This window comes from Maricaulis sp. CAU 1757 (assembly GCF_054482675.1).
Genome location: NZ_JBTLRI010000001.1, coordinates 164,757 through 208,307, shown reverse-complemented (window position 1 = coordinate 208,307; position 43,551 = coordinate 164,757). Strand labels below are relative to the sequence as shown.

The window sequence follows — 43,551 nt, the reverse complement described above, 5'->3', positions numbered from 1 at the left end:
CTCTCCCCCTCCCCCCCCCCCCCCCCCCTGACGTTTCGGGGAAGACGACATGACGACACTGCTGCGCTGGACCATCCGGGTTCACAAATGGATCGCCCTGGCGGTCGGAATCCAGATCGTGCTCTGGGTTATGGGCGGGGTCGTCATGAGCGTGCTGCCGCTCGACAAGGTGCGCGGCGAACACAACGTGGCCGAACCGGCCGTCGTGTCTCTGGACGCGGCGCGGGTCCTGCCCCTGGCTGACGCCCTGGACCGGGCGGACTTCGCCGCCCCGCTGCGCAGCGCGCGGCTGGAGACCTGGCTGGACCGGCCGGTCTGGCGCGTGGTGTCGGGCGGCGGCCTCCCTGTGATGATCGATGCCGAAACCGGGGCCCGGCTCAGCCCGGTGGACCGGGAGGGCGCGGTGGCTGCGGCGCGTGCCGATTACGCCGGGTCGGACGACATTGCTTCGGTGGAGTATCTTGACGCCGCGCCGCGCGAGGCCGGCGGCGGCGGGCCGACCTGGCGCGTCACCATGGATGACGGCGAGGAAACCCGGCTCTATGTCAGCCCGGACACCGGCTTGGTTGCGGCCCGGCGCAATGCGAGCTGGCGCTTCTTCGATTTCTTCTGGATGCTTCACATCATGGACTATGAGGAGCGGGAAAATTTCAACAATCCGCTGCTGATCACCGCCTCTCTGCTTGCGCTGACGACCGTCCTCGCCGGCTTCCTGCTGCTCATTTTACGGATGCAGCGCCTAGTGCGCATGGAGATGGCGAAGTCGCGCGCCCGGCGAACGGCGCGGTCCAATCATCCGGCCGAGTGAGGGAAGCGGGGAGCACCCGCGTAGTCCTCCCAGACAGGGAGGATCCGGATCACTATCTCGAACACACTCGGAGCGGCCTTTACCGGCCGCGACAATCGCCTGACCCTGGTGCGCCACGGTCTGGCCCTGATGGTGCTCGTCGAGCACGGCTTCATCGTTCTGCAGGGTCCGGAGCCCCCGCCTCCGCTCGCGGTGAATGGCTGGTCGCTGAGTTTCGCGGCGGTCAACGGCTTTTTTGTCCTAAGTGGCTTCTTGATTGCCAACAGTCTGGAGCGTCGCAGGGACCCGGTAGACTTCGCTCTTGCGCGGATGTTGCGGATTTGGCCGGCCTTGTGCGTGCTCGCTCTGACCGCCGTTCTCGTCATCGGTCCGGTGGTTACCGACCTGTCGCCCTCGGCGTATTGGGGGAGCCTGCAGACCTGGACATATCCGATGCAGGTGATGGGATTTCTCGATACCTCGCAGGGTCCGGCGGGCGTATTCGCGGAGAATCCCTGGAGCGGCGAGTTTTCGGCCACCTTGTGGACTCTGCGCTATGAGGTTCTCGCCTATGGCGGCGCGGCCGTGCTGTTTTTCTCCCCTCTGCCCTGGGGGCGCTATTCGGTTCTGCTGCTCACCGCGGCCATGGCGGCGGTTTATCTGGGCGTTCGGTCCGCCTGGCCGGACGCGCCGGCGCTGATCGAGCTGGGCAGCCGGCTGGCTACACCCTTCCTGATCGGCATGGCCTTCTACCATTGGCGGCACCAAATTCCGCTCTTGCCCGTCCTGGCGGTGCTTGCCGCGCCGCTCTGGCTGCTCGCCGGGTCGATGCCGGTGGCGGAGCTGTTCATGAACCTGGTCCTCGCCTCGGTGCTGTTCTGGCTCGGCCTGGGCCGGTTGGGCGGGCTGCCGAAGCTGGCCCGCATGCCGGATTGGTCCTACGGTCTCTACATCTGGCACTATCCGGTCATGCAGACCGTGGTGCTGGCCTGGCCGGACATTACCCCTGCGGGCGTACTCGCCATTGCGCTGCCGGTCACCCTTCTGGTCGCCGCGGCCAGCTGGTACGGAATCGAAAAGCCGGCGCTAGCGTTGAAATCGAGGCGATCCTCGCGTCGGCGGCACGTCGATGACCCGCCTCGACCCGAGGAAACCCAATGGTAGCGATGTCCGTCCCGATGTTCCTCCGATCAACTTTCGTACTGGGTGTTGCGGTTGGCGTCCTGACAGCCTGCTCGGACGGCTCGGCAAGCGAGGAGTGGCCGATCCCGACCGATGACCCGGCCGTGCTGGCCCAGGGTGCGGACCTCTACCAGGTGCATTGTGCGAGCTGTCATGGCGTCGAGCTGGAAGGCCAGCCGGACTGGCGCACGCGCTTGCCGAACGGCCGCCTGCCAGCACCGCCGCATGATGTAACCGGGCATACGTGGCACCATCCGGATGCGGTGCTGTTCGAGATCACCAAGCTGGGCACGGAGGCCGTGACGCCGCCGGGCTACGAGTCCGACATGCCGGGCTTTGCCGACCAGATGACCGACACCGAGATCCGGGCCGTATTGGCCTATATCAAGTCGACCTGGCCGGAGGAAATTCGGGCGCGGCAGGACGCGATCAGCGCACGGGCGGAGTAGGAGCGGGTCACGGAATGGTGGTGGCCCGCGGCCTTCCCGAGTGGTGGCGTCACCTTTGTGGCGTATCGGCTCGAAGGGAACCCTGATCGCGCGCGGGCGTTGTAGTCAAACACAGCATTTCACCCAATCCCGGAGGCCCGCCATGCAGGAACACAAGTCCAGCTATGTGAAGTTCGCCGCGATGATCCTCACCTCCATGGTGGTGATGTTCGGCATCAAATATCTCAACACCTATGACCTGTCCCATCTGTACTGGTCGGAAACGCGGTTCTACATGACCTTCATGATGGGCGGGGCGATGGCCATCGTGATGCTCGCCTTCATGCTGTCCATGTACAAGAACACCAAACTCAACCTGGCCATCTTCGCCGGCAGCGCGGTGGTCTTCTTCGTCGCCCTTTGGCTGGTGCGCAGCCAGGAGACGATCGGCGATGAGAGCTGGATGAGCGCCATGATCCCGCACCACTCGATCGCCATCCTGACCTCCGAGCGGGCCTATATCCAGGATGTCCGCGTGCGCGAGTTGGCCGACGCGATCATCGAGGCCCAGCGCAAGGAGATCAAGGAGATGGAGTGGCTGCTCGAGGACATCGACGCCAACGGTCTGGCCCGCACCGAGGCCGAGGCGGCGGCGCGGCCGGTGCCGGAATTCGAGGGCGTGGTGGCGCCGGATGACCCGACCGTGCCCTAGGCCGGGACGATGGGACTGATCAGCCTCCTGAGTGCCGTCATCATCGTGGCGATGGCGGCCTTCCACCATTACAGCCTGCTCGGACTGAGGCGGGCCAGCTCGCGCCTTCTGCCCCCGCATGGGGCGCGGCCGGTGGCCGTGTTCGTGGGGCTGGTGGTCGTGCACGCGGTAGAGATCGCGGTGTGGGCCGCGGTCTGGGCCTGGGCCAATGACTGGACGGGGCCGGTGATCGACGGTCAGGGGTTTCAAGGCACTCCGCTAGACTGGCTCTACCTGTCGGGCGTGATGTTTGCCACCCTGGGCTATGCGCCCTTCGATGTCGTCGGCGATGCGCGCCTGCTTGCGATTGTCGAGAGCTTGCTCGGTTTCATGCTGCTGACCTGGTCGGCGACCTACTTGTATTCGGTATGCCAGAATGTGTGGAACGATGCGGACTGATGCGCGCCCGCCTATCACGTGTTGTCTCGTGGCTATTATTCCCCGGGGACAACCCGCTCAATCGGGTGTCTTGCTTAGGGTTGGGGGCTGAATCCCGCTTGTTACCCGGCATGCCCGAGCTACACTTTCTCTATAGCGCAATGAATGCTGGCAAGTTACGCACATTTTTGCGCGGGAGGAAGAGATCGCGCGGCTGGTCGAGTGTCAGCACGCCGTTGATTACCAAATGTTCAAGGCGTCCATCTGAGACCCAGTCGCGCGGCTACTCAAATAGGTGTGCCCCAACTCGATCGGTTTAGGCGTTGACGCCTTAGAGGCGATTGCGGTCTCTACAACTAAATATGAAGATAGCTACTCGGCCGAGGCTAATAGTGCTCCAAGGTGAGGGCGGTCCATACAGCCAGGTAAACCTCGACACGGAGCGCCGGCATTGCTAGGGACACGATGTGGCGGTGCCTAGAGGCGCCTGCGACGGTGGATGAGATTTTGACGCACGGCTTCTGGATCGACGGGAAAACAAGGCTTGCCGGCTTGGTGCTGGCGGCGCTGTCGATTTTGTTGATCTTGTCCGCCCCGGGGTTCGCGGATTTGGATCCGGCGCCCGAGGCGTGCATGTCGGGGCACCATGAAGCGGGTTGCTGCATGGGCGGCGCGTCCGACCTGGCGGCTGAGACACAGACCCCGAACGCGCCTCACAGCGAATGCGATGACGCGACCTGCGCCATGATGGTCTCCTGCACGCCCGCGATGACAATGCTTACGCCGGATCACAGGGTCGAGGCGAAGCGGATGCTAGGCGCAGACCACACCAGACGACGGGCGGTTGCGCTCCGCACGGTCTCGCTTGACGGACTGAAACGACCTCCCCGCACATAGCCCTCGCTGGGGCACTGGTCGTCCGACCTGCGCCGCTGTCGATGATTCCTGTGTGTGGAGCTTTTAATGAAATTTTCCCTCTTCGCGGCTGCGCTTGCGGCCGCTGCGACCGCATCCGCGGTGGCGCAATCGCCCACTGCCCTGCGGTCACTTGGCCTGGCCGAGGCGGTGCACATTGCCGAACAAAGTGGCGATCCCGGCGTGCAGGCCTGGCACCGCCGCTCGGCCTCGCTCGAGGCGCTGGGTCGGTCAGAAAACAGCCGTCCTGACCCGGTCGTCCGGGCAGGTGTCAACAATTTGCCGCTCGGCGATCTCGATCTCAACCGTGAAGCCATGACGCAAGGCTCGCTCACCGTCCGCCAGGCGTTTCTTCGCGGTGAAACCGGGAGTTTGCGGCAGGCGCGCCGGGAGGCCGAGGCCATGGGCGCCCAAGCCCGGGCCGCGGAACGCCAACGCGCCATTCGGCGCGATGTGCGCGAAAGCTGGCTGGATGCCTTTTATTGGCAGGAAGCGCGACATCTCACTCTGCTGCGACAGGAGGAATTGGCGCTCCTCGGCGAAGCCGCGCTGGCCACCTATGCGTCGGGGCGTTCGACCGCTGCGGACGTGATCCGCACGGACCTGGAAACCGCAGTTCTGGACACCCGTCTGGTGGACATTGACCGGCAGTTGCAGGACGCCCAATCGCGGTTGGTCCGCTTTGTCGGGCCGGATGGTCGCCGCCCGCTGCCCCGGCAACTGCCCTCACTGCCCGCCGGTCAGAACGAAGAATCGGTCGAGGTCCAGTTGGCGAGGCACCCGTCCGTCAATGTGCTTGATGCCGCGGTGCAAGCAAGCAACCGAGCGATTGAATTGGCACGCCAGGCGTTCAAGCCGGCTTGGTCCGTCGAGGCCGCGTATGGCCTCCGGGATAGCCGGTCAGACACGGCGAGCATTGGCGTCAGCGTGGCTGTCCCACTGTTCGAGCGCGAAGCCCGCCATGCCGGTGTGGCGAGTGCCCGCGAGGCCCGGTCCGCTGCAGAAATGGAGCGGCAAGCGGTGCTGCTGGACCTGCGCCGAGACTGGGAGCGGCTGCAGGTCGAGCGTCGCGGCCAGGTCACGGCCATCGCGGTTTATGAGCGGTCCGTGCTCCCTAATGCTCGCGCCACGGTTGAGGCGGTGATGACGGCCTATGAAAACGACGGTGCGGACTTTCCCGAACTGGTGCGTGCACAGCTTGCCTGGCTCGATATCGAGCTGGAGTTCCTGCGTTTGCACGTCAATGCCCGCAAGGCCGAGGCCGGCCTTCTTTATCTCGTCGGAGAACCCCAATGAATGCGCGAAATATCTTTATCGCTGCCGGCCTCGTGGCCGGTGGCGCAGTCCTGGGCGCGATGGCCTGGTCCTTGTTGATGAATGAAGAGGCTGTGCCGGCGGGGCCGGCCGAGCGCGAAGTCTTGTACTGGGTCGCCCCGATGGACCCCAGCTACCGGCGCGATGAGCCTGGCCAGTCTCCGATGGGAATGGACCTTGTGCCGGTGTATGCGGACGAGGTCGGGCAAGAGGATGAGGCGGGGATCGTCCGCATCGACCCGGCCGTCGAGAACAATATCGGGGTCCGAACCGCGGTCGTCGAGCGCAGCCCCCTGTCACAGCGTATCGCGACCGTCGGTCACGTCCGCCCGGTGGATGACCAGATCAGGGTGATCGAGGTCCGGACTGAAGGCTGGATCGAGGACCTGCGTGTGACCGCCATGGGTGACGTCGTACAGGACGATGCTCTCCTGTTCCGCATGTATGCGCCGGACCTGTCCGCCGCCCAGAGCGAGTTTCTGCAGGCCTTGCGGCTTGATCGCGAGGCGCTGATCCGCTCGGCCCGCCAGCGCCTGCTGGCTCTCGGCATGAGCCGCCGGCAGATAGATGCGGTGGCCCGCACCGGTGAGGCCGCCCGCCTGATCGATTTGCGTGCGGACCAGGGCGGTACCGCGTTGGAGATCGCCGTGCGCGACGGCCAGCACGTCCAGCCCGGGACCCCGCTCATGACCCTCGCGGACCTGTCCCAGGTTTGGATTGTCGCTGACCTGTTCGAGGCCCAGGCGCAGGCCGTGAGGCCCGGGCATCCTGTTGAGATCCGCTCTCCGGACCAGCCCGGCCGCGTCTGGCTCGGGACGGTCGAGTACGTCTATCCCACTGTTGACGCGCAGAGTCGCGCGGTGCCGGTCCGGGTGCGCCTGGACAATGCGGATGGCGCTCTTCGGCCCAACAGCTATGTCAATGTGACCATTGAGGCGGCGCCGCGCCGTGATGTGGTCCAGATCCCGCGCGAGGCCCTCATCCGGACCCGGGACTCCGACCGGGTCATTCTGGCCCTTGGAGACGGCCGCTACCAGCCAGCCCGCGTCATTGCTGGCCAGGAGGCGGGCGGACAGGTCGAGATCGTCGAAGGGCTTGCGCCCGGCGAACGGATCGTGGTGTCGAGCCAGTTCCTGATCGATTCCGAGGCCAGTTTGCAGGGGGGCCTGCTGCGCATGAGCCCGCCTGAAGGCGAACGCGACGCGGCCATGGCGCCGGCGCAGGCAGATGTGCAGGGAGTCGGTCGGGTCGTGTCCTTGATGTCCGCGGAGGGGCGTGTTCGGCTGGAACACGAACCGATCCCGGCCATCGGCTGGCCAGCCATGACGATGGCATTCGACATTGACCCCGAAGTGGACCTGGAGGGGCTCGAAGCCGGTAAGCGGATCAGCTTTGTGCTCGAAGAGCGCCCGGAAGGCGGCTGGCTGATCACGGAGATCGTGCCGACCCCACATGACGCTGAATCTGGGGAGGAGCCGCAATGATCGCCTCGGTCATCCGCTGGTCGATCGGCAACCGGCTGATCGTCCTCATCCTGGCTGCCATGCTGACGGGGTATGGCCTGTACTCGCTGGCCCGAACCCCGCTCGATGCCATTCCCGACCTGTCTGACGTTCAGGTGATCGTCAAGACGACCTATCCGGGCCAGGCGCCGCAGGTCGTTGAAGACCAAGTGACCTATCCCCTTACCACGGCGATGCTGGCCGTGCCGGGCGCGTCGACGGTTCGCGGCTACTCCTTCTTCAATGACAGCTATGTGTATGTGATCTTCGAGGACGGGACGGATCTCTACTGGGCCCGGTCTCGTGTCCTGGAATACCTGGCCCAGGTCGCTCCGACGCTACCGGATGAGGCCGTGACGGCGCTCGGACCGGACGCGACTGGCGTCGGCTGGATTTACCAATATGCGCTGGTGGACCGGAGCGGGCGGCATGACCTCGCGGAGTTGCGGTCCATCCAGGACTGGTTTCTGAAATACGAGCTCCAGACCATCGAAGGCGTTGCCGAGGTCGCCGCGATCGGCGGCATGGTCCGGCAGTATCAGGTGGTCGCCGACCCCGACCGCTTGCGGGCGTATTCCATTCCCCTGAGCCGGGTTCGCGATGCCCTGCAGCGGGGCAACCGAGAGAGCGGCGGGCGGGTCATCGAGATGGCGGAAGCCGAATACATGGTCCGCGCCTCTGGCTACATCTCGGGCATCGACGATATCCAGGCGATCCCGGTTGGAGTGACCGACACCGGGACTCCGATCCTTGTGTCCGACGTCGCGGGCGTTCGCATCGGTCCCGAATTGCGGCGCGGTATTGGCGAGCTGAATGGGGAAGGCGAAGCGGCAGGCGGTGTGGTCATCATGCGCTATGGCGAGAACGCCATGGCGACAATTGAGCGGGTGGAAGCCCGACTCGACGAATTACGGGCGTCCCTGCCCGACGGCGTGGAGATCGTGACCACCTACAATCGTGCCGGTCTGATCGAGCGGTCGGTGGACTCGCTGAGAGAAAAACTCATTGAGGAAATCATAATCGTCGCGCTGGTGTGTGCGATCTTCCTTTTCCATCTTCGCTCATCCCTGGTGATTGTGCTCAGCCTGCCGCTCGGCATCCTGGCCGCATTCGCGATCATGAACGCCCAGGGGATCAACGCGAACATCATGTCACTGGGTGGAATTGCCATCGCCATCGGGGCGATGGTCGATGCAGCGATCGTGATGATCGAGAACCTTCACAAGCACGTCGAGCGCGAGCCTTTGACCCGGGAGAACCGATGGCGAGTTGTCGCCCAGGCCTCGGCAGAGGTCGGCCCGGCGCTTTTCTTCTCGCTGATGATCATCACGGTCAGCTTTCTGCCCGTATTTGCTCTGGAGGCGCAGGAAGGACGCCTATTCCATCCACTGGCCTTCACCAAGACCTATGCCATGGCCGCCGCGGCGGGGCTCTCCATCACCCTGGTGCCGGTGTTGATGGGCTATTTCATCCGCGGCCGGATCACGCCGGAGCGCAAGAACCCGGTCAACCGGATCCTGATGGCGGCCTACCAGCCGTATCTCGCGCTCGTATTGGCCCGGCCGTGGCTGATGGTGGGCCTGTCAGTGCTGGCAGTCGCCAGCGCCGCGGTGCCGCTGTCGCGCATGGGCAGCGAGTTCATGCCGGACCTCGACGAAGGCGACCTGCTGTACATGCCGAGCGCTTATCCGGCAGCGTCGGCCGGCAAAATGGGCGAATTGCTGCAGCAGACCAACCGGTTGATCATGAGTGTGCCGGAAGTGCTGACCACGCACGGCAAGGCCGGGCGGGCCGAAACGGCCACTGATCCGGCCCCCCTGACCATGATCGAAACGACCATCCAGCTACGACCCCGAGAGGAATGGCGCCCCGGAATGACCATCGATGACATCCGCGCCGAACTGGACGCAATCGTCGATGTGCCGAGTCTCAGTGATGTCTGGATCATGCCCATTCGTAATCGCATCGACATGCTGGCCACCGGAATCAAGACACCGGTCGGGATCAAGGTCGCCGGTCCCGATCTGGCGGTGATCGCGGAACTTGGCCAGGAGATCGAAACGATCATCAGCGGGGTTCCCGGAACCGCCTCGGTCTATGCCGAGCGGGTGACGGGCGGACGCTTTATCGACATCGATGTGAACCGGACGGAAGCGGCCCGATTTGGCCTCAACATCGCCGATGTCCATGACGTGATCGGTACCGCGATCGGCGGGATGACAGTGACAGAGAGCGTGGAGGGGTTGCAGCGTTATCCGGTCAATCTCCGTTATCCGCAGGACTACCGGGGTTCGGTTGCCGAGCTACTTGCCTTGCCCGTGATCACGCCAACCGGCGAGGAGATTCCGCTGGGGCGGATCGCCGAAATACGGATCGATGAAGGCCCCGGAGTAATCCGGAGCGAGAATGCGAGGCTCAACGGCTGGATCTACATCGATATCGCCGGCGTTGATATCGGCTCCTACGTCGCCGAGGCGCGGCGGGCCGTGGCGGAGGAGATCGAGCTGCCGCCGGGTTACTCGCTCAGCTGGTCGGGGCAATACGAGTACATGGAAAGGGCGCAAGCCAAATTGGCGTTGGTCGTACCCCTGACTGTCTCGGTCATTCTACTGCTGCTGTTCCTGAGTTTCCGGCGGCTCGTCCCGGTGCTGCTGATCATGGGTACATTGCCCTTGGCCCTGGTTGGCGGCCTCTGGCTGCTTGACCTGCTCGGGTACAATCTGTCGGTTGCGGTCGGAGTCGGTTTCATTGCGCTCGCGGGCGTGGCGGTTGAAATCGGGGTGCTAATGATCGTGTATCTTGAGCAGTCTCTGGCGCGATATCAGGCGGCCGCCAAGGCGGAGGGGCGGGCGCTGTCGCTGCGTGAGCTTCACGAGGCGGTAAGAGAAGGCGCGCTGTTGCGGGTGCGGCCGATCATCATGACGGTCGCGACGGTGATAGTGGGGCTTATGCCGATCATGTTCGGCACCGGGTCGGGCTCCGAGGTGATGCGCCGCATTGCCGCCCCCATGGTCGGCGGCATGGCCAGTGCCACCGTGCTCGCGCTACTGGTCCTGCCAGCTGCGTTCATGCTGTGGCGCAGACGGACGCTCGGGAGAGCTGAGGCCTAGATGATCGGTCACGCCTGGCCCGATTTCCGTCGAGGAAGGGGCCGGGCGTGGCTGGACCGGCCGTTGCGGGATGCACCAGACATTTTGACGAGCGGTAGGTCACGCACCATGCGAGCGCGTCAGAACATTCTTGAACCAGGGGTCAAATTTTTTGGGGTCACGCCGCGACATCGTGAACCTTGAGTGGATGACGTCCTGTTGGTAGACAGGCGAGCGTGGGGCCGTCGCGGGAACGCGGGTTCGTGGAAGTCAGGACACATTGCGTACGCTAACGAGCATACTCTTGCTGTTGTTTATGGTCGGCCTAGGCGCCGAAGCGGTGTCCGCAGCATCGCCGGGGCATGATCATCATGTTCTCAACGGCGAGGTGATCGAGCAACAGGCACCCAAAGTGTCGGGCGATGACGCTGACACTTCCAACGATTACGAACAATCAGAGCACGGTCGCCATGCCCTGCATGGCTGCGGTGTATGCCATCACGCAATCGGCTTCGGGCTTGCGGTCACCTCACCTTATCAGCGACAGCTGCCGGTCCGTTTCCCGCCGATTGATGATCGGATGCGGTCCCGGTCGCCCGAACCGCCCTTTACCCCTCCGATCGCTGTTTCAGTCTGACCAACACGCAGCACTGAAAACAACGCTCGGAATTTTAAATCATGAAACATTTCTGGAATGCCCGGCTGGCTCAGTCGGGCTGCGGGGCTTTGGCATCGATCATTCTTGCCGTCGCGCCAATCGACGTGGCGTTCGCGCAGACCGCAGCGAACCGCACATTCTCTCTTTCTGACGTGCTCAATAGGGCCGTGGATGACAACCCGGTGGTGGCCGCATCCATTGCTGAGGTGGACGCGCTGCTGTCGGAGGCGGCCCTGGCCCGTCGCTGGGACAACCCCACGCTCGGCGCGGAAATCGAGGACTTCGGCGGGGACCGAAATGGCCTCCGCGAAGCCGATACGACCCTGTCCGTCAGCCAGACCGTACCGCTCGGAGGCGACCGGCAGTGGGCATACCGCGCGCAGAGCGCCAGAGCCGATGCCGCGCTAATTGAAGCGGCGAGTGCCCAGGCCACGTTGTTGGCCGATACGGCGCGCGCATTCGTTTCAGCCTATTCAGCGTCACGGACGTTCGCCGTCAGGCAGGAATTGCTCGAGACCGCCCAGCGGACAGCCAATGCCATCAATGCACGGGTTGATGCCGGCAGAGCTTCGCCCATTGAACGGCGTCGCGCGGAGATACTGGTTGCCAGAGCCTCCATCGCCCGCGACGAAGCCCGACTGGCGCGAACCGGGGCCGTTCAGAACCTGGCTGCGATATGGGCGGAGACAGCGCTTGAGGGTGATTTCATTTCGCCGCTTGAAGAGCTCAACCTGAGCGCTGCCTCGGCTTTGACGGCCGACAGCATCCTGGCGACCAATCTGCAGCTTCGTCAGCTCGGAGCCTTGGCCACAGCAAGTCGCTTCCACGTTCGCCGGGAGCAAGCCGAAGCCATCCCCGATGTGACACTCGGGACCGGCCTGCGCCGCTTCGGCGGGAGCGATGACATCGCCTTCCTGGCAACTATCGAATTGCCAATCCCGGTGCTCAACCGGAATCGTGACGGGATCCAGGCAGCGCTCTTCCGTGAGAACGGCGCACGGCTCGAGGCGGAGACTGCCAGACGCGCCATTCTGGGCAGTTTTGCGCGGGCGGCAGCCAGACTGGCCAGAGCGCAAGCCTCGCTGGCCCAACTAGAGGAGCGCGTGCTTCCGGCGTCGCATTCCGCGTTCGCCGCAGCTCAAGAGGCTTATAGCGAAGGCGCCATGTCCATCCTTGATCTGCTCGATATCCAGCGCACCTATTTCGACGTCCGCATCGATGTGATCTCGGCTCAAACCGAACTGGCCGCAGCCACTATCGACATCGACCTGCTCGCTGGCGCGCCCATGCTTAATGCCCTGGCGTCCGTAGATGGTGGGGAGGACTGATCATGAGGTACTCGCTCAAAGCCATCCTTGGCATCTGGCTGCTCTCCATTTTCCTGTCCGGGTGCCTCCCGGGCGACGAGGATGCGTCGGACAATGCCGCAGCGCCGCAACATGCCGAGGCTGACGCCCACGACGATGGGGACGAGGGTCATGACGAGCATGCCGAAACCGCGTCGCTTCGCCTGACCCCAGCGCAGATCAACGAGCTCGGAATTTCGGTCGAGCCTGTCGATCTGGGCATCGTGGCAGGAATGATCGAGCTGCCCGGCGAAGTGGGATTTAACCGCGACCGGCTGGCACATGTGACGCCACGTGTGTCCGGCGTCGTGCGATCTGTTGAAGTCACGGAAGGCGATTTTGTTCAAGCCGGCGATCTCCTGGCCGTTCTCGACAGCCGGGAGCTGGCGAATACGATCGCCGATTATCTGGCGGCTCGGACGCGGCTCAATCTCGCGCAACGGTCCTTCGATCGCGAAGCGCGACTCTGGGAGCGTCAAATTTCCGCGGAACAGGACTTCCTGGGCGCGCAACAAGCGCTCGAAGAAGCGCGCATCCTCGTTCACACCATCAGCCAGCAGCTCAATGCTCTGGGAATTTCCCAAAGACAGCTTGCCAACCTTGGCACGCCGACCGATCGGCCGCTCACTCAGTATGAGGTGACCGCACCGATTTCCGGGACCATCATCGAACGCCATGCTGTCCTGGGCGAGGTGGTTGAAGAAGGCTCGCAGCCGCCCGCCTTCATCATCGCCGACACCCGTTCGGTATGGATCGATGCGGCCGTCTATGGCGCAGACCTTGGCCGGCTGCGAGCGGGGGCTGCGGTGAGTATCGCTCCATCCGACAGTGGACCGCCGATTGCCTCGACCATCGCATTCATAAGTCCACAGCTGGGCGAGCGAACGCGGACGGGTCGAGCCCGCATCATCGTCGATGGCATCGGCGACAGACTGCGGCCTGGAACCTTTGTCACGGTCGAGGCGACTGTGGCAGACGCGCAGCCCGTGCTTCGCGTGCCGGTCTCTGCGCTCCAGACCATTGATGGCGAGCCCGTCGTGTTCGTCCGCACGGCCGAGGGCTTTGAAGTGCGTTCGGTCAGTATTGGTGAGCGAACTGATACATCCGCGGAAATCCTGTCCGGCCTGCAGCGCGGAGAGCCCATCGCCGTCAGCGGCACCTTCACACTGAAAGCGGAACTGCAAAAAGAGGAGTTTGATGATGGCCACGCCCACTAATCAATCAAACTCGTTCTCGGCATTGTTCCGGTTTCTCGAGCGTGTATCGGGCGGAAAGCTTTTGGCCGCCTTGGCATTCGTGCTCGTCGTCGTCGCCGGGGTTTGGACCTTCCGCTCGATGCCGGTGGACGCCTTTCCCGATGTGACGCCGACACTGGTTCAGGTCTTCACCGAGACAGAGGGTCTGGCGCCTGAAGAAGTCGAGCGCTATGTGACCTTCCCGGTTGAAACTTCGATGAACGGGCTTCCCCGTCTCAAAGAAATCCGATCCACCTCGAATTTCGGCCTCTCCGTGGTCAACGTCTACTTCGAGGACGGCGTGGACATCTATTGGGCACGTCAGCTTGTTGGCGAACGCCTTCAGCTGGCGCGTGAGGAAATTCCTGGCGGATTTGGTGATCCGCAGATGGGCCCGATCACCACCGGCTTGGGACAAATCCTGTTCTATTTCCTCGAAACGAGCGACGAAACGCATGATGGCGTTGAGCTCAGGACGTTGCAGGATTGGCAGGTCAAATTCGATCTGCAAACCGTACGAGGCGTGACGGAAATCCTCTCCCTTGGCGGGTATGAGCAACAGTACCAGATCAACGTGCTTCCCGAGGCGTTGCTCCGCTACCAGCTCTCGATCGCGGACATCATCTCTGCGGTAGAAACCAATAACGCCAACGCCGGCGCTCAATTCCTTGTCGAGAATAGCGAACAATATACCGTCCGGGCTGTCGGCCTCGCGAGCGGTGTTCACGATCTTGCCGACATCGTGGTCGCCGTCGAGGACACCATTCCCATCCGCATTCGTGATGTTGCGACCGTAGAAATCGGTGGGGCGCCGAGGCAGGGCCTGGCAACGATGAACGGAACCGGCGAAGTCGTCGCCGGTCTGGTTCTCAAGCTGATGGGTGCCAACACCAACGAAGTCATTTCGCTGGTGCACGAACGCATGGAGCGTATCAACGCCTCCCTGCCGCCCGGCGTCCGTGCGGTGCCGTATTATGATCAGTCAGAGCTGGTCAATGCGGCCGTCTCGACGATGACGACAGCGCTTTGGCAAGGCGCGCTACTCGTTGCCGTCGTCCTGTTTCTTTTTCTTGGAGGGTGGAGGCCGAGCTTGATTGTTGTGGCGTCCATTCCATTCTCGGTCGCGTTCGCTCTGGTCGCAATGCAGTTGTTCGGGGTCTCGGCAAACCTGATGTCACTGGGCGGCATTGCCATCGCCATTGGCATGATGGTCGACGGGGCCGTGGTCATCGTCGAAAATGCAAACCGAGCGCTTGCCTCCGCAAGCGGCGACGACAGCAAACTTCGGGTCGTGGCAACGGCCTGCGCCGAAGTTCTCCAGCCGCTGATCTTCGCCATCCTGATAGTCATGGTCGTGTTTGTTCCCATTCTCACGCTCCAGGGCGTAGAAGGGCGCACATTCAGGCCGCTGGCCTTCGCGGTCGTCTTTGCCATGATGGGCTCGCTGGTGTTTGCCATGTTCCTGGCCCCGGCCGCCTCGGCAGCCGGATTGCGCGCCAAGGCGGGTAAATCCGACAGCCAGACTGACGGAACCGGCTTCTACGAGCGTAGATTTGGGCCAGTGGTGCGCTTCTTCGTTCAACATAGGCCCGTGGCCGTTGGGTTGGCAGCGGCGATACTGCTGGCGGGCGCAGTGGTCTTTCCGCGTCTGGGCTCCGAGTTCACCCCGCGGATGAATGAAGGTGACCTTCTGGTCCGGCTAACAATGGCCCCCTCAATTGCGCTTCCGGAAGCCAGGGACACGGTGACCCGGTTCGAACAACGATTGTTGACCGACTTTCCCGAGGTCGAACGCGTAGTGACGCGTATCGGACGTGGGGAGGTCGGCGCGCATGCTGACCCGGTCAACAGCGCCGAAGCCTTTGTTGCGCTGCGCCCGCGACGCGAGTGGACGTCCGCATCCACCCAAGCCGATTTGCTGTCCTTGATGAGCGAACGGTTCGAAGGCTTCGCGGGCGCTCGCTTCAACTTCACTCAACCGATTGCGGCGGCAACAGACGAGCTGCTGACCGGCACCAAGGCCGACCTCGCGATCAAGCTGTTCGGCGAGGACGCAAGCGTTCTCGAAGCCTACGCCGCCGAAATCGCCGACGTCATTCGCGCAATTGACGGAGCCGCCGACGTGCAAACCGATCAGATGACGGGTGCACCTCAAATGCGGATCACGGTCAATCGCGAAGCGATCAGTCGTTTTGGCCTCAATGTCGAGGACGTACTGGCCGTGGTCCGGTCTGCTGTGGGCGGAAGAGAGGCCGGGCAGGTGTTCGACGGGGTTCGCCGCTTCGACATCATCGTCCGCTACCGTGAGGCCGACCGCCTGAATGCGGAACGTATTCGTCGGATCATCATCAACGGGCCAGGCGGAGAAGTGATACCTCTAAGCCAGGTCGCTGCGGTGGAACGCATTGAAGGACCCCGGCAAATCACCCGCGAAAACGGTCAACGCTACATCACCGTGCAGACCAATGTGCGTGATCGCGACATTGGCTCCTTCGTTGCCGAGGGGCAGGATGCCGTGGCGTCCCAAATCGAGCTTCCACCAGGATATTTCGTTGAATGGGGCGGTCAGTTCGAGCTGCAACAACAGGCGAATGCCCGCTTCGCGGTCGTCATTCCTGTGACGCTCGGCATCGTTTTCCTCTTGCTCTTGTTCAGCTTTGGAAGGTTGAAGAGCGCGCTCTTGATCCTGGCCAATATTCCGCTCGCCCTGGTGGGAGGTATCATTGCCCTGTGGCTCACAGGACAGAACCTTTCCGTGCCGGCGTCCGTTGGCTTCATCGCTCTGTTCGGTATCGCCCTCGGGAACGGGATGGTGCTCGTGTCCTTTCTGGACCGCTTCGCCAAAGACCGCGCTGACATCGACGTTTTCAGCGTCGAAGCAGCCGCACGGCGGGCCCAGCCCGTTCTCATGACGGCGACAACGACAGGTCTCGGCCTGATGCCATTGCTTTTTGCATCCGGTATCGGGTCTGAGGTTCAGCGTCCCCTAGCGGCTGTCGTGATTGGCGGTCTCGTGACCTCGACCATTTTGACACTGCTGGTGCTTCCGGCCGTGTACAAATGGTTCGCGCCCAAACGCTAGCGCGATGAATTGGCGGCGACCTCGGTCGCTGTCAATCCCGGCCGACCTGGTGTCCGGACAGACAGCGCGAATGATCGAACAAGCTCGTGACAATCTCGCAGCTGCCCACTTGGCCGCCGGCACACCCGTCGATCATGCGTTTGAGTTCACGCTCGAGAATGCGTAGCTGTTCGATGCGCTTTTGTGTCGCCGCAAGGTGATGACGGGCCAGCTCATCGGCGCGGGTGCAGTCAGTGCCCGGGTTCTCCTGCAAGGCGATAAGGTCGCGAATGGCCTCGACCGAGAAACCGAGATCCCGCGCATGCCGAATGAAACCCAGCAGATCTACCGACGCTTGATCATAGACGCGGCGACCGCTCTCAACCCGCTTCGGTTCCGGCATCAGGCCGACACTTTCGTAGTAGCGGATCGTCGTCACTTTGACGCCGGACCTTTCTGCCGCTTGTCCGATACTGAATTCTCTCGTCATTTTTCTTCTTGCTTCTACAGCCGCTGTAGAAATTAGAGTCCAGGCCGAAGCTAGGAGTCAAGACCATGAGTTGCTGCTCAAATGAGCAAAAGTTCGACGGCACATCCGTCGCTTACCGGCGCGCCCTGTGGGCCGTGATCGGTATCAATTTGGTGATGTTCGCCGTTGAAATAACGGCCGGGTTCGCCTCCGGCTCGCAGGCCCTGAAAGCCGATGCCCTCGACTTTGCCGGCGACACCATGACCTATACGATCAGTCTGCTCGTGATCGGGTCGAGCTTGGCGCTGCGTGCCCGGGCCGCGCTTTTCAAAGGCGGCCTGCTGCTCGTAATCGCGGTTTCAGTACTGGCCATGACCCTGGTGCGTGCGCTGTCCGGCGAACCGCCTGTCGCTGAAACCATGGGTATTGTCGGTTTCGCCGCCCTCCTTGCAAACGCGGCCAGCGTCCTCATCCTTCTCAAATGGAGAGACGGCGATGCCAACGTCCGCTCGGTGTGGCTGTGCTCCCGCAATGACGCCATTGGCAATGTCGGCGTCATGATCGCCGGCGGGCTGGTGGCCGTGACTGGCTCCGCCTGGCCCGATCTTGTGCTGGCTGTTGCCTTGGCCGGTCTCTTTACACGGTCCGCTTGGTCGATCTGCACGCAAGCCCTGGCCGAACTCCGCCAATGCAACGTCCCGCCCGCTGACCCTGAGCGCCCGCACAACGCCTAAGACCGTATTGGCTCGGGCCTAGCGCGTCGCTGGGCGGAGGGTTCCAGCTGGCCCAAACTGGCTGCCCAGTGGATCAGACCGAATGTGCAGACACGGGTCCAGCGGCGTTGAGGCACGGCCACCGGCACAGCGCCAGATATTGTTAATCACCGCGTTCCCCAGTCGGTCCGTCGGGCTTACTGATCGCGCCTGGAAAAAAAGGTTATACCCAAGGCTGCCGCCTCGAACAGCGCCAACGAGTAATGTTCACTCTCCCACGGTCTTCGTTTCTTTGGCAGGCGCGGTGAGAGCTCCGGAAGGATGTCGCAGACGGCTGTCGCGATGTCGTCTTTCGAGCTGATACCGTACACGCAGAACCGCTGTCGCACCTTGAGGCGGGATATCAGCACGACGGTGTAGCCGCTCTGTTTGGCATCCTTGGCAATCTCTCGCAGGAGGACACGGATACGGTGGTGGCGGGTCGATGTCGGAGCATCTCCTTCTTCCATAACAACATGAATGGGATGGTAACCCCGGATCAACTTACCGGCAGCGGTCCGACAAAATCGGTTCTTATTCACCCTTGCTTCGCGGCCGCCCCAATCCAATACGCGCCGATTGGCATCAAAAACGACGTAGCAGAGCCCTCGTGAACTCGGTTCCAAGGCGAGGACGTGCGCTATTTGGCACTCGGCTTTCAAGGCTAAGGGCCGTCAAAACGTCGGCAGATGGATTTGATGAACTCGACCTTTGCAGGGAGGGGGGTGGTTCGCGATTGCTCACAACGCTTAAGTAGCTTCGCAGCGCGCGCCTGAGTACGGCGTCGGAGATCCGCGGTGGTGTCAGGTAACAAGTTGGCCGCGGGAATATCGAAAATAAGTTCGTAGGTCAGCAGCGTGAGGGTATCGGGGCGCACCTGCCCGCATTCAATTCGTGAGATGGTGCTGAGGCTAGTTCCGACCAGTTGGGCAAGCTCGGCCTGGTCGAGCCCGCCACGCCGACGGCAGGCCTTTAGCCGAATGGCATTCGCGTCGAACATGGTGTTGTTGGCACAGCGCCATTAGCAACGCCGTGCCTATTTATTCTGGCATGTCTAAGGGGGGTGGGGAGGCGTGGGCATTTGCGCGATGTGCACAACGCCACGTCGTGACGCAACGGGTGTGGCGTGCTGTAATTGGCGAAGCAGCTTACCCAGCGCACACGTAGGTAGAGCGCATGTTCTCATATTGGAGATTATGCGCGGATAGCTAACCGTGTGGCGGACTAACACTCTTGGTGCTACCGAACTTGGAGCTTCGGTCTCAGGACCGCTGAATTCCGACAGCGGGCTGTCGATAATCGGAAATTTTTGGGTCTGCCGCGTGGGGCTTCAGATGCGCCGTGCGTGAAATTTGATCCAGCAATCTAGCTAATCCACGGCCTTGTTGCCTCAACTATGTCGAGCGGATCGATCGTATTTGAACCCGGTGAAATCGTCGCGCCGTAGACCGAGCTCAGGCCGAAGATCATGAATGTAAGGGGTTTTTGTACGTGTGCGACTTGTCGTTTCCAAGAGTCAATATCGATATTTGAGGGCGTCGGATCGGCCTCTGGATGTGAATGCCACTCTCCAACCCAGTCTCCCTTGCCCCCACATCGGACCCACCACATCGTTGCCGAGATTTGATGACTTGGGCAACGGCGATGAAACCGGTGGTGTGTTGATAGGTCAGCGGGTCCAGGAAAAGTACATCGCATGATCCTTATTGCGCCCTTCGCACGCAGCCCTAGCAGCAGCCCGCCTGTCTCGCGCTTGCCTGCTTCAGCTGCCACGCGTGAACTGATCCGGTGGTAGACGGCTGAGTCAACGCTGACAGAGACATCAGTGGTTAGAGCACGCGGGGCATTCATCAGATTTCTCTAACAGTTGATCTCGGTTTGATCCCGACTTCGCAAGGCCGAAATCCGTCACCCGCGTCCAAAGGTTCTTCGCTGTGCTTTCTGAGATCACCGCCACCGTGGCCTCCAGTGCTAGGGCGGCGGCTGCAACCGAAGTTGCCACCGAAAACGGAACGTACGCGCCATCTCCGCACGTTCCGTAGATGAAATCAGTACGCCTACAACTATCCTTCAACGGTGAATGTCGAGCTGAATTTGCCAGGCTCGGCCTTATACACCGATAACACGCTCCACTCCCTTGACTTCGTGAGGCGAACGACTGAACAGCGGCACCTTCCTGAACGATCCAGCTGTAAATGACGTGTCTATCCCTTTCTTCGTTAAGATGTTGGCGGTTTATCCACTCGGAGACATTTTCAGTTCCTGTCGCATCGATGAGAACTTGGCATCCGCCAAGCCGCGCCCATACGTGCTCAATTCCGTTGTCATGGGATTCAACGTTTAGTTTCGGATGAAAGCGACTGACTTGTTCAGCGACCGCTTCCGCCTTGTTTCGCCCGATTTCGTGGAACGAGCATGCGTGCCTACCGAGATTAGCGGGCGATATGCTTTCCGGATCGACTAGAACCAATTTGCCGCCACAAGCCCCCGCGCCAGATCGAACCAGCAAAGGTGCTAAAAACGAACCGATGGTACCGCAGCCGATCAAGGCTATGTGCTTCCCCCCAAGCGGGGGGTGAGCCTCGTTCTGATTACCTAAGCAACGCTGTGTCACAAATCGCGCGCTCGCCTCCTCGGCTGTGGCATGTTGCAGCGGAGCGGCGTTAAGAATCGCTTTGGGCAAGCGGGTGCTATGCTTACTCCCCTTAACCGGTGGCGATGGCAGTAGATGGACGCCCAAGCATGCATTTTGGCCCTTTGTGAAAACCCAAATGTCCTCTTGGAGCCGGTCCTTCACCTGTTTGAAGGGGAGGATTGAGTTGAGAGCATTCTTCTCCCACCACTCGGACAGTTGCTGCACCGTTTTTGGCACAACTTCGTCACTCACTGGCTCAAGGTTTCGATCGACCTTCACGATTACGGCTGATCGATTTGAGGACCTCGAATTCTGTGCGGTTCGAGAGAGAAAAATCCCCGTGTTCGCTTGTAACGCTGACCAACTGCTCACTCCAGCCGGAGGGTCATCCACCAGATAGAATCCACGGTCTCCCCAATACGAAGAGTATTCCATTGTTATTGCCGAAAGGGGGCGAACACCGAGCGAGTCTGCCAGTGTGTCCTCCGCCATCTTGAGAACCGCTAAGACTGAACCGCCGGGGTCATATGGATCAAGGCGCAGTGTTCCGGGCGCTGCGTAGCATACACGGTTGTGGTTCGGGCCTTCTAAATGTGGCCTTGCGCCGTTGGGCAGTTCACTCAGATCGTCAACGTAGACCTCGGGTTTTGATAAAAATCCAATGTCAGGGACATGCAAAGTGACGCGAAGCCGCTTGTGACCAAAGTTCAGTTCGCCAGAATAGCGATTTGGATCAGCGGATCGCTCAAAGCCTATTTGTCGAAGCGTTTCCCTGATTGATGTTGGCGGGTTGGGCCAGCCCGTCATCCCGATGTCGAAGAAATAATGTTGGGATGAGGCACGCGTGATGCTGACTCTTTTGTCACCTGAGGCAATTGACTCGCCTGATCAATTTTTACCGCATGCGGACTATTCGGGAATCGCGCGCCAAAGATTGTGCGAAGATGTTTCACTACTACCTGTGCGTTGGTACAATGATTCAGCGCTGTGTTCAGACCGTCGATGGCGCTATCGACCCTAGCGATCAGAGCGGCCCTTTCAGTGCCTTCCATTTCAGCGTCTAGTCGAGCATTGGTGATCGGATGGAGTATCCCCTCGCCCGCAAGACTCGCTCGAAGTTTATGAAGCGCGACTAGGGTCATTGCGTCGTCTCGATCACCTGCCGGCTTGCCCGCCAATTCATCCAACGCCCACACCGTTGTGATTGTGACAGCTAGTGAAGACAGCTTGATGTCTGGAGATGCCTGATCTCGCCAAGCTTTTAGGTACATCGTCACGCGCCGACAGACGGTTCCCAAATCATCAACCCAGGATTCGAACCAATCCTGAAAGGCTTTCGGATCCGAGTGAACCCAGTCTTCGTCTCGGTGGGCCAGACGGACCGCGTTAGACGGGACTCGATAGTGCTTATCCCATTTAGCTAGCTTCGAGTTGTTGAGGTGCTCCGCTTTCCGGGCGCCCTCACCAAATGCTTTCTCAAAATTCTTTTGAACTCGATTAAACTCAGATTGCTCGACAGCGAAAAGAGGAAGGTCAATGTGAGCGCCAGCATCACCTAGCTGAACTCGCACACATGTCGGTTTGCGACAAAGCGTCCACGTTGGCTCCTCGTCGAGAAGAGAAGCCAATGCCTTTTCCACCACATAGAACAATGCGTCCGATGAAAAGATCGGTTCGTCATCAACAAACTCTACCGGAACGTAAACGCCATCATCCAAGTCGATCTCCTGGGGAGGCGTTTTCGCAGGTCGCACAAGAGTTTGATATGCGAATGATCCTTGGCGAAGAAAGCGAACGTCGATGACCTGGACCTTGGCGGATTTCGCTATAGACGCGTGGTCGCGTTTGGCGACACGAATTCGTCGGCCTTCCTCTGACGCGAAGATTTTATCAACCTGCCCAAATGCTAGGCGAAGGCATTGACGAATTCGCTCGCTCGCTTGCCGAAGTAGGCTATCTTCATCATCGCCATGCTGAATGTGGATCTTACGTTTGAAGCTAGGCTCTACCCTCAAGCCTTTAAACAACGCATGCGCGTTTGCGGTGGTCATGCCACTACTCCGAGTCAAATTCCCATATATAGTGGGGTTTGCGTTTTGTTCGCGCAAGGGGTAGTGATCGATTTATGGCGAGAATCCTTGGCCTATGGTTCTGGATGGTAACATCTGCCGTCGCGGCTCTTCTATTGAGCACAGCGATCGATTTGGTGCTTTCGGTGTTCGCGCGATTGTTGGGGCTTGAAATCGGGGCCGAACTAAACATCGCACCTCGTTGGCTCGCATTAGCAATAGCAGCTCTTCTAGTTCTTCCGTTCTTGCCGCGGGTGCGCCGATGGTTATGGAGGTTGCCCTGGATAGGCAGTCAACTGCGCAAGCATGTCTTTGAGGATCTCGACGGAGATTGGACGGTAGAAATTGACTCGAACTGGCCAACGGTGGAGGCGATGTGGAAAGCGAGCCGGGATGCCAACGAAGAGCGGTTCGACCCTGTATCTAACCCAGATACAATGTGCGAGGGGGTGCCGTTTAGATTTGACGCAACCATAACAATGGGATGGGCGAAAGCCGAAGTGATCATTTACCCCAACAAATCAACGCCGCTCCAGCAATCCAGAACTATCATTTTCGAACTCATTCGGAAGTGTGCTGACTATCCCCCGCGCGTGTTCTGGGGCTTCCGACAGTTCAACTCCTCTGTCGAAGCAACTGATGAAGACAACTTCCTTGGAGCTGCAATGCTGGACGTGGTTAGCGCGGATGAGCTGACCGGCACCTATTGGAACAATCGATCTTGGCGTAAGGGATTGAATGTCGCCGGACGCATCACAATGAAAAGGAGGCCATGACGAAGAATTACCTGACAATTCGCATGGGCGGAACGACGCAGGCGGTGTACGTAGGATAAGTTGCCACAGAAGTAGACGTTGGACAGAACGTCGAGCACGCGATTAGATTTTCCAATCTCAGATACCCCAACGAGTCACTTTGCGATTGTGATCGACTGATGACCATAGAGCCGGCGTCGTCGAAGCCATCCCGCCTTGGTATTGCTTCACAAGCCACCCTATTATCTGGCCGACGGCCAGGTGCATTTGGAAGCTATTTCGCCGCAGCCGGTCGAGCAGAAAACTTAATGACCAACGTCTGCTCCTGCGCCAAAGCGGACCTCCAAGCACGGTTCAGCGCGTGGACCCGCTTGGGTCGACGCGTACTGCAATTTTCCTTCGAGATCTCGACCGCCTGCCACGGCCGACCAAACCCTTGGAGAGGTACCTATTGACGGGCGAGAAGTCTTTATGTCGTTCGACGTAGGCATTTGCACCGTTCGCAAATTTTCGTGTCAATGTTCGACAAACGTCTCGATACGCCCATGGGGAACGCTCTGGTTACCATAAGTAGCGCCGCTGCCGATCAGGGCGAAAGTTCCCGCCAGCTGTGGGGCACAAGCAGTCGAAATTATTCTGCAGTGGCGCAAAATACCAAGCTAGCGAGGCGATGAAACGATGGCGCGCGCCCGTTGAGAAAGATGCAAAATCACCTTCTCTAATACCTCATTTGGGAGTTCAGCGTATAGCCCTTCCTCATTTGGCGGCCGCATGGCGAACCAAAACAATTGGCTCCTATACCCGTTTTCTCGTGCTGTTTCGTAATCAAGCGCAAAAACGACCAGAGGAGACCTGGATTTGGTACTGGCGTGTTCATCATTTTTGGAAGACAAAACCGAAAATTCGGTTGTCCCAAACACTTGGTGGAGCACACGGAGCACAACCTCGGTGATCCAGCGCCAATGCGCCACTTCGTCTCTCGACATTTCAGCAACTGATGAGATGTTCCTCACAGCAGAGATCGAAATCACAACCGGGTGGGTTGCTCGAATCTCCACAGCTGCCCGGAAGTGCTTTGTCTCGAGGAAGTTTCGGATTTGTGACAGCTGGTGTGAACGCATATACTTATAGATTTATCAATTAAATCATTTGGTTAATGGTGCCATAGATGGCTTGGAAACGCCAGTCACGTAGACCATTTTGGACCGTGCGAAGCACTAGGCTAAGCTGGAGAATGGTCCGAATCCTGGGCTTCACAGGTGTTGCCAGTTGCGCCCTGTGCAAACCGCCACCCCAAAGTTCGAATAATGCCTCTCATCGGGCAGCACGTTTGTGTAAATAACTAAGTAACGAATAATGCAAAAAGAAATAGACAGAATACTTTTTGAGCGCGAAACAGCGCTACATAAATTTGAGGTACGGTCTTCAGCTCAAGAAATAAATAAATACCTATCTGATTCATTTATTGAATTTGGCAGTTCAGGAACGGTTTTCACAAAAGCATCGATCATTGAGGCACTTGCGGAAGAGGAAGAAGATTTAAGTGTTAAGGTGGAAAATTTTGAAACAAGGATCTTATGTGACGATACCGTACTAGTAACCTATAAATCTACTATTACTGTAGACGGTCAAGTGCTAAGTTCGCTTCGAAGTTCAATATGGATGTTAGAGGGTGATGAGTGGATGATGGCTTTCCACCAAGGCACTCGAGCACTTTAAGTTAATATTTAACCGAAAGGTGAATTTTTAGGGTTTCTGGCCTGGTTATTTGCACCCTGCGCAAACCACCACGTCAAAGTTCGAATAATGCCTCTCATCGGGCAGCCAGTCGGGATGGAAGTGCGTTTTGCGAGCAGTTCGTAGGCAAAATGCAGCTCAACAGAGAGCTTTTTTCCATCCACCCAAAAGTTCGCGCACGTCTCATTTAGCAATTCTCGAGATTCTGGTGCATTCGCGGAAAAATGGCTTAACAGCGGGCTTTGAGCGAGTTCGCACATTTTTCGAATTCGATTAGGATTTTTACCCCGTGTGACCCCAATATTCGAACTTTCATGTTCGGCTTCCGCGATCTGCATCAGCAGGTTTTCCTGTCGGTTTCGATACACTTCGCCTGAAATCGTGCCGTCAATGAGCAGGTCTGTTAGACGCTCCAGGCGCTGGTTCATTTGCTGAATTCGCAAGCTGATCTTCTTTCGATTTTCAGCTTCCCGAGCCTGAAAATCGTTCTTGAGATCTTGGTACGCGGCGATGAGCGCTTTCGCTTCCGCCTTTGAAATCCGAACGGTGGATAAGACTGCTTGGATCTGTCCGTCGACCAGGTCTTCCCGAATGCAGCACCCGGGACAGCCGCGGGTCCGACACCGGTAATAGACCCGACCTTTTTGGAGCTCGCCGATCAGATAACCGTCGCACCTCTTGCATCGTAGCCGGCGCTTGTAGCAGAAGCGGTGTCGCCTAAGCTTCTCACCAGATTTGCCCTGCAGAATCGATTGAACGCGCTTGAATTGGTAGGGTGAGATTAGTGGTTCATGTATCCCTTTGAACGCCTCACCTGTTTTCTGGACCCGCATGATCCCAGCGTAGAATGGGTTGTTAAGCATCCGGCCGATCATGCTTACGGAGAGAGGTTTGCCGGACGCGCTTCGAAGACCCATCGCTGTGATCTTCTCCCGCAATGTCGTGATGGAGTACTGTCCGGTCGCGTAAAGGTCGAAAGCCTCTCGAACCAGCGGTCCTCGCATTGGATCGACCGCCTTGGGCTTGCCGCCGCCTTGGTTGAGATAACCGACCGGGGCCGGAAGGGGATACAGTCCCTGTTTTAGTCGACCATAGAAACCCTTTTTGGTCTCTTCGCGTAGATTGCGAATGGTGTCCGCAGCGAACGCAACGAGGATATCGGCAGTCAGACGTCCGCTCCGGGAAGAGAGGTCGATATCTTCGTTGGCAAAGTAGAGCTTGACGCCAAGCTCCGTGAGTTCACCTAAATCTGCCCAATCGCGGAAATTTCGTGTGCCTCGATCAACGCGGTGCAGGATCACGCCGTCCGCTTTTTTGCGGCGGAGCTGTTTGAGCATTCGCCCGAAAACAGGTCGCCCCTGCTTGGCGGCTGTTTGCCGCTCTTCGAACCACTCCGTTACGGTGAGCTGCCTGCGGTCAGCGTACTGTTGGATTGCGCTGCGTTGTTCCTGGAGCGATACGCCCTTGTGGCCTTGCTTGACCGTTGAGACGCGAATGTAAGCGTAATAATTTCCCATAAATCATATAGTTATAGACTCATAGGATAGAATCTTGGTCGCAAAGAGTCGAATCTGGCGGGTCGGACCTCCTTCCGCGATTCTCTGGATCAGACCGTCGCGCGATCCGCTCGACAAGCGCGATGTAGCGAAAAAGCCTGTCTTCCTCGACCCGGATTTGTTGCTTCGTGAATTCTTCCGGGAGCAGCTTACGGAGGAAGTCCAACTTAGGTCGCTTGGAAGGGGTTCTGGACATGAGACCGTTCAGGATACGCCTGCAGCCGCGATCCGGAAGACGTGGCCGCTTGCAGGGTCTGCAGATCCCCACGTCTGGTTCGCTACCAGAGTCCCCTGATAGCCTTTAGGCATATGTCAGAACACCTACCCAACGCTCCGGCAAATGCCGAGCGCAAGCCAACTAAACCTACCCGACGAACCATCCAGGTCGTCTCGGCCATTGCACCCAATCGCGAGCTGATCGAGACAATTTTCGACGCGAACAAGGAGCGGGCCCGGCTCGCCATCTGGAAAGACCAAAAGGCTACCATCGTCGATGACTATGTTCCGGACGAGGCGGTTCGCTACGTACCGCTCTCAAGCGCTGGCGCGTTGGTGGAGCACGGGGTGCTCCGGTTTCCCGACGAGCCAATGCAATACGGCGAGACTGCAGACCTGCTCGATGCCATCCGGGCCTACATCCACGCCTATGTTGACGTCTCTGAGGCATTCGAGCGCCTCGCCGCCAATTATGTTCTACTGACTTGGGTCCATGATCGCTTCAACGAACTGCCCTACCTGCGGCGCCGCGGCGATTATGGGACAGGCAAGACCCGCTTCCTCACCGTCATTGGATCGATCTGCTTCAAGCCAATTTTCGCGGGTGGGGCATCAACCACCTCGCCCATCTTCCATTTGCTCAATCGTATCGGTGGCACCCTGGTGATCGATGAGGCGGATTTCCGGTTCTCGGATGAAAGCGCACTCATTGCCAAAATTCTCAATGCCGGCAACGTGAAGGGCTATCCGGTGTTGCGCAGCGAGAGCATCAACGGCAAGGACTTCCGCCCTCGCGCCTTCAAAGTGTTTGGTCCGAAAATCATTGCCATGCGCGGCCGCTACGACGACCCCGCATTGGAGAGCCGGTTTCTCACTGAGACGTCGTCCAGCGCGTCCACCCGACCCGATATCCCGATCAACCTCCCAAGCGAGCAGGCGGCCGAGGCCGCAGTGCTGCGCTCCAAACTGCTCCAATACCGGTTCGATCATTTCGAGCACGTTGGCGAACCTAAGCCCATGGACACGGACGCACCGGGCATGGAGCCGCGGATGCGACAGATCCTCAGCCCCTTGCTCACCGTCGCCGTGGACGAAACGGACCGCGAAGCAATCCTGGCGCACGCCGCCATCGCCCAAGAGCGGCTGCAAGAGGCCCGCGGTCAGACACTCGAGGCAGAAGTGCTCACGGTGATCCGCAAGCTCATGCTACGCGACGATAGTGCAGGAGTGAGCATGCGGGAGATTGCCCAGGTGCACGGTCGGGCCTATCTCGACAGTTTGAGCAAGCCGCTGGCCGCGCGCGCGGTGGGCCACCTTGTACGCACCAAGCTCAATCTGAAGACCACAAAGAGCCACGGCGTGTTCATCATCCACAAATCCCAGGCGTCGGCACTCGCCGCCCTCTACGCGCGATACGACATCACTGACGAGGACGTGGATTATCTGGCAGACCGGCTGGGGGAGACGCTTCGGGTGGACATTGGGGATGTCGGGGATGTCGGACGACGTCCCTGACATTTGGTGGTCATAGCGTCACTCAACCCCACCCCTGGCCCCAGATTGGGGTGTGGGCCCCCGGCGACATCCCCGATGTCCCCAACATCCCCATTTGCGCCGACTGCAAATGCCCACGTCTACGCTCCGGGCCACGGGTGGGCGACAATAAGTGAGCGCGGGGATTTGCGCCCCTGCGTGTCCTGCCCCCTAAGGGCTCAATCGGACGCACCGCCTTCTCGGTGTCGTCCGCCGGCATCGATTGGCGGTGTCGGCGACGCGATACGGAGAGACCCATGGAAACGACAACCGAGTGCAGAACCTGCACCATTCGCGAGCTCAATGATGCGCTCCGGACCACGGGAAAGGGCGGGCGCCTTGTCATGACGCGCGGCGTTCATGACAGGGGCGAAGCGTTTATCCTTGCGGCTTTCGCGGCCATCCGGGATTTTGACGACTTCACGCCGGAAAATGACCCTTACGAGGATCATGATTTCGGGCGGGTGGTGATCGACGGTGAGCCGCTGCTCTGGAAGATCGACTACTACGACACGACGATGAAGTTCGGCTCGGATGATCCGTCCGATCCGGAGCAAACCACACGCGTGCTCACCGTCATGCTCGCGAATGAATACTAGCTCTTTGGCTCCGCCCCTTTGCGGAGCCTTTTCTTGTTTTGGTGTGGGCGTTTGCGCCGTGCGCATTTCCCCACGCCTACTCGGCCCGGGCGCCCTCCGGTAGGCTGGAACTCTATGCCGTCTCAGCCACCGGATCACATTCGATACTTCGCGCGTTTGCGCCATCGCAATGATGACCGTGCCTTCGGCATTCGTCCGGCTGACCGGGCCTCGCACATTTACATCGTCGGCAAGACCGGGACCGGTAAAACCACTTTGCTCGAGACGATGCTTCTCGGCGACATACGGGACGGGCTTGGCTGTGCGTTGCTCGATCCCCACGGTGATCTCGCGCTCCGGCTCTGGACGCGACTTCATCACCGTCACAACAGACGCATCGTCTATGTCGACCCCGCTGATCCTGCCTGCCGCGTGAGCTTAAACCCTCTTGTGCGGGTCAGCGCGCCTCTGCGTCCGCTGGTCGCCGCCGGACTTCTGGATGTCTTCAAGATGATGTGGAGCGACGCCTGGGGGTCGCGCATGGAGCATGTGCTACGCAACGCGCTCTTGGCACTGCTTGATCAGCCGCGCGCAACCCTGCCGGACATACTTCGGATCATCTCTGACGATACATTCCGGCTCAACGCGGTCCCGAACATTCAGAACAAGCAGGTTCGGCGCTACTGGGAGCACGAGTTTCCCAATTACGCCAAACGCTATCGAGGAGACGCGATCGCACCCATTCAGTCCAAGGTGGGCGCGCTGTTGGCTGACCCGCGGCTCTATCGCTTTTTCACCGCTCAAGAGGGTCAGCTCCGCCTGCGCGCCGTGATGGACGAAGGACAGGTAATGATTATCAACCTCTCTAAGGGCCGATTAGGGGCCGACAGCTCTGCGCTGCTTGGTGGGGTGCTCACCACCTTGCTTGGGGTGGCCGCATTCTCCCGTGTCGCCTTGCCCGAGGCGAAACGCCGTCCCTTCTTCATCTATATCGACGAGTTCCAGACCTTCACGACGCTGGCGATTGCGGAAATGCTGGCCGAGCTGCGCAAGACCGGTGTCGCGCTCATCCTCGCGCATCAATTTCTCCAGCAGGTCAGCCTGCCGATCCGGCATGCGGTCCTCGGCAATGCCGGCACCTTGATCGCGTTTAGGGTCAGCGCAGAGGATGCCGGCTATTTGGCGAAGGAGTTCGAGCCGAAATTTGAGCGGCTCGATTTGATCAGCCTCCCAAACTTTCACATCTACTTGAGGCTTATGATCGATGGCGCACCGAGCAAACCATTCAGTGCCATCACCCTTCCGCCCGCTGGCCCGATACCCACTTATGGCAGAACTCAGCAATGACTCGCCTAAGTTGTCAAATTGGTGCTATTCTCGCGACGAGAGAAACAGGGAGGGTGGCATGCAACTCAAGATACGACGCAGTCAGAAGACCGGTTTGACCGGCAAGGTCGTGTTCCAACTCGACGTCATGGCGGAGCTGACACCGGACGAGAAGGCTCTGGTTCAACAGTACAAGCTGGGCAAGGAGCTGGTCTATTCGAGCGAGGCGGCCGACCGGAACGCTGAGATGGCCCGCGCTGGCAGCCTTAAAGCGCTGGGCGGCATGGTGCTCGACCGCGCCACGAAGCGCCGCTTCACAATGAACGACCTCATTAACGGCCAGCACCTGGAGTGCAAGGATCTCGGCGAGCTGACCGATACCGAGGAGCAAGTGCATGTCGCTTGCCACAATATCCGCCGCTATCTGGAGGTCGCGAAAAGCTTCGACGGCACCGAACACATCCTCGAAATCGAACCGACCGCGCCCTAACAGCGATGACCGAGGATTTCTTCTCGGGACTATCCTCGTGGTGGCGTGAAAGCTGGCAAGCGGGCATCAACCAGCCCGCGTTCGGCCCCAAGGTCGGGCGCGGGCTGTTCTCCAATTGGTTTCTGACGGAGCGGGATCGGGAGATTGTCGACCTGGAGGCGCTGTATGCCCGCGTCTGGCGCCTCCGTGAGGCGTCACGACTGGCGCCAGACGAGACGAGGAGCGAACTCGTCAGCGACATCATCGTCGCCGCCTTTAAGGCAAGCCAAACCGGCTTCAGCCGGCCGCTACTGGATGCGCTCTACGATGTCGTCAATGGAGTACTGGTCGAGGATGTGTTCTGGTTTCCCCGGTACGACGTCGGGGACATTGCGCGGTTGCCCATGACGCCGCGCTCGCAGCTCCGCAATTTTCTAGTCGGTCACGAACGCTTCCTGTTGCATCTAGAGCCACGGCTCAACACGGTGAAGGAATTGCTGGTCGATCTTTCCATTCGCCTGCTCGATGTGGCGGCGACAGAAGAATGGATCGACGACGGCGAAGACGAGAATGCTTACATTATCGACGTGCCGCTTTTCGGCGTAGCCGATGATGTGCCCGAGCTCCTCTCAACGCTCCTGGTGCGATTGTGCGCGGACGACGGCCCGGCGGTGCAAGCCGAGCTGTTTCCATTTCTGCGTGAGCAGATCATGCGCAATGTTCGCGTCGCGTCGGACATGGCCCCGAACGCCGTGCCGCCAACCAAACCCTACCGCCTGCCTCGCGATCGCAATGATCTCGCTATTCCCGAACTAATCGAAACCTATCTTCAGTACACGCCCTTTCAGTCCTACTTCGAGAGCGCCTTGCCGGTTCGGGTGCCGGCAAGCCTTAGAACCGAGCATACGCTCATTGTGGGCGGGTCTGGGCACGGCAAAACCCAGCTTCTGCTCAACCTCATCCACCATGACCTGACGTATATCGGTGAGCAGCCCCCGGGACTGATTGTCATCGACAGCCAGGGTGATCTTATCCGTACGATTTCGCAACTGGCCTTGTTCGATCCAGACGCGGCATGTGAGCTTTCAGACCGGCTAATTTTAATCGATCCGGCCGATGTGGAGTTTCCCGTCGCACTCAATCTCTTCGCCTTCGATGCCGCACGGCTCGATGGCTATGACCGGGCGGGCAAGGAGCGCGTCATTAACTCGGTCATCGATCTTTACGAGTATTTCTTTGCGGCGCTGCTCGGGGCAGAGCTGACACAAAAGCAGGGTGTCGTATTTCGCTATCTGGCCCGCCTCATGCTCGCGATCCCGCATGCCACAGTGCAGACGCTGCGCGAGCTGATGGAGGATGGCGAGCCCTACAGGCCCTACATGGAAACGCTTGACGGATCGGCCAAGCGGTTTTTCGAGAGCGAATTCTTTTCGCGCGGCTTCGCGGCTACCAAAAAACAGATCCTTCGACGCCTTTGGGGCGTGTTAGCCAACCCTGTTTTCGAGCGGATGTTCTCGCATCCGGAAAATCGCATCGACCTGTTCGAGGCAATGAATGACGGCAAGATCGTCCTTATCAATACCGCCAAGGACCTGTTGAAATCGGAAGGGTGTTCGATTTTCGGTCGGTTCTTCATCGCCAAGATCGCTCAAGCCGCGTTTGAGCGCGCCACAATCGAAGAAGCGGAACGCCGGACCACCTACGTCTACATCGATGAGGCGCACGACTATTTCGACGAAACGTTGGAGCACCTCTTCAACCAGGCGCGCAAGTATGGGGTGGGGCTCCATGTCGCCGCACAGCACCTCGATCAGATGCCAAACCGGTTGCGCTCAACGGTCATGGCATCCACCTCGCTGAAGTTTGCGGGCGGTGTCTCCGCGAAGGATGCTCGCGCGCTCGCAGACGATATGCGCACCGATGCGAGCTTTATAAGATCAATGAGCAAAAGGCGCGGTCGTTCTGAGTTCGCGGCCTACGTCAAAGGCCGCACGGAGTCCGCGCTACGTACGAATATCCAGCTCGGGGAGGTGAATGCGCTGCCCACGCTGGATGATGAGCAATACGGCAAGCTTATCGATGCCAACAGGGCCCGGTATTGCGCAACCCTCTCGGAGATCGAAGCGATCATCGACGAACCGGCGCCTCAGTCTGCTGACAAGGAAAGGCCGGTCGATGCGAACTGTGTCGAGCCGGAGGCGGCGAAATCAGACGACCTGGTACCCGCGCCATCGCCAGCGTTCGTGTCGCAGGAGCCGCGGACTGAAGTCGATCCAGAACCATCTCAACCTGTCGAGCCCAAGGAAGACGTGCAGGAGACCCGCAAGGAAGAAATTGACCGATACGTGGCCGGGCTGGGCGGGCGTCAGCACAAACAGCTCCAACAATTGGTGCGCGAACTGGCGCAAGAGCGCGGATTTCGAGCAATTCTCGAGAAGCCCGTTTTGGATGGGGGAGGCAAGGTCGATATTGCTTTGGAGCATGACCACCTGTCCATCGGAGTAGAAGTCTCCGTCACGACCGATGTGGGTCATGAGCGCCGCAATCTGATCAAATGCCTCGATGCAGGTTTTGACAAAGTGGTGCTTGTGGTGCCGGATCCGAGCAGGCGCGCCCAATTTAAGAACGTCATCGCGGAGACCCTGGCTGAAGACCAGGTGCCGCGGATATTCATCCTAGCACCAGACGGAGTTGGCCCCTTCCTCGATGATGAGGCCGCCTCGCTCTCATCATCCGATGAGGTGATACGTGGCTGGCGCGTGAAGACGCATCTTCGCCCGGTTTCAGAGGACGAGGCTCAACATAAGCGCGAAGCCCTCGGAAAAATCATCGCTGCGTCAATTGAGAGCCAGAGCAATCGCTAGCAGGTTCAAGCTGGTGGCGAGTGGCGCGAAATCGAATTTTATGATTAAATTTGAACACTCTGGGGTAGAGTGTTCATCGGAGTAGTTTCCGCGTCAAGGGTCAAGTTGGGCTGCCAACTCCCGGAAGCCTACGATGCGAAGAGTATGATTTTCGATTTTCAGGGACGTAGGAAATACCTCACGCTGGAAGAGCGTGAGCGATTTATTGTGACTGCGCAAAAGCTACCGCTACCAGAACAGACGTTCTGTCTTTTAATCGCTTTCACCGGATGCCGAATTAGCGAAGCGCTTGAGCTTACCGCCGGCCAAGTCGATCGCTCAATGCGAGCAGTGGTCTTCAGGTCGCTTAAGAAGCGTCGTCCAGAGCCGATTTATCGCGCTGTACCACTGCCTGACTGGCTTCTGGAAAAGCTTGCGCGTCAATCTTTTCGCTTGAGCGAGGGCATTCGGTTGTGGCCGTGGGGGCGAAGCAAAGGCTGGGCAGTCATCAAGAGAGCAATGGCGGAGAGTGGTCTTTCTGGCATGCACGCCTGTCCGAAAGGTCTACGGCATGGGTTTGGGATTGCTGCTGTTCAACGAGGAGTACCCCTCAATCTACTCCAGCGCTGGTTAGGACATGCGAAGCTTGAGACGACAGCAATCTATGCAAACGCGATAGGTGCGGAGGAGCGGCGCTTGGCGGAACGTTTGTGGGCAGAAGGTAAGCCCCGACAGATCGCCTGAGCGCGAACACTCTACCCCAAAGTGTTCACAGCAGGGGATCGCGATGAAAAAGCAGCAACTGAATGCTGAGGTGGGCTGGAAAGCCGGTACCGTAGCCATTTTGATTGCCGTGGCAGGGTGCGCCACGCCGGTTGAAACCAACATCATCGACGCCCGCCAAAGCGACGTCGCGGGTTGCGAGGAGCTTGGGGCTGTGTCCGGCTCCAATGCAGTCTTCGTTGGCTTGAGCGCCTCGGTCGGGCGCACACACGCTCAGAACGCCGCTCTCAACCAAGCGGCCCACCTTCGCGCCACCCATGTTGTCTGGCGGGAGCGAGGCACGAGTCTAACCAACGAATGGGTCGGTACGGCCTATTCCTGCCGTTGAGGGGGGATTAGCCATGAATAAGCAAGCGGCAACCGGTCTCGCGATTGCGGGCTTTGTCGTCCTCCTCATATCGCTAATCATCCCAATTTACGGGCTGTACGTCGGTGGAATCGGGCTCGCCCTGGTGACGCTCGGCGCGTTTTATGGCGAGCGGCTCTTCACCATCATCACCGTCGTCGTTTCCGGAGTGAAGGTGCTCTTCCTGAGCCCGACCTTCCGTTTGATGACGCATCAGTTTCAAGAAGGCGACAGTGGACCGGTCATGGTGTGGCTTTTGGTGATTGGCGCCCACGCCCTCCCGATAGCAGCGCTATTCCTGGCGGCCCAACGATCTTCAACGGAACGCGTCTCTGTCAACGAGGAATAGTGGTTCCAGGGAGGCGGTCATGCTTGACACCATCGATGCGAAGATCGGCGCGCAACTGCGCCTGTGGCGCTGCCTCAAGGGCATCCGACGCGCCGAGCTGGCGCTAGCCATCGGCCTCACGCCTGCACACCTCGCCTTGGTGGAGGATGGCCGAGCCCGATTGGGAGCTGCGCGGCTTTTCGCGGCCGCCAAAACGCTTGGTGTGCCCGTCGCTACCATTATCGAGGGCGCCGACCACAGCTAGCAGAAGGCGCGCGATTCGCGTATTGATTGAGCTATGCAGCAACAGGATGTCAGGGCGGTAGGGGTTTGGATCCGCGTCTCGACCGAGGATCAGGCGAAGGGCGACAGCCCCTCCATCCACCGCACGCGCGCCGAGCAGTACGCCCAGTTTAAAGGCTGGACGATAGCCGAGGTCTACGACCTGTCCGGCGTTTCCGGTAAGGCGGTCATCGAGCACCCTGAAGCCAAGCGCATGTTGGCGGATGTCGAGGCCGGGCGCATTTCAGCGCTCCTGTTCTCCAAACTGGCCCGGTTGGCGCGCAGCACCAAAGAGCTGCTGGAGTTTTCGGAGATTTTCCGAGCGCATGATGCCGACCTAATTTCCCTCCAGGAAAACATCGACACTTCCACGCCGTCGGGACGGCTCTTTTATACGATGATCGCGGCCATGGCGCAGTGGGAGCGCGAAGAAATTGTTGACCGCATCAAGGCGTCTGTGGTGACGCGGGCGAAAATGGGGAAGCGCGTGGCTGGTGCCGCACCCTTTGGGTACCAGTGGAAGGATGGCGAGATGGTGCCGCATCCAGATGAGGCACCGGTCAAAGCTCTCATCTTTGAATTGTTCGCGGAGTATGAGCGGAAGGGGACCGTTCGACGTATCCTCACCGAACGCGGATACCGTACCCGCAGGGGTAAGCCGTTCTCGGTCAGCACCATCCAAGTGCAACTCCGCGATCCGACGGCGAAGGGACTTCGCCGATCCAATTACACCTACTCGGAAGCGCGGAACGGACGGGTCCTCTTGAAGCCGGAGGAAGAGTGGGAGTGGCATCCGTGCGAGCCCATCGTCTCAAGAGAGCTGTGGGAGCGGTGCAATGCTATTCTCGATCGCCAGGCCAAAAAGGCACCGGTCGGACCACGGGGAAAGTACCTGTTTGCAGGCAAGGTCAAATGCGAACGGGAAGGGCAAACCATGTATGTGCTCAATGAGAGCCCGAAATTCGTCTGCCCCAAGTGCCGCGCGAAAATTCCCCAGGACGACTTGGAGGCTATTTTCCGGGATCGGCTGCGAGCATTCTTCTCATCGCGTGAGGAGATCGACGCGTACCTCGCGAAGAGCAGCGACCACATCAAAGCGAAAACCGATCAGATGCAGCTGCTCAAGCGCGAGCGTATCAGCGTGTCTGATGATCGCGACAAACTGCTCCGCGGGTATCTCGACGGTACGATTGAGCCGGCACGGTACAAGCAGGTCGATGGGGAGGCCGCTGAGCGTGGCGAAGGAATTGAGCAGAGCATCGCCGCTCTGGAGGGCGAAATCGCTGCGCTAGAGGTCACACAGGCTTCCAGTGAGGAAGTCGTTGCCGGGGCGCAAGCGCTCTATGACCGGTGGGACAGTTTGACCCATGAACAAAAGGCCTCGGTGATCAACACGATCACCGAGGCCATCATTGTGGGTGATCGGGACATAGCGATACACCTTCACTATGTCCCTGCTCCGCAAGAAAGCGGGAATTACATACAGAACACATTCAGCTTGTGGCCGTCCGGGTCGCGGAAATAGCCGGCGTAGAAGCCGCCATCGCCGCGCGGGCCGGGGGCGCCCTCGTCGGTGGCGCCGAGCTCGAGGGCCTTGGCGTGGACCTTGTCGACCATGGCCTGATCCTTGGCCTGGAGGGCGACCATGACGCCATTGCCGACGGTGGCCTTGCCGCCGTCATAGGGCTTGGTCAGGCCGATGCCGGCACCGCCATAGGGTTCGGCCCAGGCGATGAAGCTGTCGGATTCCATCATCCGGCCGACGCCGAATTCGGCGCACAGCTTGTCGTAGAATTGGGCCGCCTGCTCGAGGTCGTTGGTGCCCAGGGTGACATAGCCGATCATGTTGTTTCTCCTCGCGTGTTGTGGATTTTGTTCCGCTTGTGTTCCAGTCCGCACGATACCCGTCGGCAACGACTTGGCAAGTCACATCGGCGTGCGGAGCCCTGACTGGCGTCGCCGACACGGGTTGGTCGGCCTCACACCGGCTCTTCAAACAGTTTGATGGCGCCTGACAACTTCCACAAGACCGACCGCAACGCCGTGTCCGGCGAGACCGATCGTCCACCAGATGAGTGGCACGGCCATGACATAGGTCCCGGTGTCCATCATCAGGCTGATCGCGGTGAAAATGACAATGCCGAAGGCAAAGCTGATCAGGTGGATCCAGAAGGACAGCCGAAGGCCCGCCGCGGCTTTCGCCCAGCGGGTTTGCGCGATCCGGGTGCTTTCCTCCTCCGGGTCGACGCAGAGCGCCAGGGCATCCACATCGAAGGCGGCGGCCAGCGCTGTCAGCGAGTCGCGCGAGGCCGACGCGCCGGTCTCGATGCGTTGCAGGGTCCGCAAGCTTATCCCGGCCAGTTCGGCGAGGTGTTCCTGGGACCAGTGCCGTTCCTCGCGCCAGCGCCTGATCTTGGCCGTGTCAGTCTTGAAAGCCATGTAGGGTCTCCCTGGGGGATGTTGAACCTGAAGCGGTCCAAAGGCCTGCAATCCGGCCGCGAGGCCACGACAGCGCAGCGTCAGGCGCACGTCAAGGAACCGCCAGCGACGCGCCATTGCCATGTCACAAGGCAAGCCAGGCCGGGCCCGGGTACTGGTAAATTCCGCCAGGTGGTTTCCTTCAGGCTGTGGATTAACGCGTCCCGGGTACAGCATCGCCGCGCCGAATCGGTCAGGATGGCGGTTGAAGGAGATCGCCATGGCCGAAGCAGTCTTGATCGCCGAAGGGCGTAACCGCGAGCAGGCCGGCTCGGACGTCGAGCACGCCTATCTCGACCTCTTGCGCGACATCCTGGAGACCGGCTCGGCCCAGGACGACCGCACCGGCGTGGGCACGCGCTCGGTGTTCGGACGCCAGCTGCGCTGCGACCTGTCCAAGGGCTTCCCGCTCTTGACCACCAAGAAGGTGCACTTCAAGTCGATCGCCATCGAGCTTCTCTGGTTCCTGCGCGGCGAGACCAATGTGCGCTGGCTGCAGGAGCGCGGGGTCAAGATCTGGGACGAGTGGGCCGACGCCAATGGCGATCTCGGCCCGGTCTACGGCAAGCAGTGGCGGCGCTGGGCCGGGCCGGACGGCACCGAGATCGACCAGCTGTCGGGCATCCTCGAGCAGATCCGCACCAACCCGGCCTCGCGCCGGCTGATCGTGTCGGGCTGGAACCCGGCCGACGTGCCCAACATGGCGCTGCCGCCCTGCCACACGCTGTACCAGTTCAATGTCGCGGGCGGGAAGCTGTCCTGCCAGCTCTACCAGCGCTCGGCCGACATGTTCCTCGGCGTGCCGTTCAACATCGCGTCCTATGCCCTGCTGACCCACATGATCGCCCAGGTCACCGGGCTGGAGCCGGGCGAGTACATCCACACCTTTGGCGACGCCCACATCTATTCCAACCATGTCGACCAGGTGGAAGAGCAGTTGTCGCGCCAGCCGCGGGCCCTGCCGAAACTGAAGCTCAATCCGGAGGCGACCGACCTGTTCGCCTTCGAGTACGAGGACATCACCCTGGACGGCTATGACCCGCATCCGCGCATCACGGCACCCGTCGCGGTGTGATGGCGGGGTCGGACGACACGCCGCTCAACGCGCTCGGCGGACGCATCGCACAGGTGTGCGACATCTATGCGGAAAATTACGACATCGACCGCTCGGGCGACTGGTATCTCCTGAAACTGCACGAAGAGCTCGGCGAGCTGACCCAGGCCTATCTGGCGGCCGGCGGCCGCTCGCGGCGTCCGGCCGGGCCCGAGGCGCGCCAGGCGCTGGCGCTGGAGATGGCGGACACGCTGGGCATGCTGCTCCTGCTGGCGCGTGACGAGGGCGTCGACCTGGATGCGGCGGTACAGGAAAAATGGCTGAGCTGGCTCGACCGGGACGAGGCGGCGCAGTGACGTCCGGCGATGTGAAACTGGTGCTGGTGGCAGCGCGGGGCCGCAATGGCGTCATCGGGGCGGGCAATGACCTGCCCTGGCGCCTGGCCAGCGATCTCAAGCACTTCAAGGCGGTGACGCGGGGCAAGCCGGTGATCATGGGCCGCAAGACCTGGGACAGCCTGCCAAGGAAACCCTTGCCGGGGCGGCTCAATATCGTGGTCACGCGCCAGGACGGGTTCGTCGCCGAGGGAGCGGAGGTGTTTGCCTCGCTGGACAATGCCGTGGCGCGGGGGCGGGCGCAGGCGGCGGCCGACGGGATGGACGAGGTCTGCGTCATCGGTGGCGGTGAGATCTACGCGGCGGCGCTCGGTGCTGCAGACCGGCTCTACCTGACCGAGGTCGATGCGGTGCCGGAGGGCGAGGTGCGGTTTCCGGAGTTTGCCGAGGCGGACTGGCGCGAGGTCGAGCGGCAAGCGTTTCCGGCCGGGCCGGGGGATGAGCATGCGTTTGTGGTGCGGGTGCTGGAGCGGGATTAGGCCGCCTGCCCCGTCATCCGCGGGCCGGATCCCATGAGGGGGGACTGGCTGACTGCAGGTTCCGCCTCGCCCTTGCGTCCAATCGCGCTAGAGTTCATCAAGGACGCGAATACAGGAAGAGGGATCAACCCATCCATGCCATGGAATGACAATACCGGCGGTGGCGGCGGCGGAGGCCCGTGGGGCTCCGGCGGCGGCAATAACGGTCAGAACCCGTGGGGACGGCGGCCGCAGGGCGGCGGACCGGACCAGGGACCTGACCTTGATGACGTGGTGCGCGACATGCAGCGCAAGCTCGGCGGCCTGTTCGGCCGCGGTGGCGGCGGTTCGGGCGGCGGCAAGAAGGGCGGCGGCGGTGGCGCCAGCGCCTTCGGTGTCGGTTTCATCGCCCTGGTGCTGGTGGCGGTCTGGTTCCTGATGCCGGGTTCCGGCTGGTACCAGGTCGGGGCCAACGAGGCCGGCGTCGTGCTGCGCTTCGGCGAGTACAACCGGACCACCGGTCCGGGCTTCCACTTCAAGCTGCCCACTCCGGTGGAAAGCGTGCTGATCCCGGAAGTCACCACGACCAACACGATCCAGATTGGCCAGGGCGCGGCGGGCCAGATGCTGACCCGTGACGAGAACATCGTCGACATCGACTTCGCCGTACAGTGGCGTGTCGCCCTCGGCGACGAGGACGGTGTGCGCGACTTCCTGTTCAATGTGCGGGACCCGCGCGGCACGGTAACAGCGGTGGCGGAAAGCGCCATGCGCGAAGTCATCGGCACCTCGGACCTGCAATTCATCATTACCGACGGTCGCGCCGAAGTGTCGCGCCGGACCCAGGAATTGCTGCAGGAGACGCTGGACGAGTATGATGCCGGCATCCAGATCCTGCAGGTCAACCTGCGCAACGCCCAGCCGCCGGAGCGGGTCATCGAGTCGTTCCGCGATGTCGACGTGGCCGAGCAGGACGCCGAGCGGGCCCGTCTCAATGCGACGGCGCACGCCAACCGGGTGATCCCGCAGGCGCGCGGTGTGGCGGCCCAGCAGACCCAGCAGGCCCAGGCCTATCGCGACAGCGTGATTGCCCAGGCCCAGGGTGATGCCGACCGCTTCATCTCGATCTACCAGGAATACGCCCAGGCGCCGGAGGTGACCCGCCGCCGCATGTATCTGGAAACCCTCGAGCGGGTGCTCGGACGGTCCGACCTGATCGTGCTCGACGGCGATGCGGGCGCACTGCCCTACCTGCCGCTCAACGAGCTGGGCCAGTCCCGGCGTCCGGCCCAGGGAGGCAATCAATGATCCGCACATTTGGCATCATCATTCTGGTCGGCGTGCTGTTCGTCGTGCTGCAAAGCCTGTTCACGGTACGTGAGACCGAACAGGCCCTGGTGCTGCGCTTCGGTGAACCGGTCGGCGCGGTCAACGAGCTGGCCGAGCCCGATCCGGGGCTGCACTTCAAGCTGCCCTTCGTCGACAATGTCGTGATGTTCGACAAGCGTAATCTCGAGCTCGATCTCGACGCCGAGGAAATCCAGGCCGCCGACCAGGTCCGCCTCGTCGTCGATGCCTTCCTGCGCTACCGGATCACCGATCCGCTGGCCTTCTACCAGTCCTTCCGTGACGAGCGCGGAGCGCGTGTGCGCCTCGAGCAGATCATGGATGACAGCCTGCGTGGCGTGATCGCCTCGATCCCGTCCAGCGATGTCATCTCCGGCCAGCGTGCCGAGCTGATGAACCGCGTGCAGTCGGCGGTGGAAGCCCAGGTCGCCAATGGCCAGTTCGGCATCGAGGTCATCGACGTGCGTATCCTGCGCGCCGACCTGCCAGACCAGATCGCCGACCGCGTGTTCGAGCGCATGCGTTCGGAGCGTGAGCAGGAAGCCGAGCGTATCCGCGCCGAGGGCAATCAGCAGGCCACGGAAATCCGGGCCGACGCCGACCGCCAGGCCTCGATCATCGAAGCGCAGGCGCGCGCCGATGCCGAGCGCATCCGCGGTGAGGGTGATGCCCAGCGAAACGCGATCTATGCCGGGGCCTACAGCCGCGACCCGGAATTCTTCGCCTTCTACCGCTCCATGCAGGCCTATGAAGTCGCCCTGCAAGATGGCACGCCGATCATCATCCCGCCGGACTCGGAGTTCTTCGAGTACTTCCGTGACGAGGGTGGTCGGTGATCACCACCATCATACTGGCCGCCCTCGCGGGTGTCCTGATCCTGGAGGGGGCGGCCTATGCGGTCGCCCCCGACTTTATGGTGCGCATGGCGGCGCAGCTGCGCGAGATCGGGCGGGAAAACCTGCGTACCGCCGGGCTGATGGCGATGGCGCTCGGGTCCGCGCTCCTGCTGCTGGTGCTGCTGGCCTGAGCGTGGCACCCGGAACAATCGCGAGACGGCGCAGCCAGCCGCCTTGCCGCCGGGGTGCGCCGCACTGTATTCACAGGCTTAACACTGTTTTGTCCTCTGGCCCGCACGGGTGATCCATGCTGCGTCTCCTGCTTATTCTCGTCCTCGCCCTGTCGACCACGCCGGCCCTTGCCCATCCGGCACCGGACGGGTTTGCGCAGCTGGCCGAGGAGTTGTCGCCGGCGGTGGTCAACATTTCCGCAGCGCAGCGCCTGAACACGGAAGACGGCCTGCCGCAGTTTCCCGAGGGCTCGCCGCTGGAACAGTTCAACGACATTCTCGGCGACGCCCCCCGCATCGCCAATTCCCTGGGCTCCGGCTTCATCATCGACCCGAGCGGGCTGGTGGTGACCAATAATCACGTCATCGACGGAGCCGACGAGGTCGAAGTGGCGCTGCCCGACGGCCGGGTGTTCGCCGCCGAAGTGGTCGGGATCGATCCGGTCACCGACCTTGCGGTTCTGCAGATGGAAGTCAGCGAGGAGCTGCCCTTTGTCAGCTTCGGCGACAGCGACCGGGCCCGGGTCGGCGACTGGGTGATCGCCATCGGCAACCCGTTCGGGCTGGGCGGCACGCTGACCGCCGGCGTGGTGTCGGCGCGCGGTCGCGAGGCCGGCGGCCGCTATGACGACTACATCCAGACCGACGTGGCCATCAATACCGGCAATTCCGGCGGCCCGCTGTTCAACATGAGCGGCGAAGTCGTGGGCGTGAACACGCTGATCCTGTCGCCGACCGGCGCCAGCGTCGGCATTTCCCTGTCAATACCGGCCAATATCGCCACCCAGGTCGTCGACCAGCTCATCGAGTACGGCGAGACGCGACGCGGCTGGCTCGGCGTCAGCGTACAGCTGGTGACCCCGGAACTGGCGGAAAGCTTCGGCCTGCCGCGCCCGCAGGGAGCCATCATCTCGCGCGTCGAGGACGGCGGGCCGGCCGACGAGGCGGGACTGCGCACCGGCGATCTGGTGCTGCGCTTTGCCGGCCAGGCGGTCGACAACAGCCGCACCTTCCCGCGGCTGGTGGCGGAGACCGAGATCGGCCGCGAGGTGGAGATCGAGATCATCCGTCGTGACCAGCCGATGACGCTGGACATCACCGTGGGCGAACTGAGCGACGGCAACGCAGCGGAGGCGGCCCCCCGGTCCGGCGCCGTGGTCGAGCCGGCGCCACGCAATGGCAATGTCGTTCTGGGCATGAGCCTGGCGGTTCTCGACGCGCCGTCGCGCCGGCGATACCGCGTGCATCCCGATGCCCAGGGCGTGCTGGTCACCGATGTCGACGAGCGCAGCGATGCGGCCGGCAAGGTGCGCGCCGGGGACGTGATCGAGGAAGTGGAATTCACCCGAGTGAGCTCGATCGCGGACATCCGCGAGATCGTCGAGGCGCACGAAGGCGGCCCCCTGCGCATACAGATCAATCGCGGCGGC

Annotated in this window: 40 protein-coding genes and 1 pseudogene (1 of these 41 cut by a window edge); 33 read left to right on the top strand and 8 right to left on the bottom strand. The window is 60.8% G+C overall.

Translation table 11 applies throughout. The annotated features are described in order from the left end of the window. Positions 1-49 precede the first annotated feature (49 nt). The 13 genes from ACXYMR_RS01025 to ACXYMR_RS00965 all read left to right on the top strand — a co-directional run bounded on the left by ACXYMR_RS01025 (position 50) and on the right by ACXYMR_RS00965 (position 16,667). Positions 50-808 carry a PepSY domain-containing protein gene (locus ACXYMR_RS01025; protein WP_458940885.1) on the top strand — a complete coding sequence of 253 codons (759 nt, stop codon included), beginning with the start codon at positions 50-52 and terminating at the stop codon, positions 806-808. A 108-nt stretch (positions 809-916) separates the two neighbouring features. Further along, positions 917-1,951, top strand: coding sequence for an acyltransferase family protein (locus ACXYMR_RS01020; RefSeq protein ID WP_458940884.1), 1,035 nt, complete (start codon positions 917-919; stop codon positions 1,949-1,951). A gap of 14 nt (positions 1,952-1,965) precedes the next feature. Continuing rightward, entirely contained in the window at positions 1,966-2,418 is a 453-nt protein-coding gene (locus tag ACXYMR_RS01015; protein ID WP_458940883.1) for a c-type cytochrome, read from the top strand. A 142-nt stretch (positions 2,419-2,560) separates the two neighbouring features. After that, a complete protein-coding gene (locus ACXYMR_RS01010; RefSeq protein WP_458940882.1) occupies positions 2,561-3,109 on the top strand; it encodes a DUF305 domain-containing protein in 549 nt (182 codons plus the stop codon). A 9-nt stretch (positions 3,110-3,118) separates the two neighbouring features. After that, positions 3,119-3,547: an ion channel gene (locus tag ACXYMR_RS01005; protein WP_458940881.1), complete on the top strand. Its 429-nt coding sequence runs from the start codon at positions 3,119-3,121 to the stop codon at positions 3,545-3,547. A 474-nt stretch (positions 3,548-4,021) separates the two neighbouring features. Next, entirely contained in the window at positions 4,022-4,423 is a 402-nt protein-coding gene (locus ACXYMR_RS01000) for a hypothetical protein (RefSeq protein ID WP_458940880.1), read from the top strand. Positions 4,424-4,489: 66 nt separating this feature from the next. Then, complete coding sequence (locus ACXYMR_RS00995; protein ID WP_458940879.1) at positions 4,490-5,737, top strand: TolC family protein; 1,248 nt, start codon at positions 4,490-4,492, stop codon at positions 5,735-5,737. Next, entirely contained in the window at positions 5,734-7,239 is a 1,506-nt protein-coding gene (locus ACXYMR_RS00990; RefSeq protein WP_458940878.1) for an efflux RND transporter periplasmic adaptor subunit, read from the top strand. The genes ACXYMR_RS00995 and ACXYMR_RS00990 overlap by 4 nt, the downstream gene beginning before the upstream one ends. Further along, entirely contained in the window at positions 7,236-10,367 is a 3,132-nt protein-coding gene (locus ACXYMR_RS00985) for an efflux RND transporter permease subunit (RefSeq protein ID WP_458940877.1), read from the top strand. The genes ACXYMR_RS00990 and ACXYMR_RS00985 overlap by 4 nt, the downstream gene beginning before the upstream one ends. Positions 10,368-10,650: 283 nt before the next feature. Further along, positions 10,651-10,983: a hypothetical protein gene (locus ACXYMR_RS00980; RefSeq protein WP_458940876.1), complete on the top strand. Its 333-nt coding sequence runs from the start codon at positions 10,651-10,653 to the stop codon at positions 10,981-10,983. Between the two features lie 41 nt (positions 10,984-11,024). Then, complete coding sequence (locus ACXYMR_RS00975) at positions 11,025-12,332, top strand: TolC family protein (protein ID WP_458940875.1); 1,308 nt, start codon at positions 11,025-11,027, stop codon at positions 12,330-12,332. Positions 12,333-12,334: 2 nt separating this feature from the next. After that, a complete protein-coding gene (locus ACXYMR_RS00970; protein ID WP_458940874.1) occupies positions 12,335-13,567 on the top strand; it encodes an efflux RND transporter periplasmic adaptor subunit in 1,233 nt (410 codons plus the stop codon). Beyond that, positions 13,551-16,667 carry an efflux RND transporter permease subunit gene (locus ACXYMR_RS00965; protein ID WP_458940873.1) on the top strand — a complete coding sequence of 1,039 codons (3,117 nt, stop codon included), beginning with the start codon at positions 13,551-13,553 and terminating at the stop codon, positions 16,665-16,667. The genes ACXYMR_RS00970 and ACXYMR_RS00965 overlap by 17 nt, the downstream gene beginning before the upstream one ends. 31 nt (positions 16,668-16,698) lie before the next feature. Here ACXYMR_RS00965 and ACXYMR_RS00960 read toward each other — a convergent pair whose 3' ends face one another. Next, the gene (locus tag ACXYMR_RS00960) at positions 16,699-17,136 is read right to left on the bottom strand and encodes a MerR family transcriptional regulator (RefSeq protein ID WP_458940872.1); all 438 of its coding nucleotides are present in this window, start codon (positions 17,134-17,136) and stop codon (positions 16,699-16,701) included. Between the two features lie 65 nt (positions 17,137-17,201). Between ACXYMR_RS00960 and ACXYMR_RS00955 the strand changes: the two genes are divergently transcribed. Continuing rightward, positions 17,202-17,849 (top strand): cation transporter, encoded by a 648-nt coding sequence (locus ACXYMR_RS00955; protein WP_458940871.1) that lies wholly within the window; start codon positions 17,202-17,204, stop codon positions 17,847-17,849. A 682-nt stretch (positions 17,850-18,531) separates the two neighbouring features. Here ACXYMR_RS00955 and ACXYMR_RS00950 read toward each other — a convergent pair. The 4 genes from ACXYMR_RS00950 to ACXYMR_RS00935 all read right to left on the bottom strand — a co-directional run bounded on the left by ACXYMR_RS00950 (position 18,532) and on the right by ACXYMR_RS00935 (position 22,553). Next, positions 18,532-18,867, bottom strand: a complete 336-nt coding sequence (locus ACXYMR_RS00950; protein WP_458940870.1) for a helix-turn-helix domain-containing protein — start codon at positions 18,865-18,867, stop codon at positions 18,532-18,534. A gap of 365 nt (positions 18,868-19,232) precedes the next feature. After that, positions 19,233-19,718, bottom strand: coding sequence for a Mov34/MPN/PAD-1 family protein (locus ACXYMR_RS00945; RefSeq protein WP_458940869.1), 486 nt, complete (start codon positions 19,716-19,718; stop codon positions 19,233-19,235). Next, entirely contained in the window at positions 19,690-21,309 is a 1,620-nt protein-coding gene (locus ACXYMR_RS00940) for a ThiF family adenylyltransferase (protein ID WP_458940868.1), read from the bottom strand. The genes ACXYMR_RS00945 and ACXYMR_RS00940 overlap by 29 nt, the downstream gene beginning before the upstream one ends. Continuing rightward, positions 21,306-22,553, bottom strand: a complete 1,248-nt coding sequence (locus ACXYMR_RS00935) for a CBASS cGAMP synthase (protein ID WP_458940867.1) — start codon at positions 22,551-22,553, stop codon at positions 21,306-21,308. Before ACXYMR_RS00935 ends, ACXYMR_RS00940 begins: the two co-directional genes overlap by 4 nt. Positions 22,554-22,627: 74 nt before the next feature. Here ACXYMR_RS00935 and ACXYMR_RS00930 point away from each other — a divergent pair, with 74 nt between their 5' ends. After that, positions 22,628-23,347, top strand: coding sequence for a hypothetical protein (locus ACXYMR_RS00930; RefSeq protein WP_458940866.1), 720 nt, complete (start codon positions 22,628-22,630; stop codon positions 23,345-23,347). Between the two features lie 1,335 nt (positions 23,348-24,682). After that, complete coding sequence (locus tag ACXYMR_RS00925) at positions 24,683-25,045, top strand: nuclear transport factor 2 family protein (protein ID WP_458940865.1); 363 nt, start codon at positions 24,683-24,685, stop codon at positions 25,043-25,045. An 8-nt stretch (positions 25,046-25,053) separates the two neighbouring features. Here ACXYMR_RS00925 and ACXYMR_RS00920 read toward each other — a convergent pair whose 3' ends face one another. After that, entirely contained in the window at positions 25,054-26,580 is a 1,527-nt protein-coding gene (locus tag ACXYMR_RS00920) for a recombinase family protein (protein WP_458940864.1), read from the bottom strand. Between the two features lie 348 nt (positions 26,581-26,928). On the opposite strand from ACXYMR_RS00920, the gene ACXYMR_RS00915 reads away from it, so the two are divergent. From ACXYMR_RS00915 to ACXYMR_RS00870, 10 genes and pseudogenes are all read left to right on the top strand, one after another. After that, a complete protein-coding gene (locus ACXYMR_RS00915; protein ID WP_458940863.1) occupies positions 26,929-28,350 on the top strand; it encodes a hypothetical protein in 1,422 nt (473 codons plus the stop codon). Between the two features lie 275 nt (positions 28,351-28,625). After that, positions 28,626-28,967, top strand: a complete 342-nt coding sequence (locus ACXYMR_RS00910; RefSeq protein WP_458940862.1) for a DUF3768 domain-containing protein — start codon at positions 28,626-28,628, stop codon at positions 28,965-28,967. 156 nt (positions 28,968-29,123) lie between these two features. Next, complete coding sequence (locus ACXYMR_RS00905) at positions 29,124-30,293, top strand: type IV secretory system conjugative DNA transfer family protein (RefSeq protein WP_458940861.1); 1,170 nt, start codon at positions 29,124-29,126, stop codon at positions 30,291-30,293. 58 nt (positions 30,294-30,351) lie between these two features. Continuing rightward, a complete protein-coding gene (locus tag ACXYMR_RS00900; protein ID WP_458940860.1) occupies positions 30,352-30,762 on the top strand; it encodes a hypothetical protein in 411 nt (136 codons plus the stop codon). Between the two features lie 5 nt (positions 30,763-30,767). After that, a complete protein-coding gene (locus ACXYMR_RS00895; protein ID WP_458940859.1) occupies positions 30,768-33,605 on the top strand; it encodes a type IV secretory system conjugative DNA transfer family protein in 2,838 nt (945 codons plus the stop codon). A 144-nt stretch (positions 33,606-33,749) separates the two neighbouring features. After that, on the top strand, positions 33,750-34,328 hold the full coding sequence (locus ACXYMR_RS00890; protein WP_458940858.1) for a tyrosine-type recombinase/integrase: 579 nt from the start codon (positions 33,750-33,752) through the stop codon (positions 34,326-34,328). A gap of 43 nt (positions 34,329-34,371) precedes the next feature. Then, entirely contained in the window at positions 34,372-34,695 is a 324-nt protein-coding gene (locus ACXYMR_RS00885) for a hypothetical protein (protein WP_458940857.1), read from the top strand. 13 nt (positions 34,696-34,708) lie between these two features. Beyond that, the gene (locus tag ACXYMR_RS00880; protein WP_458940856.1) at positions 34,709-35,062 is read left to right on the top strand and encodes a hypothetical protein; all 354 of its coding nucleotides are present in this window, start codon (positions 34,709-34,711) and stop codon (positions 35,060-35,062) included. A 19-nt stretch (positions 35,063-35,081) separates the two neighbouring features. Next, entirely contained in the window at positions 35,082-35,306 is a 225-nt protein-coding gene (locus ACXYMR_RS00875; RefSeq protein WP_458940855.1) for a helix-turn-helix domain-containing protein, read from the top strand. A gap of 33 nt (positions 35,307-35,339) precedes the next feature. After that, positions 35,340-36,164: pseudogene (locus ACXYMR_RS00870) on the top strand (recombinase family protein); the annotation flags it as partial. Positions 36,165-36,799: 635 nt separating this feature from the next. On the opposite strand, the gene ACXYMR_RS00865 reads toward ACXYMR_RS00870, so the two are convergent. Together ACXYMR_RS00865 and ACXYMR_RS00860 are read right to left on the bottom strand one after the other, a co-directional pair. After that, positions 36,800-37,168 carry a VOC family protein gene (locus ACXYMR_RS00865; RefSeq protein WP_458940854.1) on the bottom strand — a complete coding sequence of 123 codons (369 nt, stop codon included), beginning with the start codon at positions 37,166-37,168 and terminating at the stop codon, positions 36,800-36,802. A 147-nt stretch (positions 37,169-37,315) separates the two neighbouring features. After that, on the bottom strand, positions 37,316-38,023 hold the full coding sequence (locus ACXYMR_RS00860) for a helix-turn-helix domain-containing protein (protein WP_458940853.1): 708 nt from the start codon (positions 38,021-38,023) through the stop codon (positions 37,316-37,318). Here ACXYMR_RS00860 and ACXYMR_RS00855 point away from each other — a divergent pair. From ACXYMR_RS00855 to ACXYMR_RS00825, 7 genes are all read left to right on the top strand, one after another. Then, positions 38,022-38,876: a thymidylate synthase gene (locus ACXYMR_RS00855; RefSeq protein ID WP_458940852.1), complete on the top strand. Its 855-nt coding sequence runs from the start codon at positions 38,022-38,024 to the stop codon at positions 38,874-38,876. The genes ACXYMR_RS00860 and ACXYMR_RS00855 overlap by 2 nt on opposite strands. Further along, positions 38,876-39,211 (top strand): phosphoribosyl-ATP pyrophosphohydrolase, encoded by a 336-nt coding sequence (locus ACXYMR_RS00850; protein ID WP_458940851.1) that lies wholly within the window; start codon positions 38,876-38,878, stop codon positions 39,209-39,211. Before ACXYMR_RS00855 ends, ACXYMR_RS00850 begins: the two co-directional genes overlap by 1 nt. Further along, a complete protein-coding gene (locus tag ACXYMR_RS00845; protein WP_458940850.1) occupies positions 39,172-39,729 on the top strand; it encodes a dihydrofolate reductase in 558 nt (185 codons plus the stop codon). The genes ACXYMR_RS00850 and ACXYMR_RS00845 overlap by 40 nt, the downstream gene beginning before the upstream one ends. A 135-nt stretch (positions 39,730-39,864) precedes the next feature. After that, entirely contained in the window at positions 39,865-41,016 is a 1,152-nt protein-coding gene (gene hflK, locus ACXYMR_RS00840; RefSeq protein ID WP_458940849.1) for an FtsH protease activity modulator HflK, read from the top strand. Continuing rightward, positions 41,013-41,891: a protease modulator HflC gene (gene hflC, locus ACXYMR_RS00835; RefSeq protein WP_458940848.1), complete on the top strand. Its 879-nt coding sequence runs from the start codon at positions 41,013-41,015 to the stop codon at positions 41,889-41,891. The genes hflK and hflC overlap by 4 nt, the downstream gene beginning before the upstream one ends. Further along, the gene (locus ACXYMR_RS00830) at positions 41,888-42,082 is read left to right on the top strand and encodes a DUF2065 family protein (RefSeq protein ID WP_458940847.1); all 195 of its coding nucleotides are present in this window, start codon (positions 41,888-41,890) and stop codon (positions 42,080-42,082) included. The genes hflC and ACXYMR_RS00830 overlap by 4 nt, the downstream gene beginning before the upstream one ends. 116 nt (positions 42,083-42,198) lie before the next feature. After that, on the top strand, positions 42,199-43,551 hold the 5' portion of the coding sequence (locus ACXYMR_RS00825) for a Do family serine endopeptidase (protein WP_458940846.1). Its footprint extends 30 nt past the window's final position; only the first 1,353 of its 1,383 coding nucleotides appear in the window; its start codon is at positions 42,199-42,201; its stop codon lies off the right edge, out of view.

Coding starts and splice junctions, on each gene's coding strand:
- ACXYMR_RS01025 (WP_458940885.1), top strand. CDS start 50: ATGACGACACTGCTGCGCTGGACCATCCGGGTTCACAAATGGATCGCC.
- ACXYMR_RS01015 (WP_458940883.1), top strand. CDS start 1,966: ATGTTCCTCCGATCAACTTTCGTACTGGGTGTTGCGGTTGGCGTCCTG.
- ACXYMR_RS01010 (WP_458940882.1), top strand. CDS start 2,561: ATGCAGGAACACAAGTCCAGCTATGTGAAGTTCGCCGCGATGATCCTC.
- ACXYMR_RS01005 (WP_458940881.1), top strand. CDS start 3,119: ATGGGACTGATCAGCCTCCTGAGTGCCGTCATCATCGTGGCGATGGCG.
- ACXYMR_RS00995 (WP_458940879.1), top strand. CDS start 4,490: ATGAAATTTTCCCTCTTCGCGGCTGCGCTTGCGGCCGCTGCGACCGCA.
- ACXYMR_RS00990 (WP_458940878.1), top strand. CDS start 5,734: ATGAATGCGCGAAATATCTTTATCGCTGCCGGCCTCGTGGCCGGTGGC.
- ACXYMR_RS00985 (WP_458940877.1), top strand. CDS start 7,236: ATGATCGCCTCGGTCATCCGCTGGTCGATCGGCAACCGGCTGATCGTC.
- ACXYMR_RS00975 (WP_458940875.1), top strand. CDS start 11,025: ATGAAACATTTCTGGAATGCCCGGCTGGCTCAGTCGGGCTGCGGGGCT.
- ACXYMR_RS00970 (WP_458940874.1), top strand. CDS start 12,335: ATGAGGTACTCGCTCAAAGCCATCCTTGGCATCTGGCTGCTCTCCATT.
- ACXYMR_RS00965 (WP_458940873.1), top strand. CDS start 13,551: ATGGCCACGCCCACTAATCAATCAAACTCGTTCTCGGCATTGTTCCGG.
- ACXYMR_RS00960 (WP_458940872.1), bottom strand. CDS start 17,136: ATGACGAGAGAATTCAGTATCGGACAAGCGGCAGAAAGGTCCGGCGTC.
- ACXYMR_RS00955 (WP_458940871.1), top strand. CDS start 17,202: ATGAGTTGCTGCTCAAATGAGCAAAAGTTCGACGGCACATCCGTCGCT.
- ACXYMR_RS00950 (WP_458940870.1), bottom strand. CDS start 18,867: ATGTTCGACGCGAATGCCATTCGGCTAAAGGCCTGCCGTCGGCGTGGC.
- ACXYMR_RS00945 (WP_458940869.1), bottom strand. CDS start 19,718: ATGAATGCCCCGCGTGCTCTAACCACTGATGTCTCTGTCAGCGTTGAC.
- ACXYMR_RS00940 (WP_458940868.1), bottom strand. CDS start 21,309: ATGACGGGCTGGCCCAACCCGCCAACATCAATCAGGGAAACGCTTCGA.
- ACXYMR_RS00935 (WP_458940867.1), bottom strand. CDS start 22,553: ATGACCACCGCAAACGCGCATGCGTTGTTTAAAGGCTTGAGGGTAGAG.
- ACXYMR_RS00930 (WP_458940866.1), top strand. CDS start 22,628: ATGGCGAGAATCCTTGGCCTATGGTTCTGGATGGTAACATCTGCCGTC.
- ACXYMR_RS00925 (WP_458940865.1), top strand. CDS start 24,683: ATGCAAAAAGAAATAGACAGAATACTTTTTGAGCGCGAAACAGCGCTA.
- ACXYMR_RS00920 (WP_458940864.1), bottom strand. CDS start 26,580: ATGGGAAATTATTACGCTTACATTCGCGTCTCAACGGTCAAGCAAGGC.
- ACXYMR_RS00915 (WP_458940863.1), top strand. CDS start 26,929: ATGTCAGAACACCTACCCAACGCTCCGGCAAATGCCGAGCGCAAGCCA.
- ACXYMR_RS00910 (WP_458940862.1), top strand. CDS start 28,626: ATGGAAACGACAACCGAGTGCAGAACCTGCACCATTCGCGAGCTCAAT.
- ACXYMR_RS00900 (WP_458940860.1), top strand. CDS start 30,352: ATGCAACTCAAGATACGACGCAGTCAGAAGACCGGTTTGACCGGCAAG.
- ACXYMR_RS00895 (WP_458940859.1), top strand. CDS start 30,768: ATGACCGAGGATTTCTTCTCGGGACTATCCTCGTGGTGGCGTGAAAGC.
- ACXYMR_RS00890 (WP_458940858.1), top strand. CDS start 33,750: ATGATTTTCGATTTTCAGGGACGTAGGAAATACCTCACGCTGGAAGAG.
- ACXYMR_RS00885 (WP_458940857.1), top strand. CDS start 34,372: ATGAAAAAGCAGCAACTGAATGCTGAGGTGGGCTGGAAAGCCGGTACC.
- ACXYMR_RS00880 (WP_458940856.1), top strand. CDS start 34,709: ATGAATAAGCAAGCGGCAACCGGTCTCGCGATTGCGGGCTTTGTCGTC.
- ACXYMR_RS00875 (WP_458940855.1), top strand. CDS start 35,082: ATGCTTGACACCATCGATGCGAAGATCGGCGCGCAACTGCGCCTGTGG.
- ACXYMR_RS00865 (WP_458940854.1), bottom strand. CDS start 37,168: ATGATCGGCTATGTCACCCTGGGCACCAACGACCTCGAGCAGGCGGCC.
- ACXYMR_RS00855 (WP_458940852.1), top strand. CDS start 38,022: ATGGCCGAAGCAGTCTTGATCGCCGAAGGGCGTAACCGCGAGCAGGCC.
- ACXYMR_RS00860 (WP_458940853.1), bottom strand. CDS start 38,023: ATGGCGATCTCCTTCAACCGCCATCCTGACCGATTCGGCGCGGCGATG.
- ACXYMR_RS00850 (WP_458940851.1), top strand. CDS start 38,876: ATGGCGGGGTCGGACGACACGCCGCTCAACGCGCTCGGCGGACGCATC.
- ACXYMR_RS00845 (WP_458940850.1), top strand. CDS start 39,172: ATGGCTGAGCTGGCTCGACCGGGACGAGGCGGCGCAGTGACGTCCGGC.
- hflK (WP_458940849.1), top strand. CDS start 39,865: ATGCCATGGAATGACAATACCGGCGGTGGCGGCGGCGGAGGCCCGTGG.
- hflC (WP_458940848.1), top strand. CDS start 41,013: ATGATCCGCACATTTGGCATCATCATTCTGGTCGGCGTGCTGTTCGTC.